This is a genomic window from Virgibacillus sp. LDC-1, assembly GCF_030137545.1.
Taxonomy (GTDB): Bacteria; Bacillota; Bacilli; order Bacillales; family Amphibacillaceae; genus LDC-1.
This window is the reverse complement of record NZ_JARUVL010000018.1, coordinates 1-54,237: the sequence shown is the minus strand read 5'-3', so window position 1 is coordinate 54,237 and position 54,237 is coordinate 1. Positions and strand designations below refer to the sequence as shown.

Sequence of the window (54,237 nt, the reverse complement as noted above, 5' to 3'; positions counted from 1 at the left end):
TTGGTAGAACTCTTATTTAGTTTTTAGGGTATAAATAAAAAACCCTTGCATTTTCTTTGGAAAATGCCTATAATATATCTTGTCTTTCCTTTAAAGACATTTGTCTGGTAGCGATAGCGAAGAGGCCACACCTGTTCCCATGCCGAACACAGCAGTTAAGCTCTTCAGCGCCGATGGTAGTTGGGGCATTGCCCCTGTGAGAGTAGGACGCCGCCAGGCGAAACATATTATTTTTAATATCGCGGGGTGGAGCAAGCCGCAAGCATCATCGAAAAACGACTATGTGCAGGCTTGTGAGGAGTGCAACGACGAACAGTAACTGTCAACAGTTGCATGACTACATTCAATTTATTCTTATTATCGCGGGGTGGAGCAGTCTGGTAGCTCGTCGGGCTCATAACCCGAAGGTCGCAGGTTCAAATCCTGCCCCCGCAACCAAATTGTTTATGCTTCATTAAAATAAATCACTTCCTGTTCGTTGAAAACAAGAAGTGCTGTAAAGTGCGAATTACTTTTTTGCTAGAAATATATTTTCTGTAAATGGTCCGGTAGTTCAGTTGGTTAGAATGCCTGCCTGTCACGCAGGAGGTCGCGGGTTCGAGTCCCGTCCGGACCGCCATTTATACTTTACATTTCCACTATACATATAACACATGATGCCATTTGGCATCATGTGTTTTTTCGTTACATGGATCTTTTTTAATAGATGCACAGTGTAAGTAAAGTAAAAGAGTTTATATGATAATTCTTAGAATGAATCTGATATACTGAAATTATATTTGCTTTATTGTTAAAGATGAGTAGGAGTGTTTAAAAATGGACGAGTTTTCCTTTATCCGCTCGATTACACCAAAAAGCTATAAACAAAATTCGGTGATTAAGGGTATTGGAGACGATGCAGCAGTGTTTCGACAGGCCGGAATGGATATCGTTACATCCGTAGATACCTTTGTGGATGGAGTTCATTTTTCAAAGCATACGATGAACGCTACACATATTGGATACCGAGCATTGGCTGCTAATTTAAGTGATTTAGCTGCAATGGGAGCAGTTCCTGCCTTTTATTTCGTCTCTGTCGTAATTCCGAAAACGTGGAGTAATGCTGATATTTCCGCTATTTTTGCTGGAATGAGAGAGCTTGCCACACACTATCAAATGGATTTAATGGGTGGAGATACGGTTTCTGGCAAGGAATTAACTTTGTCGATAACGGTAGTTGGTTTTGTTGAAAAGGACAAAGCGAGATATCGCAATGATGCTAAAACAGGAGATATTGTTTTTGTAACTGGGACTTTAGGTGACTCGCAAGCAGGTTTTCATATCATAGGGCATCCCCAAAAAAAATATAAAGATGCCAATTATTATATACAACGTCATCGGACTCCTTTTCCACAAGTTTCCCTTGCAAGGGAGTTGCGTGCTATAAAAAGAGTAGCTTTAAATGATATTAGTGATGGAATAGCTAGTGAGGCGAATGAAATTGCGGAAGCTTCCATGGTAGACATCCACTTGTTTGAATCCTCTATTCCTGTTTATCCGTCCTTCGATCAGTTTTCCAAGGACCAACAAAAAAAGTGGAAATATTATGGTGGAGAGGATTTTGAATTAGTTGGAGCGGTGGCACCATCGGATTGGAAAATCGTTGAAGAGGCTGCTAAAAAAACAAATACGCTGGTCACTAAAATAGGTTGCGTCTCAAGCGCGCATGAAACAGCAAATGTTTTTTTACATAGCAAAAACAATCAGATAAATCGTTTAAAAAAAGATGGGTATACTCATTTGAAGTAGGTGATAACATGAAAGAGATTGAAATCAATGTAGCAACTAGAGAGGAAACATTACAAATTGCTGAACGACTGGCCTTGTTGCTAAAACCTGGAGATGTACTTACATTGGAAGGGGACTTAGGAGCAGGTAAGACGACCTTTACAAAAGGGCTAGCAAACGGGCTGGGTGTCAAGCAAACGGTAAACAGTCCAACCTTCACGATTATAAAAGAATACGCTGGTGAGCTTCCTCTATACCATATGGATGTATATCGATTAGAGCATTCAGAGGAAGATATCGGCTTTGAAGAGTATTTTTACGGTGATGGGATAACGGTAGTAGAGTGGGCGCAATTTATTGAAGACTACCTACCTAAGGAAAGATTAAATATTACAATAGAACATGTGGATGAGCATCGTCGACGGATGATATTCCAACCACAAGGGCTTCATTTTGAGGTTATTGTAAATGAACTAATTGGATAAGATGTGAGGAGCTACAATCAATGTATATACTTGCAATAGATACATCGAACAATGCGTTAGGTGTAGCAATTTTAAAGGATGACCAATTAATTGGTCAAATCATCACAAATATGGCGAAAAATCATTCGGTGCGATTAATGCCTGCGGTTGATCAATTAATGAAAGAAGTGCAAATTACTCCAGAGCAATTAGAGAAGATTGTCGTTGCTCAAGGTCCTGGCTCTTATACTGGTGTTCGCATTGGATTAACGACTGCGAAAACGTTAGGGTGGGCATTGAACATCCCCGTAGTCGGCGTTTCCAGTCTGAATGCTTTAGCATTTCAAGGCAGGTTTTCACAGTCTGTTATTTCCCCTTTCTTTGATGCGCGCCGTGGGTTAGTTTATACAGGCTTATATGAGTGGCGTGCAGGAAAAATGCACACACTCTTGGATGACAGGAATATTTTACTAACAGATTGGCTAGAAAAATTAAAAGCTTTGCAGAAGTCGGTTTTATTTTTAAGTCCTGATATGGAGAAGCATCAGGAGGTTATTTTAGCGCAATTAGGAGACTTAGCGATTATTCCCGAAGAGCCTTTCCACCATACTAGTCCAGCTTATCTAGCTTATGCTGGTAAAGAGCTTTCAGGTGATACGGTGCATGCACTAAAGCCGAATTATTTACGTCTTGCAGAGGCAGAGGCAAATTGGCTTAAAGCGCAAGGAGAACATCGACAGGATGGCTGAGCTAACGATTCGAAAAATGGAAATAGCAGATATTGACCAGGTAGCAGTAGTAGAGGAAGCTTCGTTTACTAGTCCATGGCCACCAGAGATATTTTATCAAGAAATCGTAAAAAACGATCACGCGCATTATTTTGTGGCAATCATTGACGATGTAATTATTGGTTATGCTGGTTTATGGTCCGTATTTGAAGATGCACAAATAACGAATATCGCCATTTCACCAGCTTATCGTGGCAATAAGTATGGAGAGAAGTTATTTCAATTTACTGTTCAGCAAGCAATGCAGTTAGGAGCCACCAGGCTTTCTTTGGAAGTCCGGCTTTCGAATATTGTGGCACAACGTATGTATCAAAAATTTGGACTTGTACCAGGTGGCATACGTAAAAATTATTATTCCGATAATCAAGAGGATGCGGTAGTAATGTGGGTGAATTTATAATGAAAAAGGATACGTATATTTTAGGAATCGAAACGAGCTGTGATGAAACAGCAGTAGCAATCGTTAAAAATGGAAGCGAAATTATTACAAATGTGGTCGCTTCGCAAATTGAAAGTCATAAACGATTTGGTGGTGTTGTTCCAGAGATTGCTTCTCGTCACCATGTAGAACAAATTACGCTCGTTCTAGAAGAAGCGATAGAACAATCCAAGCTAAGCTGGGATGACATTGATGCCATTGCAGTAACAGAAGGGCCAGGGTTAGTTGGGGCATTGTTGATCGGTGTGAATGCTGCGAAAGCAATAGCATTTGCCAAACAAAAGCCTTTAATTGGTGTGCATCATATAGCAGGACATATTTATGCCAATCGTTTTGTTGCTGATTTTCAATTTCCATTGCTCGCATTAATCGTTTCAGGTGGCCATACCGAGCTTGTCGTTATGAAAGCGCATGGTCAGTATGAAGTGATCGGTGAAACACGTGATGATGCAGCTGGGGAAGCATATGATAAAGTAGCAAGAATGCTTGGCTTGCCATATCCCGGTGGTCCACAAATAGACCGCCTTGCTGCCCAAGGTGAAGCAACGATTGATTTCCCACGGGCCTGGTTAGAAGAGGGAAGCTTTGATTTTAGTTTTAGTGGCTTAAAGTCAGCAGTTATTAACTTTATTCACAATGCAAAGCAGCGTGATGAAGCATTAAAGAACGAAGATATTGCAGCAAGCTTTCAAGCAAGCGTTATTGATGTGCTGACAACAAAGACCTTTCAGGCAGCCAAAAAATATCAAGTGAACCAGGTTATCGTTGCTGGAGGTGTCGCTGCTAATAAAGGATTAAGAAATGCATTAGTTAACAGATTTTCAGAAACCGATATCCCATTAGTTATTCCACCATTACAGCTTTGTACAGATAATGCGGCAATGATTGCAGCTGCAGGAACGATTTCTTTTGAACAAGGAAAACGCGCAGGATTAGATTTAAATGCGAATCCGTCTTTACCATTAAGATAAACAGTTATCCACAACCGTGTGGGTAAATAAGGTAAAACGGGATAGAAATAGCATTGACTTTGTGGAGAGAATAGTGGATAAATCAATTATTTTCTGTGGATAATGTGTATAACTTTGTTAATATCTTGATGTAAAGCCTTTTTTCAGTGGATAGACCTGTGGATTATCTGAATAACTTATAATATTGATTAATAACGTAGAAGGGTGAGATTTCATTCCAAGGAGCCTTCTTTAAATAATTGATCAAAAAAATCCGAACGATGATTCCGCATGTAGCGATGAATCAGTTCGGATTTTTAATTAGTAAAAGAAAATTTTCCTATTTTACGCTTCTTGCAGTGCAGTCCATTCTTCCATTTGTTGTTCAATTTCCTGTTTCACACCATTTGCTTCCTTCGTCAGTTCTAATGCTTTTTCATGGTCCTGATAAACAGCAGGGTCAGCCATTTGCTCCTCTAAAAGAAGTAGCTTTTGTTCCAATTCCTCGATCGATTGTTCGAGCTTGGCAATTTGCCGCTCTATTTTCCTACGTTCACTTTGTAGCTTTTTTTCCTCTTGAAAGGTCCGCTTATTCGTATCTACTTCTGTTTCCTTTGTTTCCACATTTTCTAATTGTGCATACTCTAATTCTTCCTGCTTTTTTTCGATATAGTAATCATAGTTCCCTAAATAAAGGGTGACGCCATCCTTCTCCATTTCAACGATTTGATCAGCAATCGTATTAATAAAATAGCGGTCATGGGAAACAAATATAATTGTCCCCGGAAAGTCAATTAGCGCTGCCTCTAATACTTCCTTGCTATCTAAATCTAAATGGTTGGTCGGCTCATCTAAAATAAGTAGATTTGCTTTTTTCATACGCAGCTTTGCAAGTGCAAGTCTTGCCTTTTCTCCACCACTTAATGCATAAACAGGCTTTAATACATCATCTCCTGAAAACAAGAAATTGCCTAAAACGGTGCGAATATCCTTTTCATTAATTGTTGGATGCTCGTCCCAAAGCTCCTGTAAAACGGTTTTGTTGGAGTTGAGATTCGCTTGCTCCTGATCATAAAAGCCGATTTCCACATTTGTTCCAAGTTGAATCGTTCCTTGAATAGGCTTTAGCTTACCAAGTATGGTTTTTAGAAGCGTTGTTTTGCCAACACCATTCGGACCAACAATGGCTACTCGGTCACCACGTTGTAGCTGTAAGTCAACACCTTGAAAAAGAGGTGCGGCATCCTCTTCATATTGAAAAGCGAGTTGCTTTATTTGAACAACATCGTTTCCGCTTCGTTTGTTTACTTGAAAAGAGATGGAAGCAGAAGATTCATCTCCTAATGGTCGGTCCATTACGTCCATTTTCTCTAATTGCTTTCTTCTGCTTTGTGCACGTTTTGTAGTTGATGCACGAACGATATTGCGTTGGATAAAATCTTCCATCTTTTTAATTTCCGTTTGCTGCTTTTCAAATTCCTTTAGATCCTGTTCATAATCGAGTGCTTTTTGCTCTAAATATTTCGTGTAGCTCCCTTTATAACGCTTCATGCGATGGCGTGATATTTCATAAACGATAGACACAGTCTTATCTAAGAAATAGCGATCGTGAGAGACAATCACTACTGCGCCAGGATAAGCAGAGAGATAGCTTTCTAGCCAAGCTAATGTATCAATGTCTAAGTGGTTCGTTGGCTCGTCTAAAATAAGCAGCGCAGGCTTTAGTAACAGTAATTTACCTAAGGCTAATCTTGTTTTCTGACCGCCACTAAGCTCGCTAATTGGTGTTTCATAATCATAGTTTTGAAAATGAAGCCCTGTTAGAACGGCTTTGATGTCGGCTTCATAGCTATATCCACCGTTTTCTGAAAAGGCATGCTGTAACCGGTCATATTCCTGGAGAATTTTCTCGTACGCTTCAGGTGTGTGTGAAGAAGCGTCTGCCATCTTTTGTTCTAATAAGCGTAACTCCTTTTCTTGCGCGATTAACGATGCAAATACAGCCTGCATTTCATCCCAAATGGATTGATTGGACTCTAAACCAGTATGCTGGGACAAGTAACCAATGGTAAGCTCCTTCGGTTTAAACAATTCTCCTTCATCATAGGTTTCTTCACCAGCCATAATTTTGAGTAAGGTTGATTTCCCTGCACCATTTCGGCCGACAATGGCAATACGGTCCTGATCCTTTATTTCAAGCTTTATATTATGAATGATTTCTTCTGCGCCATAGGATTTACCAATCCCGTTTAATTGCATAATTATCATACGTCTCACCTCAATATTATCAGTGTATCGCATATTGAAACGGACAGGCAATACTATTGTGAAATAAATCACGACTTTTATAGGGTTTTCTGCTAGAATAGAGGCAGGATCATTCGATTACTGAAATAAATATAAATAATGAGATTATCGCTGCTTCCAAGGTGGAGAAAGTATATTGTTTTACTTATTTTTGTTATAATACGTGGGGATGAATTTGGAACGCTTTCTATCTCTTTTAGAGGAGTTGAGTATATGTCAGATTTCACCCATTTTAATGCCCAAGGTAGAGCACGGATGGTCGATATTAGTCATAAGCAGGAAACCGAGCGGGTTGCGCTGGCAAGAACTAGTGTCCACGTCTCAAGAGAAATATACGAGCGAATTACTGCGAAAACGGTTCAAAAAGGGGATGTTTTAGCTGTAGCGCAAGTTGCGGGCATTATGGCTGCAAAAAAAACATCGGACTGGATTCCGATGTGTCATCCATTACAATTAAAAGGGATTGACATTTCTTTTCAATGGAATACGTTAGACAACAACTACGAGCTCGTCATTGAAGCTTTTGTGAAAACAAAGGGCAGTACCGGCGTGGAAATGGAAGCATTAACGGCAGCTTCTGCCACTGCGCTTACAATATATGACATGTGTAAGGCGATCGATAAAGGAATGGTGATTGGAGAAACCTATCTAATGGAGAAAAAAGGTGGAAAATCCGGTGACTATAAGCGATCGGCCAAGGAGGAATAATTATGGATCAAAGTAAAATCCCACAAGCTACAGCGAAACGTTTACCATTATATTATCGATTTTTGAACAATTTACAGCATCAGGGGAAAACACGCGTATCCTCAAAAGAATTAAGTGAAGCGGTAAAAGTTGATTCAGCGACGATACGAAGGGACTTTTCTTACTTTGGTGCCTTAGGTAAAAAAGGCTATGGCTATAATGTAGAGTATTTGCTTGGATTTTTTCGTAAAACCTTGGATCAAGATGAACTTACCGAGGTTGCACTAATCGGGGTGGGTAATTTAGGAACCGCTTTCTTACATTATAATTTCCTGAAAAACAATAATACAAAAATTGTGATGGCCTTTGATGCGGATAATGAAAAAATTGGACAGGATATTGGCGGTGTTCCAATTTATCATATTGATGAAATGGAGCAGCGACTCACAGGAGTACGGGTTGCCATTTTAACGATTCCAGCTGCTGAGGCGGACGGCGTAACAGAGCGTTTAATAGCTTTGGGTATTAAAGGAATCTTGAACTTTACCCCTGCTCGAATTACAGTACCAGATAATATTCGGGTACATCATATTGATTTGGCAGTGGAATTACAAGCATTGGTTTATTTCTTAAAGCACTATCCTTTAAAGCTAGCAGACGAGAAGGAATAATAGAAGCATGTTGAGAAAAAAATTAGGATCTGAATCAACGCAGTTTGAAAATGGGTTCGCTTTCCTCGGGCGCGGCCTCAACTAACTCGGAAAAATAATACGCTTTTCCGAGTGGATTTTTCGACGTACAGGACGTACTAGCGCAGACGTTGCTACAGGACGTAGCGATTTTAGTCTGCGTTCCCCTGTTGCTGTTCCCGAAGGAGTCTCACCCATTTCAACAGCTAGCTAGATTCTTTAATCTAGTTTAAAGGGTTGCCGTATTACGCTCGGCTTAATTGGAAAAAATTAATTCGTTCTTTAATCGGTTTGCGATAATAGAAAAAGGAGTAGCGTGTCGCTACTCCTTTTTTTGATGCTTTAATTGGAAATGAAGTTTCAATAATCGGATTGCCATGCCTAAATCAAGTGTGGCAAAGATGGCAAATAGCATCGTTGTGAAGTTCCATATTGTTTCCTCAGCGCTTATTATAGCGACATAGATGAAAAAAATGGCCATTAATAAATAGATAATCGCAGATGTTTTCGGTGATATCCGCATGATTTTAGCCTCCAATAAAAATCATTTGTAGCTGATTTAATTGCTCCTGCATCTTTTCGATGTCCTCAGGTGTAAATGAATATTGAACTAACACGGTGATCGTGTTTAATGCCATATGGACGAAGATTGGAACAAGAATTCGTTTTGTTTTGACATATAGAAAAGCGAATACAAAGCCCATGGAAGCATAAATTAATAGATGCTCAGGCTCGCCATGGATAATCCCAAAAATAAACGCAGACATTAGCGCAGCAATGACAAAGTTCGTTCGCTTATAGATCGTACCAAAAATAATTTTTCGGAAAATAATCTCTTCTAAAATTGGTGCTATTATAGCTGGTACAATCATAAATATAGGAATGGCACGCGCAATGTCCATAATCATTTGTGTGTTTTCAGAGCCAGGATTTATCCCGAAAATTTGCATCTCGAGCATGGCGGCGATTCCTTGCGCAAAATATGCCATAAAGAGTCCTAAGACAGACCAAAGGATAAGGTTTCCAAGTGGAGCGCGGTCCCTTGTTTGTGTCATCCGCATATCTGGACGCATTAAGAACAAGACAATTACTAACGTAAGCACAAAGCTTCCGATTGTCCAATAGGTTAACAGAGTAGCAAGCTGTTCTTCTGTCAGAGCTGTTTGAATAAGATCTGGTTGAACAAGACCAACCAGGAACAAAATAATTGGTGCAGATAGTTGCATAAGAATGTAGGTGATAATAACCCACCAATATCGTTTCGTCAAAATAGAACGTCTCCTTTAAATGCATTTTAAGTATATCTATGTTATGACTGTATGGTTCATGTAAGTACATTACATAAATCGCAGCTGACATCAAAGCAGCAATGGGTAGCATGGTTGCAAACGATTTAGCAACGCATCAAATGTTACTCTTACGTATTTTAACATAATTTCGATCCCTGTTATAATAGGAAGACTGATTCGATTTATTAAAAAAAGCGAAAAATGTAATCGTCAACGCTTGCAATTTTTTTCGGAATTATTTATTATAATAATTGGTGTTAGCACTCTATGTAGGTGAGTGCTAATGAATAAAAAATAACTTAAAAAGAATTAAGGAGGTTGTCTACATGATTAAACCACTAGGAGATCGTGTTGTGATCGAACTCGTTGAGCAAGAAGAAAAAACAGCAAGCGGTATCGTATTGCCGGATTCTGCAAAAGAAAAACCACAAGAAGGTAAGGTTGTTGCAGTTGGTGCTGGACGCGTGTTGGAAAGTGGCGAAAAAGTAGCACTTGAAGTAAAAGAAGGAGATCATATTATTTTCTCCAAATTTGCTGGAACAGAAGTGAAATACCAAGGCAAAGAATACTTAATTCTGCGTGAAAATGACGTTTTAGCGATTGTTGGCTAATCCATTCAACATAAAAAATATTCGGTTTGATTTTAAGGAGGGCATTTTAACATGGCTAAAGAAATTAAATTTAGTGAAGACGCTCGTCGTGCAATGCTACGCGGGGTAGATAAATTGGCTGATGCAGTTAAAGTAACCTTGGGACCAAAAGGACGTAACGTTGTTCTTGATAAAAAATTCGGTTCCCCATTAATTACAAATGATGGTGTTACAATTGCAAAGGAAATTGAATTAGAAGATCGTTTTGAAAATATGGGTGCACAGCTTGTATCTGAGGTTGCATCAAAAACAAACGATGTTGCAGGTGACGGTACAACAACTGCAACAGTACTAGCACAGGCTTTGATTCAAGAAGGCTTGAAAAACGTGACATCTGGAGCAAATCCAGTTGGCATTCGTCGTGGAATTGAAAAAGCGGTAGAAACTGCTGTTAATGAATTAAAAGCAATTTCCAAGCCAATTGAAGGCAAAGATTCTATTGCACAAGTAGCTGCTATTTCTTCAGATGATAAAGAAGTAGGTAACCTCATTGCAGAAGCAATGGAACGTGTTGGTAATGATGGTGTTATTACAATTGAAGAATCAAAAGGCTTCTCTACAGAGCTAGAAGTTGTAGAAGGAATGCAATTCGATCGTGGATATGCTTCTCCATACATGGTTACAGATCAAGATAAGATGGAAGCAATTCTTGAAGATCCATACATTTTAATTACCGATAAGAAAATCAGCAACATTCAAGAAGTACTTCCAGTGCTTGAGCAAGTAGTTCAACAAGGTAAGCCATTACTTCTTATTGCAGAGGATGTAGAAGGGGAAGCACTAGCAACATTAGTTGTTAACAAGCTTCGCGGAACATTCAACGCTGTTGCAGTAAAGGCACCAGGATTTGGTGATCGTCGTAAAGCAATGCTAGAAGATATTGCTACATTAACTGGTGGCGAAGTAATTACAGAAGATCTTGGACTAGAGCTAAAGAGCGCTACAATTGAACAGCTTGGTCGCGCTTCAAAAGTTGTTGTTACAAAAGAGCACACTACAATTGTAGAAGGTGCTGGAAATCCAGAAGCAATTTCTTCCCGTGTTGCACAAATCCGTGCACAAGCAGAAGAAACAACTTCTGAATTCGATAAAGAAAAGCTTCAAGAGCGTCTAGCTAAGCTAGCTGGCGGTGTAGCAGTTATCAAGGTTGGAGCTGCAACAGAAACAGAATTAAAAGAACGTAAGCTACGCATCGAGGATGCATTAAACGCAACTCGTGCAGCTGTTGAGGAAGGTATTGTATCTGGTGGTGGTACTGCGCTTGTAAACGTATATAACAAAGTAGCAGACCTAGCACTAGAAGGAGACGAAGCAACTGGTGCAAGCATCGTTCTACGTGCACTTGAAGAGCCAGTTCGCCAAATCGCATACAATGCTGGTCTAGAAGGTTCTATCGTTGTTGATCGCTTGAAGCGTGAAAAAGTAGGTGTTGGTTTCAACGCAGCTACTGGTGAGTGGGTAAACATGATCGATACTGGAATCGTAGATCCAACAAAAGTTACACGTTCTGCACTACAAAACGCAGCATCTGTAGCGGCAATGTTCCTAACTACAGAAGCAGTTGTAGCTGACCTACCAGAAGAAAACGCTGGTGGCGCTGGCATGCCTGACATGGGTGGCATGGGTGGAATGGGCGGTATGATGTAATAATCCGTTCCAACCCTTGATATGAGTGGGTTTGTAAGTAAGATGAGAGTTAAATACTAACATTGAGGAATTTAAATGAGGCTTCTCATAAGTTCACTGAACTTTTGAGAGGCTTCTTTTTTTATTTCTTGCTTGGAAAAGTAACTAAGCTGTCAACATGTTTGAGGCAAGACCAATACTTCAAATTGATATGTAATTTTAGGTGCATTTCCGATGAAGAAATATCAACTGACTACTTTTTTCAGAATTTACAAGTAATAATGAATGTTTATGTTAAAATAAAGTAGAGTTTGTGAACAAATGTTCTTATAAAAGGGGAAGATTACTTGAACAAGAATAAACATGTTAAACGTTGTTGTTATACATTGTATTAAGACGATGAAATAAAGAAGGGGGATTTTATGGAGTTCAAAATAAATAATGACTATTTTAAAAAGGCTGTATTAGAGGTTCGCAATGCAGTGTCGTCCAAAACTACTATACCCATATTAACAGGAATGAAAATAGATGCAAAACCTGATAGTTTAACACTTACAGGAAGTAATTCAGATTTTGTTATAGAAAGAACAATTTCTATAGTAAATGATGGATTAAGTAGATTAGAGATTCTTGAAACAGGCAGTATAGTACTTTCTGCTAAGTATTTAAATGAGATAATTAAAAAATTACCAAATGATATTCATTTTAAAGTAGATGAAAACCAGTTAGCGACTATAAAATCTGAAGAAATTATTACCAAAATGAACGGCATTGATGTTACGGAATACCCATCTCTTCCGAATATCGATTTACATAATATAGTTACGATAAATAGTAATGATTTGATTGAAATTATAAAGCAAACTGTTTTTGCTGCTTCTAAGTATGAAACAAGCCCTGTACTTACTGGGGTAAGTTTTTCTTTCCAAAAAGAACTTCTTACTTGTATCGCAACAAACTCACATAGATTATCCTTAAAAAGACTTAAAATTAAATCAGATTTAATTGGATCCTTTATTGTTCCCAGTTCATCATTAAATGAACTGTTAAAGTTATTCGGTAGTTATACTACTGATATTGATATATTTGCCACAAAAACAAATATTGTTTTTAAGTCAGAAAACATATCTTTCTATTCAAGACTAATTGAGGGTAATTATCCTAGTATTTCAGGATTGTTTTCTCAACAACCAAGTACAATTGTTACACTAGATACAAAGCAATTGTTAGAAGGTATTGACAGAGCTAGTGTTTTTGCAAATGAATGGAGAAACAACAATATTAATTTTCAAATAGACGACAACTCCAAAATCATGATTTCCTCAATGTCATCAGAAATGGGAGAAATTAGAGAAAAACAATACATTAAAAATATATCGGGAGACGAAGAGTTAAGTGTAACTCTTGATGGAAATTTTATGATGGAAGCCTTAAAAATAATAAAGGAAAAAGAAGTGAATTTATGTTTTAATGGTTCAATTAGGCCAATTTTAATTGAACCAATCGGAAATGGCTCTCATTTACAACTCATTTCTCCTGTTAGGACTTATTAAATAAGTAAAATTATCTTTGGAATTTGATGATACGATTCATTTCTTTTAATTTTTATAAATATATTTTTTTGAAGCTTTCTAGAGATAAGAAATACAATTATTAAGAAAGCAAGGAAAAAATAAAGGAAATGATGCTTGCAATCGAGAAGAAGTACAGAGGAGTTATTCTAAGAAAGAAAAGAGGGAGATGTGTATATGAAAGAAGAGCAAAATCGTCTGCAATTACCTGATGTCGTCTCACGTGATGAATGGCTTGTGGCTCGCAAGGAACTGCTACTCAAAGAAAAGGAGTTTACTAAAGCACGAGATGCGCTGAATGCAGAGCGCCGTCGCCTTCCAATGGTAGAAGTCAATAAGGATTATGTCTTCGATGGTCCGCAGGGAAAAACGCGTTTGCTTGATCTATTTGAAGGGCGTCCGCAACTTATTGTGCATCACTTTATGTTTGATCCTGATTGGGAAGAAGGTTGTCCAGCCTGCTCACTTGCTGCGGATAACATCGGTCATCTTGCTCATTTTCATGCACGAAACACATCATTGGCTTTGATATCCCGTGCTCCACTGTCTAAACTCCAACGGTACAAGGAACGTATGGGTTGGAACATTCCTTGGTACTCCTCTTTTAATAGCGACTTTAATTATGACTTCCATGCTACACTAGATGAATCTGTTGTTCCCATTGAATACAACTACTTAACCAAGGAGGAACTTATTCAGAAAGGTGTACCCCTTGATTCCGTAAAGTCAATGGAAGTTCCGGGAGTGAGTACATTCCTTCGAGATGGTGAAAGCATTTATCACACGTATACAACATACGCCCGCGGAACTGACCTAATAATCGGCATGTTCAATTACCTTGATTTAACAGCACTTGGTAGGCAAGAGGATTGGGAACAACCACCTGGACGTAGTGATGGAAACGGCAAGACTTGGCTTCGTCGGCATGATGAATATGAACATTCTTTGGACTCAGATTCTTGTTGCCATCCAAAAAAGAACGATAATTAAGCATGAAGAAGTGAGCGCTTTTCTGGAATAGAAATGCGCTCTTTTTATATGTTCTGAACCTCATATTCTACTTTCAACCAGCATTCGTAATTGCTCTCTTTTTATCCAGAATCCAGGATTCACTTTATGACAAGATAAATCCCTTGAAATTAATATGTATGATAAAATGATGAGAATATAAAACAGTTTTCTTAAACGAATAAAATCAATGAGGGATGGAAGTACATGCTGCTAATTGTAGATAATTATGATTCATTTACTTTTAATATAGAACAATACTTTAAGAAGCTAGAGGTGGAGGTTGAAGTTTGGAAAAATGATCACATTTCTATTAGTGAAATAGAAGAGCGAAATCCAAGTCATATTGTTATTTCACCTGGACCACATGCGCCTAATGACGCTGGTATCAGCCTAGAAACGATTAATCATTTTAAAGGGAAAATCCCTATATTAGGCATATGTTTGGGACATCAAGCAATTGGTCAGTTTTTTGGTGCGGAAATTGTTAAAGCCAAGCAACCGAAACATGGTAGACAATCTATGATCTTTCATAATCAAAAAACTATTTTTTCTGGAATACCAGATCCGTTTTCGGTTACGAGATATCATTCATTAGTAATTGATCCGCGTTCAATTCCACCAGAGCTTGAGGTGACATCAACATCTGATGACGGGGAAATTATGGCGATAAGACATAAATCTTATCCGATTGAAGGTGTGCAGTTTCATCCAGAATCCATCTTGACTGAATACGGCGATAAAATTTTACAAAATTTCTTGGAACATTATTAATTTAGGAAGGAATAGACTTTATGATTATGGATGAACAAAATAATAGAATGATATTTGACTTTGCTGCAAAACAAAATAGAGAAAGGTTGTTATTTGAGAAACCGGAAAAAATCGTGGCTGCATATAAGCCTAGCGAAGTACTCAAAGCTATGCAGGAAATTGATACATATATTCATGCTGGCTGGTATGCTGCTGGATATATATCCTATGAAGCGGGTAAAGGATTAGATGATAGTTTGATAACAAAAGAAAATAATACAATGCCTTTCGTGTATTTTGGAATTTATAAGGAGCCCGTAAAAATCCCTTTCCAAAATAACCAGCTGCATGATGATACGGATATCAACTTAAACTGGGAAATGAACGAAAGTGAAAAAGATTACAAAAAGAAGGTTGATGCGATTAAAAAACATATATCTGATGGGGATACATATCAAGTGAATTACACGGTAAGATTATCAACGGATGACACTTTTGATGATGCTCGTTATTATGAACAATTACTGAAAGCACAGGATGCAAAATACAGTGCTTACTTAGACCTGGGACGTTTCCGAATCTTATCTGTTTCTCCAGAACTGTTCTTTGAAATTGATAACGGGAAAATCTCCACTAAACCAATGAAAGGAACGATAAAACGGGGGAGATGGTTTGAAGAGGATATTGCTAACCGGAATGTATTAGTTCATTCCGAAAAAGACAAGGCCGAGAACCTTATGATTGTTGATTTATTAAGAAACGATTTATCGAAGATTGCTAAAACAGGAACTGTTCAGGTTCCGAAACTATTTGAAGTAGAGCAATATCCAACCGTATATCAACTAACATCGACGGTTACTGCTGATCTAGTTGATAACATAAGCTTTACAGAAATTTTTCAAGCATTATTTCCATGTGGCTCGATAACGGGGGCACCTAAAGTAAGCACGATGGCAATAATTAATGAGCTAGAAGCAACACCTAGAGAGATTTATTGCGGTAGTATTGGTTACATTACTCCCAAAAAACAAGCTGTTTTTAATGTAGCAATTAGAACGCTTATGGTAGATACGCAAATTAATAAGGCATATTACGGCGTTGGAGGGGGCATCACTTGGGAATCAACTAGTGATGGTGAATATAAAGAAGCGATCGCTAAGTCTGCTGTATTATACGAAAAAATTCCTTCTTTTGAATTGATGGAAACAATTAGGTACGAGCATAACACGTTTTACTTAATTGAAAATCATCTTGAGCGAATCTACAAGTCTGCGCAATATTTTAATATTCCATTTCATGGTGAGGATATTAAAAAGAAGTTAACTGAACATGCTGAGACCCTTCCCAAAGATCAGATTACGAAGGTAAATCTCTTTGTAGATTTGCAAGGTAATTGTAGGATTAAATCAAGTCCGTTTGATGGCAACAACAGTCACCGAAAGGCAAGATTAGCGAGTAGCCCGATTTTGAAAGATAATAAATTTTTATACCACAAGACTACCAATCGTGCATTGTATGAAAAGCATAAAGAAGGAAGACAGGATGAAATACTTTTATGGAATGAAGAGAAGGAGCTAACAGAGTTTACGATAGGGAATTTAGTCGTTAAATGGGAACAGGAATATTGGACACCACCAATAGAATCTGGTCTGTTACCAGGCACATTAAGAGAGCATTTAATTCGTACGGGGAAGGTTAAGGAAAGAAAATTATTAAAAGAAAACATAAAAGACTTTGAAGAAATATGGTTAATCAATAGTTTAAGAGGCTGGGTAAAAATTAATCTTGTGTAAAGGTAGCGAATTATGCGAAAAAGTATGCTTGAAGTGGGAGCTTCTTTGTTTTACGATGCAATCAACCTTTCTTCTCCTTAAACATTTCTTTACTACTTTTCTTGCTAGAGCGCTTATTATGGTCATCGCGTAGCGGTTGCGCTGTTTATTAGAGCCATCCCATTAGTGTCTGAAGAAGATTACCAGCAATAACCATAGAAAGCAGAGAAAACAAATTTAAATATATAACGAGATGAAAACCAGTTGCTTACATTTGTAAACAACTGGTTTTTGGATCTTAATCGGATTTCAGTCTTGAAAATAGTTGTATATCAGCATATTTGCCATCGTTTTTTTCATATTGACGAAGCGTTCCTTCATAAGTGAAATGGAGTCTTTCCATTAATCGGATCGAATTTTTATTTTTTGCATCAATTTTAGCTTCTATCCGATTCAAGTTCATTTCCTGAAATGCGATATCTATTAATTTCGAGATAGCTTCCGTGGCATAGCCTTTACCCCATGATGCTTTGGCAAGCTCGTATCCGATCTCTGTTCTATCATGTTCCTTATCTAGAGAATTAAATCCACATGAACCAATAATTTTGTTCGTTGATAATTCAATAATTGAATAACGCACTGCTTCATTCTTTTCATATAACTGGTTCAGAAAATAAATCATATCGGCTGCTTGTTGTTCGTTAGTGAAGTTACTAATATTCATAAATCGGGTTACATCTGGATCTGACCATATTCGGAAAAGTTCTTCCGAATCTTTCGTAGTTATTTTTCTTACGTGTAATCTTTCAGTGAAAAATTGTGTAATCAATACTTATTCCTCCGTTTAATTAGAATATGAGTGATAAATATTGATATCTGCGCATAGTTCATTCCCTTCAGATTATCGATAGGTTTGATTATACAGATTTTTATTGAGGAAGTATATATACTTCCAGTTTTTATGTAATTAAAGGGTTTTTTAATACAAATAATGTAAGAATAAAATTTATTTTTAGATAAATTAGAAAAAACAATAGACTTCGGCAGAAATTATGCTATAATTATAAAAATTTAGTAATACTATAATTTATTTTATTTTGAATTTTTGCTCACATCAATACAGGTGGAATCAAATTTAATAAAATGTTATCTCTCAATAATGAGGAGGTTTTCTTATGAAAGAGGTTTACGAGAAAATTAAAAAAATACGTAAACAACTTGGTATGACACTCAAGGATTTAAGTGAAGCAACAGACTTATCAATTAGTTTTTTATCACAAGTAGAAAGAGGTACCTCGAATCTTGCTTTAAGCTCATTAAAAAAAATTGCAGATGCTTTTGAAATTAACATTTCAGAATTTTTTGATGATAGAAAGGGATATTCTTATGTAACAAGACATGATCAACAGCAGGTGTTTCAGGTGAATGGGCTAGATACTTTATATGCTAATCTTGGTGGGAATTTTGATAAAAGAGTCTTAGCACCTTATATTCTGATATTGGATCCGAATCAAAAGAAAAAAAACACTTTCAAATTTGCCGGTGAAGAATTTTATTACGTATTAAAGGGGGCTGCAAAATTTATCGTTGACGATAATGAGTATCATATTTTTGAAGGAGATTCCATTCATTTTCCTTCCCATTTAGAGCACTATGGAGAAAATTTATTAGATGAAGAAACGCATTTATTAGGAGTGATTACACCTGTTGTGTTCTGACTTCTCCTGCATGTAACTGACAGTAAGTCTTCTATTTGTCCTATGAGGCAGGAAAGTGGGGATGAAAGAAAACCCTCACTAATTGAAGCTTTACTTTAAAAAACTAGCTCTTTAAAGGAGGTGATTATATGAAGGAACTATTGCGAGTGGAAAATTTGAGTGTAGATTTCCAAAAAGAAAAGGGTTTTATTCGAGCGATTGATAACATTTCATTCGAAGTATACCCTGGTGAAACAGTTTGTATTGTGGGGGAATCTGGAAGTGGAAAAAGTGTAACAAGTCTTTCTATTATGCGTCTATTGGAATACGAAAATGGAAAGATCGCTAATGGAGAAATCCTGTTTAATGACCAAAATTTAGTTGAAATGTCACAGGAACAGATGAGGCAGGTACGAGGAAATGATATTTCAATTATCTTTCAGGAACCGATGACTGCATTAAATCCTGTATTTACGATTGGAAAACAATTAATTGAAAGTATTGTTAGTCATAAGCATGTTCCTAAAAAAGTAGCGTGGGAGCAAGCCTGTGAACTACTAGCACTAGTTGGTATAAATGATGTTAACGTTCGAATGAAACAGTATCCACATGAATTGTCTGGTGGAATGCGACAAAGAGTGATGATTGCGATAGCACTAGCCTGTAATCCAAAGTTATTAATAGCTGATGAACCAACGACTGCTTTAGATGTGACGATCGAATCGCAAATACTAACATTATTAAATGACTTAAAAAATAAGGTTCATATGTCTATTGTTCTAATTACCCATGATATGGGAGTAGCTGCAGAGGTGGCAGATCGCATTGTAGTCATGTATGCTGGAAAAATTGTAGAACAAGGAACGGTTTATCAAATCTTTGATGAACCCACACACCCATATACGAAAGGTCTATTGCAATCTATTCCAAATGAGTCTGGGCCCCGTGAAGAGCGATTATATTCCATTAAAGGAAATATTCCTAGCTTAAGTCAGCTTCCAGCAGGATGCCGCTTTCACCCACGTTGTGAGTATGCAACAGAACAATGCAAAAAAAGTGAGCCAGACTTAGTTGTAGGAAATAATCGAAAAGTTGCATGCTGGAATTTTGAACGAGTAATTAACGATAAGGTAGAGCAATGATTTTATTATATAGCACATGAATGAAGGGAGGTAAAATAAAATGGAAAATTTACCAATAAACCAAATGAATAATAGGGAGGTATTGTTAGAAGGAAGAAATGTGAAAAAATATTTTCCAATAAAAGAGGGGTTGCTATCTCGCAATCAAAAGTTTGTAAAAGCTGTAGATGATGTATCACTAAAAATATATAAAGGTGAGACATTTTCATTAGTTGGAGAATCTGGATCTGGTAAATCTACCTTAGGAAGAGTGCTGCTACGACTCTATGATTTAACGAGTGGTTCTATTTCATTTGATGGTGTGGATATAACTTCTATAAAACCAAAAAAAATGCGGAATATACGAAAAGAAATGCAAGTTATCTATCAAGATCCATTTAGTTCATTAAATCCACGAATGAAAATTAGTGACATTATCGGAGAGCCTTTGGAAATTAATAAAATAGCAGAAGGAGTAGAAAAGCATAATAGAATTGTAGAATTAATGGAGTTAGTTGGTCTAGACCCTACTAGAATGAATCATTATCCCCATGAATTTTCTGGTGGACAGCGACAGCGGATAGGAATTGCTAGAGCAATTGCTTTGAACCCTAAATTTATTTTAGCAGATGAAGCAGTCTCAGCATTGGATGTTTCCGTTCAAGCACAAGTGGTTAACCTGCTTAAGGATTTACAGCAGAAGCTTGGATTGACGTACTTATTTATTGCGCATGGTCTAAATATTGTTCGTCATATTTCTGATCGAGTAGGAGTGATGTATTTAGGTAATTTGGTTGAAGTAGGAGAAGTCGAGGAGTTGTATAAGCGGCCTGCACACCCTTATACATCTGCATTAATCTCAACTAATCCCACTCCTAATCCAAGGTCAACAAAAGAGAAAGTAATACTAAAAGGAGAAATTCCATCTCCTTCGAATCCACCAAGTGGATGCAGGTTTCATACTAGGTGTCCGTTTGCAACGGATCGCTGTAAAAATGAGACCCCAGAGCTTGTAGCTTTATCGAACAGTCGATCAGTAGCATGTCATTATCCACTCGTATGAAGCGCTTACTTTCTTCAATTATCATAACATAATATTTGTTGGGTACTCAATAAATACCATTAAAGGGAGTTTATAGATATGGTGAAAATAAATAAAGAAAATATAAAAAACTACAATGGGTATAAATCATTTCAGTATTTAGAGGAAAATAAAGATTTTAAACAATATAAATTAGCAAAAGAATTAAATCGTGTCGAACCATATGTTTATCCAATTAGTGATGCAGAGGAGGACGAAGTACAAAAGATTATAAACGATGAGTTAATCATCTCTTTACATGAACACACATTTGTAACACCTGAAAACCTAGATGAAATAATGGAGTTTAGAAGGCAAGGAAGAGATTGGACAGGCTATGAAGGTTTAAGTATGTCTGGATTAGATGTTGTATTTGAAAATTATATGGATGGTACAGCATTTATAACTTCGAGTGCAGGCTGGAAATGGACAGATGTTATCCATGACTTAGGTATTCGTTATAGTGATTTTGCGCATCAGGATATGGTAATACGTGCGGAAACAGTGGAAGATATCTATCGTGCAAAGAAGGAGAATAAAATTGCCTTTGTAACCTCTTTAGAATCTGCAACACAGATTGAAAATGAAATTGATCGTGTAGATGTATTATACGGTCTAGGTGTTCGAGTGATGGGAATTGCTTACTCAGAAGCAAATTCACTTGGATCGGGGTTAAAGGAAAAAAATGATGGTGGACTTACAACCTTTGGTCATCGTGTGGTAGAGCGCATGAATAAGCTAGGGATGACAATCGATGTTTCTCACTGTGGCGATCAAACAGCTAGAGATGTTATTGCTGCTAGCACGAAACCGATTTTTATGACCCACGTTGGTGCCAGAGCTTTATGGAACATTAACCGTTTAATGCCTGATGATGTATTAATAGCATGTGCTGAAAAAGGCGGTGTTATTGGTATAGAAGCTGCACCTCATACCACATTGACTGAAAAGCATCGTGAACATTCTATTGAATCAGTAATGGAACATTTCGAATATGTAGCGAATCTCGTTGGGATTGATCACGTTGCATTTGGACTAGATACATTGTTTGGTGATCATGTAGGTTTGCATCATGCCTTTGCTTCTGCTCTATCTATCGGATCGTCACATGCAGGGGTGGACTTTGATGAAGTAGAATATGTAAAGGGATTAGAAAATCCGGCTGAGGCATATTTAAATGTTGTACGTTGGTTGGTAAAGCACGGTTATAGTAGAGAAGCAATTCGAAAAGTAATGGGAGGCAATATTATGCGCGTATTGAAGGATACGTGGGTAAAATAATCTAAAATGATTGGAGATATAGTCATGAGAAAGTATATCTTAATTGCAATAGTATTCTTTCTGGCAATATTATCGGCATGTGCGAGTGGAAATCCAGATAAAAAAGGAACAGAAAATGCAGCGAATGGAGCGTCAAAAGGAGAGCCGAAGGATGGTGGGGAGGTTTTTATTCCAATTGTTGGAGACCCAATCTTTAATCCTTGGCACCCGAATGCCTATGCAGAATCAAATATTGTGAATCGAATTATTTTTCAAGGGCTGACAAAACCCGGGCTCGATAATTTACCATCCCCTAGTTTGGCAGAGGAATGGTCTACATCAGAGGATGGGCTGATATGGACATTTAAGTTGAAACAAGGGGTTAAATGGCATGATGGAGAGGAATTTACAGCAAAAGATGTTGCTTTTACTTTTAATGAACTAGTATTGGATGCTTCACTTGGATCGAATGGAGCCTCTAATTATAAAGCATTGGATAGTGTAGCAGTAGTTGATCCATACACAGTTGAATTCCGTTTGAATCGGCCATTTGCATCATTACCAGCTTACTTGGCGTTTAATTCGGAAATTTTACCAGCCCATAAGTTTGAAGACGTTGAAAATCCATGGGAGCTTACTTCGTTTAACAAAGAAGCACCAATAGGAACTGGACCATTTAAGTTTGAAAAAGCTATTTCAGGTCAGAGTGTAAAAGTTACTCGATTTGATGACTTTCATAATGGTAAAGCACATCTAGATGCAGTGACATTCAAAATATTACCAGATGTCAATACCCAAATTGCACAAGCACTCAGTAATGAGTTAGATATATTTGTGCTAGAAGATAAATCATCGCTAGAAAGAGTGAAAAGTGCCGAAAATATAAATCTTGTATCCTCAGATATTACGAGATATTTTTGGATCGCTCTCGATTTAGAAAATCCGAAGTTTCAAGATGTAAAGGTTAGACAGGCTATGTTACATGCTATTGATCGTCAAGCAATAATTGATTCTGTATTAGGTGGATATGGAAACATTGCAAATGCTGCAATTACACCTGATCAAGAGAAATTTTATAAGCAAGATGTCACATCGTATGCATATAATCCTGAAAAGGCAAAAGCATTACTTGAGGAAGCCGGATGGAAAGACTCAGACGGTGATGGCATTCTAGATAAAAATGGAGAAAAATTTTCCTTTACTTTTGATATTGCATTACAAGGCGATCTAGAATCTATCGCTGTATTAGTGCAACAGTATTTAAAGGAAGCCGGTTTTGATGTAAAGCTAAATACTCTAGAATGGAATGCGATGATTCAAAAGAATGTTATTGATCGTGACTTTGAGATGATCCTTAACTGGTGGTCTTACCCATCGGATCCAGACGTTCTAGCACAATATCATTCATCAAACGCACAATCAGGTAATAATATTCCAGGTTATAAGAGTGATACATTAGATGCTTTGCTCGAAAAAGGACAGGCAGTTAGTGACCCTGATGAAAGAGCAGTCGTATACAACGAGATACAAGAATATATGTCTGAAAATTTGCCTTACCTTTATTTATGGTACCCACAGGAATTAAGCATTCGAAATAAAAGATTACAAGATGTTCCCGATATTCATTTTGGTGGTTCGCTTCACTACATTAATGAGTGGTGGATACAAAACTAGAAAAATTCTGGAGGGATAAATCTTTACAGAAGGTATGTCCCTCCTTTCTTTTTAGTTGTTGTGAAAGGAGGAGCAATAATCCATGCTACAGTTTGCGATAAAAAGATTAGGACAAAGTATTGTATTAATATTGATTGTGACGATGATTACCTTTTTTCTCATGAATTTGGCACCTGGTGGTCCATCTTCCATGATGCGAATGGATGCAACTGAGGAAGAAAGGGCAGCAATTTCAGAGCAGCTAGGTCTCGATGATCCGATTCCAATCCGATATGGAAAGTGGCTCATAGACGCTATGCAAGGTGATCTAGGCCTTTCTTTATCAAGCGGACAAGAAGTGACAGATAGAATATTAGAAAGATTTCCTTTTACTTTGCAATTAACGATGTGGACGATTGTCTTGTCTATTATTTTTGGAGTTTTATTCGGAATCATTTCGGCAACAAACCGTAATACTTGGAAGGACCATACGATAAATTTTGGCAGTGTTATTGGATTGTCGGTTCCCTCTTTTTGGTTGGCGATCATGATGATTTTGTTGTTTTCTGTGCAATTAAAGTGGTTACCATCATCTGGAGTTGGTGAAGGAAGTCTGCTTGATCAATTTAAAGCATCAATTATGCCAGTAGTTATTTTATCAACAGCTACATTGCCAACAATCGTTCGCTTTACACGATCATCGATGTTAGAAGTGATTACTCAAAACTATATTCGGACATCTCGTGCAAAAGGAATTAAAGAACGAACGGTTATTTATTCTCATGCCTTAAGGAATGCACTTATTCCTGTGATATCAATTATTGGGGTTCTTATACCGAGGTTATTAAGTGGTGCGGTCATTGTTGAATCTGTTTTTGGCTGGCCTGGGATGGGACGACTTATTGTAGAGGCAGCACAATCCAGAGATTATAATTTGGTAATGGGAGTAACTGTGATAGTTACTGTGTTAGTTGTAGTCTGTAATTTTATTGTGGATATTATTTATTCAAAAGTAGACCCACGTGTTAAAAATATGGGTTAATTGGTTTAGGGGGTGTATACATGAGTGAGATGACAGAAATAAGAGACGTTAGGACCTCAACCGTAGGATTAAAAAGCTTTTTTCATCAGCTGTCAAAAAATTATGTTGCGTTCACAGCGTTTCTATTTCTCTTAATTATTCACCTTGCTGTTTTTCTTGGACCACTTGTATGGACAGTTAATCCAGAGGCGGTGGATCCTATTAATGCATTAGCTGGCTGGTCATTAGAACATCCTCTTGGTACGGATAATTTAGGTAGGGACGTTTTAAGTAGAATGCTATATGGCGGACAAATTACACTTCTAGTAGGTTTTGGTTCTATGTTATTTACCGTTTTAATAGGTGGTTTAATTGGAGCGGTTGCTGGATACTTTGGAGGTTGGATTGATACGATACTTATGCGTTTTACAGAGGCTATGATGTCGATACCTAACTTTTTCCTTGCATTGGTAGCATTAACTGTACTTGGAAAAAGCCCGTTTATGATTATTATGGTTATTGCTTTTACCTCTTGGATGGAGATTGCAAGAGTAGTGTATGGAGAAACGTTAAAATGGAAGGAAAGTGAATTTGTTGAGGCTTCAAATGTGATGGGATCTAGTCCTATCCGCACTTTAATGAAGCACGTCATCCCACAGGTAATTCCTTCTATTATTGTTGCGAGTACGCTTGGAATTGCATGGGCAATTTTAACGGAAAGTGCAATTAGCTATTTAGGTTTAGGGATACAACCACCAACTGCTACCTGGGGGAATATGCTTCAGAATGCCCAGCAGTATATTTGGACTGCCCCTGTGTTAGGTGTTCTTCCTGGTGTAGCAATTACGTTGGTAGTTTTAGCGTATAACTTTTTTGGAGACGGATTAAGAGATTTACTTGATCCTAAAAATTCTCGAAAATAATTGGAGTGGAACGATGTTTATAGAAATTAATGGATGCAAACTTTATTATGAAGTACATGGACAATCTGATGAAAAGGATACTATTTTTTTTATTCATGGTGGTCCTGGACTAGGTGATTGTCGCGGGGATGTAACTACTTTTAAGCATTTGGAGTCAATGTATCAGCTTGTGTTTTTAGATATGCGTGGATCAGGTAGGTCAGCAGATGTACCACCATATACGCATGAGCAATGGGTAAAGGATATAGATGGTTTGCGGGATAGACTTAGTATCGACTCCATCATCTTACATGGCAGCTCCTATGGTGGATTTATTGTTCAGGAATATGTTTTAAAATACCCTGAGCGCACAAAGGCGATCATATTAAATGTAACGGCACCGGATAATCAGCATCATTTTGAAGCAATCGATAATGCGTTGAAAAGTGAGAAATCAACTATATGTAAAGAAGATCTAAAACGTTTATTTGCAGGTAAAGTTCAATCAAATCATGATTTTAGAACATTGTATGGAGCTATATTACCTTTGTATACAATGAAAAACGATATTGAAGCCCAGCAAGAAAAATTGAATCAAATTTACTTTCATTATCAAACACATAACGATGCTTTTCATAAAAATCTAGAAACATTTGATTTAAAGGATAAATTAAATGAAATTAGAGTCCCAACACTTGTTGTAGCTGGGAAAAAGGATTGGATAGTACCATCTAAGTATGCGAGGAGTATCGCAAATCTAATCCATCACTCAACTTATGTGGAGTTTGAAAACTATGGACATTCCTTAGTAAGAGAGGTTCCAGATGTGTACAGTGATTTACTGCAAAAGTTTTTGATGGGGAACCTTACTGGAAATCTAGTAGTTGATATTAACTAGCCCGTGAAAATCAATCAAAGGAGATAATTTAAAATGTATGTGAAGTTAAACGGCTGTAAAATATATTATGAAATTCATGGAAATAAAGAAGGAGAAACGATTTTCTTTATTCATGGTGGTCCAGGCATGAGTGATTGTCGGGGAGATGTTCATGCATTTCAAAAATTAGGGGATATCTATCAGCTCGTATTTCTAGATAATCGTGGCTCTGGTCGTTCGGAAACAGTGCCCCCATATACACATGAACAATGGGTTGATGATATTGATGCTTTAAGAAGTCATTTAGGAGTCGAAAAAATTCATATTCTTGGAGGAAGTTATGGCGGATACTTAACATTGGAATATGTGTTGCGATATCCCTCAAAGGTTAAATCGGTAATTTTAAGAGATACTGCAGCAAGCAGTAAATATAATTATATTTCCGAGGAAAAAGCCTTAAAAAGTAATTTGCCAGGAATAAATAAGGAAATGCTTGATCGTCTATTTAATGGACAGGTTCGCTCGAATGAAGAATTTAAAGAGATGATAAAGGCTATATTGCCTTTATATACAGTTGAATTTGATGAGAAAGCTGCTGAAGAAAAATTAAATAACATCTTCTTTAGATATGAAACACATAATTATGCGTTTCGGGTAAACAAACAGCATTATGATATCACGGATCGATTAAAAGAAATTGAGGCGCCTGTTTTAATAACGGTAGGGATTCATGATTGGGTAACACCTGTTGAATGCTCTGATGAATTGGCAGCAGGTATAAAGAACAACACTTATATAAAATTTGAAAATAGTGGACATTCTCCGCACGTGGAGGAGAATGACAAATATTTAAAGCTTGTAAGAAAATTTCTTAATGAAAATGGAGCTTTATCACATATCAAATAAGATGGACAACATGTAAAGTAGTGCAGCTTATCTTATAAGCTGCACTTTTTTCTGTGTAAATTTATGATAAAAAGAAATTTTGGTAGAAATATTCAGGCTCCTAATTTTGTTAAACTTTGATTAGGCTCGATTACTTAAAGAAGCTTTGAATGAGAAGCGAAAAATAATCAAGAATTAGATGAAATGATCAAGAAAGCGCCGAAAACGATCAAGAACCCGCTCGAAACGATCGAGAAAGCGCCTAAAACGATCAAGAAGTCGCCAAAATCGAGCGAGAACACCCCGAAATCGAGCGAGAATACCCCCGCAAACGATCAAGAATGCGCTCAACATTTATCTACCATCTTTGGTAGAATGAAAATCAACAGTTAAATAGGGGGGGAGAGCGGATTGGAGCAATCGGTATTAATTCAAAGTGCGGAGAAGTATGGGATTCCTCTTTACGCTCCAACTTTGGTAGGTGGATTTAATAATAACGTCTATGAATGTACCTTTAGGGAAAAACCAAAGCCAATCATCTTGAAATTTTACGAAGCTACGTCATTTCAGACAGAAGCATTAAAAGCTGAGGTGGAGTGGGTGAATTATTTGCATCGCGTCCATCTTGATATAGCCACTCCAATTGCTTCAAAAAAGGGAAACCTTATCGAAAAAATTAAATCAACCGAGGGAAAAAGGTATGTTGTTGTTGCCTATGAAAAAGTAAATGGAGTTCAGATTGATTGTCAAAATCCTGGGATATGGAACGAAAACCTTTTCGAACAATGGGGACAAGCGATGGGGAAGATGCATGAAGCAGCTAAAAATGTTCCCTTATCAACATTCCATGCCGAGATTCCCCATTGGTATGAGGAAAGATTGCTTTTACAAACCCCTGAAAATATTGATAAATCCATCCTGCTTCAATGGAAGTAAGTCAAGGTTGAAATGGCAAGCTTTAAAGCTAGTCAAAAAAACTACGGTATTATTCACCACGATTTGCATCATGAAAATTTTTTGAGGAAGCAAAGCGGTATTGCTTTGTTTGATTTTGGCGATATTGTTCAGCATTGGTTTATTTATGATATTGCTATTTCTTTCTATCATGCCCTGCAAACTGTACCATCCCAAAACGAACGACAACGAGATACTTTTTCCCAAGGGTTTCTTATCCACTTTCTACAAGGCTATAAAAAAGAAACAAGCATCGATGAAAGGGAAGTGCTGAGGCTCCCGTTTTTCTTAAAGTATCGTCGAATATACTCCTACATTTACCTAATGACACACCTCACAATAGAACACAAAAAGAAAGAAAGGATTTCCAATGCATTATTTCAAATGGAGAAAGCGATTGGCGAAGAACTCTCGTGTACGCCTTTAACAGGAGCGGATATATTAGCCTGCCTGCAAGGTGAAAATGAAAAGTGACTTATGCTTTTATCGTAATAATCCCTGTTGCTAGAAGCACAGCCATGACGGCACCGAGAAGAAAAATAGACCCTATTGCGAGCCATTCTTTCTTTGTTACTGCTTGCTTTTGGTCCTTTTTTGTTTTGTAAAATACGAGCATGCCGATGCCATAAAGAAGACAGGATGCTGCGATGGATACAATGCCGACAGAAATAAAGCAGTAGACTGTATAAAGAATAGCAAGAACGGTAGCAAGGAGATGCTTTCCTCCTAATGAATCGGCTTTGACGACCTTAAATGCAAACATGGAAGAAAGAAAATAAGGAATCAATATACACGTTGTTGCTAATAAGAGGACGAAATTATACATGCTTTGTAGACCTTCCGAAAGAAGCACGAAAAAGAAGACCTGTGTTATTCCATTCGTAATGAGTAGTGCAGCGATTGGGACATCTTGTTTGCTTGTTTTTGTGAATATGTGTGGTAGCAATCCTTCTTTCGCAGCGATGTATGCTAATTGAACGGAAAGCATCATCCAGCTAATCAAGGCTCCGAGAAGGGAGATGAGAATGCCGATTTTTACAATGGCTGATCCGAAAGTGCCGATAGCTGTAGCCGCAAGCACGTCGGCCAGTGGTGTTTCTGCAGCTGCTAGTGATTTTGCTGGGATTACTCCCATCGAAATAACCGATATACCGACATAAACAGCAAGTGTGACGAAGATGGCAATAATCGTTGCTTTTCCAACAATGTTTTGGGATTTCGCTTTTTCTGCTAATACAGTAGAGGCTTCTACCCCGATAAAGCACCATAAAATAACTCCCATTGCCCCATTTATTTGCGTGAGGAAGCTAGTGGAAGCGGTCGGCTGTGTTGAGCTAGCTAACACAGTAGTCCAATTTGCGACATTGAAAGTTTCAGGATGCCACACAAACGCGCCAATGACCATCACGAGTACTAATGGGATAAGCTTGGCAATGGTGACGATTATATTAATGAATCCAACATTTTTTGCGCCTTTTGTTTGCAGCCATACGATGAACCAAAGGATTACCGATGCGAGCATAAAGAGGAGGATAGGTTGCAGACGATAGCTGGCTGGTAAGAGACTGTTTAATGTCTTCATCATTAAGGTAAAGAAAGCAACATTACCAAGCAGTCCGCTAACCCAGTAACCAAAAGCGGCTAAAAAACCGATAAAATCTCCAAAGCCAGACTTTGCGTAGGAAGCGATGCCACCGGTTAGCTTTGGACGCTGATGTGTGAGCAGCTGAAAGATAAATGCCAATGAAACGACGCCAATACCACCAATACCCCAAGCAATGACAATTACTTGTGGATTGGCTTTTAAGATGAGATCAGTTGGGCTGTTAAAAACGCCTGCACCAATCATAGATCCGATTCCTAATGCAACGAGTGCAACAAGTCCTAATTTCTTATTCGTAGATGCAGATGGTTTCATTATTATCACCGTTTAGAAGAATGCGAACAACTCTGAGTAATGCATTTAGTAATATGCACGTAAGATGTGTTTGCAATACAAAGGACTAAGTTTTATGGTTGAGCTTGTGGAGCTCTGCCCATGGTAATACTTGAGCTTCTATGGAGAATAATTTAATTTTGCGCGGGACATTAGACCTGTTATAGGTGATAAGTAATACTGAAAAATAGCTAGACTACTCATAAAGTTGTTATAATAAACTTAGTAGAAGTATTTTTATAATCTATTTCCAGATCAATAAAAGGGGGCGATCTTCATGCGTGCGATTTTGATCGATGATGAGCAGCTTGCCTTAGACTATCTAGAACATCAACTTCATGAATTAGGCAATGTAAGGGTAATCGGGAAATACATAAATCCAATCGTAGGGAAAGAAGCAATTATTAGTCAAGATGTTGATGTTGCTTTTTTAGACATTAATTTACCAGAGATAAATGGGTTAGAGCTGGCAGAACAATTATTAGAAAAAAAACCAGAACTTATCGTTGTTTTTGTTACAGCTTATGACCAATATGCGGTCGATGCGTTTGAATTAAATGCACTCGACTATATTGTTAAGCCGCTCACAAAGGAACGCGTCAGGAAAACATTATTACGTGTTGCCAATCACTTACAAGTGCAAAAGGACTCGCCACAACCTAAAGAAGAAAAGAGCGTTCGTATTTATGTTTGTAACCAGCTTACTATTGAAAAAGATGAAGGGCAGGTTGCCTTCTCTTGGCGGACAAAAAAAGCAAATGAATTATTTTTATTTTTACTTCATCACCGTGGACAGCTTATTAGTAAAGGAGCATTAGTGGAGCTTCTGTGGCCAGAGCTCGAAGCGGATAAAGCATATTCACAGTTATATACAACGATTTACCATGTTCGTAAAGAATTAAAGAAATATAAAGGACATATTCAAGTTACCAATATGTCTGAAGGGTATAGATTAAAACTGATGAATGTTCAAATTGATATAGATGAATGGGAAAAGGGTCTTCAAACTGCACCACCCCTTCAAGCAGAATCTATTCAAGTGTATTTAGATGTAATGAAAAACTATACAGGTCCTTATCTACAGGCTTACGATTATTTATGGTTAGAAAATGAGCGGTATCGGTTTGAGCGATTATGGATTGAGACGTGCTTTAAGATCGCAGCGTATTATCATAAAAATAAGAGCTGGGCTGCTGCTATTTTATGGTATAAAAAGGTTTGCACGGCATATCCGGAAACAGAAGATGCGCATTTTTCCTTAATGAAGATTTACGCAACAATTAACGATCATATCCATGTACGGCAGCAATATGAAAAGCTAAAGCAATTTTTAGATGAAGAATTTGGTGTTTTACCGAATGAAAAGATAAACGTGTGGTATGAAAGTTGGGAGAAAAACCACCATGCATTGCTATAAATAAGGCGTAACATAGCATGTTAAACGATTGAAAAGGCTGAAACAAAACAATAGGTTTTGTTTCAGCCCTTCGTTATTATTTTTTTGGAATATACAATATAACGGTAGTTCCTTCATCCAGTTTGCTTTGAATTTCTAATCCTTTACCAAACAACTGTTTTAACCTTCTGTTTGTATTTGCTAAACCTACACCTTTTACATTGTGGAGATTCCCATAAAGAATATGGTTTATTTTCTCTTTACTCATCCCTACCCCATTATCAATAACATGTATTTGGTAGAAGCTATTTTCTTCAAAAATTTTAATCCAAATGGTTCCTCCATCCATACGTTGTAACACACCATGACGTACGGCATTTTCTACGACGGGTTGAAGTGATAAAGGAGGTATTTGAACGTCAATGTTCTCTGGTACTACCCATTTAACCTCTAATCTCTCTCCAAATCTTTCCTTTTCAATAAATAAGTAGGATTTGATTAAGTCAAGCTCATTTCCAAGTGGAATAAGGGATTTTCTATTTTGAACATCAAAGCTTCTTCGTAAATAATTTCCAAACTCATGTAACAGCTCTACCATACGAGTTGTATTCATTTCTCCCAATGATGCAATAGTATTGAGCGTATTATATAAAAAGTGTGGCTGGATTTGAGCTTGTAGCCAAGCGGCTTCTGTTCGAAGCTGTTCGTTAATAGCTTGTTTTAAGTTAGTTAATGCCCGTACACGTGGCTTCAATTGGAATGTATTCATCGTTTTGGCGATATAATCATTTGCACCAGCGACAAATCCTGAATAGATATCCTCAAATTGATTGCGTGCGGTTAAAATCAGTATTGGTAATTCCGATAACGAATATTGCTTGCGGATATGCTCTGTTAATTCATAGCCAGACATTTGTGGCATCATGACATCGGTAATAACGAGATCCCATGTATTCATTTCAAGCAGTTCCAGTGCTTGTTTGCCACTCATTGCAGTGATGACTTCATATTCGCTAACAAGGATGTTTTTTATAATTCGTAAATTAACCGGATCATCATCAACTACTAGAATTCTAGGCGCATCCTCTTTTCGAAGGTTTTCCGCTTCTTCCACTGTTGACCGAGAGTTTGCTTGAATCGGTGCAGCTTCATAGGTAGAAGCGACTTCTTCCGCTATATGCTCTTCCTTCTGTTTAGCATCAGCAGCAATCGGAAGCGTGAAATAAAATGTCGACCCTTCACCAAGGATTGACTCCACATAAATTGTTCCTCCGTGTAATTCTATTAACTGCTTACATATTGTAAGCCCTAATCCAATTCCGCCACCAACCGATGTTAGACTGCTGTCTGCTTGAACATAAGGCTGAAATACTTGCTGCTGAAGCTCCTGATTCATTCCAATTCCGGTATCGGCAATAAATATGGTAGCTATCCCATTTTCATGCGTCGCACCAATTGTAATGGAGCCCTTCTCTGTATATTTTACTGCGTTATGAATTAAGTTAAATAAGATTTGAATCAATCGATTCTTATCTGCATTTACATAAGGAAAATGATTTGGAATCTCGAGTGAAATATCAATATCCTTCTGCTCTGTTGTAAAATAAATCATGTCAAGCACACCAGCGGCAACCGGTTCTACATCAATATTTTTTCGGTTAAGTTGTATCGATTGGTCTTGAAGTCTTGTTATGTCCAAGAGATCGTTCAAGGTAAATGACATTCGTTGTCCGATTTTTATAAGCAGCTGTAAATTTTCTCGATTAAGCTCAGAAAGTGATTCTGTTTTATCATCAAGTACTGTTTGAGCGATGTTAATGACGCCATGAAGCGGATTTCGAAGCTCATGGGACGTATTCGCTAAAAACTCATCCTTCTTTTTATCGGCTATTTGTAGTTGGGTGCTTTGTTTCTCCGTTAATTGAACGATTCGTATATGACGTTTAAATAATAGAAAAGCAATCACAACAACAGAAAATATAAATTCAAATGGATAGTAAGGGATATCAACTATCCCCATTTTGATTGCTGTTCCCCATAAAATATTTGATGTATAGCTCGTTAAGAAAAGCAGGATGTACAACGAGTCAGGATGTCCATCCTTTACAACCTTTATAGTATTCGTAAATAAGTAAAATAGTGAAAGTGTATAGTAGATGAATACGCCACTTCCGAGATATTCGATTTGTTCAATTGGAAGCAAAATTTCCCCAATTGTTATTATAGAATAAACAAAGATCAATCCTTTAAATAAACGTGTACGTTTTAGGTCAAATAAATGCCTTGTAAAAATAATCATCGATAGTAAAGTGCTATTAAAGATGAATAGAAGTATTTTGTTAGAAACCCCGATGGGAAATGGCAACTGTACTACAATGTCATCATCAATTAATATACCAATAGACGATAAAAGGAGCATAGCACCGTAAAAAACAACTTCCCTTTGATACCTACCTTTTCCTAAAAAAAATAATATAAATGCGTACATGCTGTGTAATAAATAAATAATGCTTACGATGAGTTGCATTGTTCTCGAGGAGCTAGCCTCTTTACTAATCGCAGTCTCTCTTCCGAATTTTACTGATTTCGTAATCCCTCCGCCAAAGATAGGGTCTTCAAAATTGGACACATGCACCATAACGATTGCTTCGTTTTCATGGGTATGAAAATTTTGCGAAAAGGGACCACGCTTTGTAACATCAAGATCTTTTGATTTGGAAGGACGATTAAATGCTTTGATACGTTCTCCATTTACATACACTTCTGCTGCGGTGGAAACATGCTTAAACCGAATTCCATATAAGTGATCTTTATCCTCTGGAAGCAAAATTTTTAAGTAATAAGTGCCAAATCCATAGGATGCATTCTCATCTTGTTTTTTAAAAGCGGTCGTCCAGTCTCCAGGAACAGCCGTTAATTTTCTATTAGTATGATGAGGAGACACTGTGGGATCTAAAAACTCATTTGGATAAAAAAACCACTCGCCATCAAGTGTAATCGTCATTTTATCATCAAATTTCCAATTGCTTAGATCAATCACACCATTTGCTGCTTGCGGTTGGTCTAAGGGCTTATGATAGATAATCCAGCCTAAGCGAAAATTAGCTAAGACGATTAACGTTAAACTAATAATGATAAAAATCTTTCTATTTGTCATCGCCCCAGATTGCCCTCCTGCAAGTTAACTCACCATATTTTCTACCGGCTACTTTATTAGATTTATTATGCCCGAAGTTCTTTCAGTAAACAAGCTTCAGAATTTATCCTATACGTTAATGACAGTGATTCCCCCACTTATAGCCTATTAGGAGCCGACAAAGAGAGGAAGTAGAGGATGAAGGAACCCCCCACTAATTGAAGTTTCCTTCTTATTAAGTGTAACTAATCTCCATAAACACCTAGATGCTTTGTATAAAATTGTAGAGAAATTGTAGAGTTGAGTTTGATAACCTTAAAAAGTATGTCAAAGTCTATTTTAAGACGGAAAGCATAGTAAATGAAAACGATGAAAGGATGTCGAAGATGAAAAGGAGATTATATGTTTTTTTAGCCCTGTTACTCCTTTTTCAAACAATTTCTAGCAGTCTAGCAATCCCTATCCAAGCGAATGCTTTAAACAAAGAAGCAAACATTGTGAAAAATGTAGAGATTTTGGATGAGCAATCAGATGCTAATGTTGAGCAAGAGGTCAAAACAACTACTATTCGTTTAGACTGGTCTATTGCCGACATAAACGTTGAAAAAGGAATGACTTATACAGTTAGCCTTCCAGAAGAAATACGAATTGAACAACAACAAGAAGGCGAATTAGTGTATGAGGAAGTGAACATTGGAAATTACACAGTGACGAAGGATAACAAAGTTACTATTTCCTTCAATGAAAGTGTGGAACAAGCAGCAAATGCAACTGGGACAATTGTTATCGAAGCACAAAAACAATTCAAACAAAATGAAGAAAAACCAGAGCAATCACAGGAAGTAGCCACCAAGAATGAAGCAGCAAAGACAGATCAAACTAATCCTTCTGAACATGAGATCTCTCAACCAAAAGAAAACAATGCTGTAGTAACTGCGGAAGCTTCTTCCCCTACCAATAAAACTTTCGATGCAACGCAACCCTTAGCAGATGTAAGGCAGATCATTACAGAAAACATATTAACAAGTGCATCGTTATCCTATGAAGATATAGATGGAAATCCAGTAGATAAACCAGGTATTGATTCACTCATTTCAATTGACTATACATGGACATTAGAAAATGGCCATTCCTATAAAGGTGGAGACGAATTCCGGTTTCAAGTACCAAATGAGCTGGAAATCTATACGGAGATTGATCAGCAAGAGATGATGTTTAACGGTGAAGTAATTGGTTATTTTTCTGTTAACAAAACTGGTGAAGCAATCATTTCATTTACCCCATTTATTGAGGAGTATTCCAATATTCATGGCAATCTTCAAATATGGACCGAATTAAGTGAAGAAATTATTATAACCGAAGATAAAGAAATTATCGTTACGCCAATTGATGGCGAACAATCAACGACGATTCCAATTGATTTTCAACCAACAGGTCCTTCAGTAGATAAAAAAGGATTGCCAGATAGAGCATACAATGCAACCCAGATTGAATGGACTATTGATTTTAATAAAAGCTTAGAAACCTTGCAAAATGCGCGCCTAGAGGATCCGATATTAGCTGGTCAAAGCTTAAAGCAAGATTCGGTAAAGCTTTACTATTTAAATACGAAGCTTAATGGAGAGACTTCTCTTGGTAGTGAAGTAAATCCTGCAGAGTATTCCATCGGAAAAACAAGTACTGGCGACGACTTTACGATTGATTTTCATCAAGAGATCAAATCTGCTTATCGCGTCGTTTACGAAACAATGATTACTGATGAGGATCAAGCAACGTTTCAGAATAATGCAAAGCTGCTCGCTGATACAACTGAAGTAGAAAATGCTTCAGCAGTTGTTACAGTTGGACGTGGTACGCCATTAGATAAAAAATCAGCTAAATATGATAAAGAAAATCAAACGATTACTTGGGAAATTAAGTACAACTACAATGAGAAAGCCATTTTAAAAAATGATGCGTTATTAAAGGACTTTTTTAATGACAGTCAAGAACTGCTTGCCGATTCTTTTATCGTCAAGAAAATAACGCTCGATGAGCATGGTAAAGAAGTAGGTGAAGGGGAAGTTGTTCATAACTATACGGTAGCTCCGCAAACAGCAACTAATAAAAATGGCTTTCACCTTCAGTTTAGCGAGAATATCGATACTGCCTATAAGATTATTTATCAGACAAAGGCCATTGATCGGGTATATGAATCAGAAACAATCACGAACCGTGTAGAAAGTGGAAGTAACGGAAAAGATGCAACCCAAAAGATTGGACAGCAAATTTTATTTAAAAACCACGGCGAGCCGAACTACAAGGATAAAACAATCGAGTGGACGATTACATTTAATAAAGATAAACATAAGATGGACCAAGTTGTGTTAACCGATAATTTTACGAATGAGGGGTTAACACTATTGCCAGAAACAATCCGCATATTAAATGGCAATGTAGAGCTTGAGAAGGATATTGATTATGTTTTATCTAAAAATGAACAAAATCAATTTGAGATCACGTTCAACAGTATGATTGAGACACCGCATACCATTATCTATACAACAGCATTTGATTTTGAAAAAAGACAGGATCAAACCAAAAACCACTTGGAAAATCAGGCCATTCTTACATGGAATGATGAAGCGGGAAATCCCCAATCCAAGGAAGCAATAACACCGTTTGAGCCAGATGACTTTACTAAAGCAAATGGATTTAAGGCGGGATCTTATAATGCAATTGATAAAGAAATTACATGGAGTGTTGGAATTAACTACAATTTAAAATCGATTCAAACTCCTATTGTAGAAGATTATATTATTGGAAACCAGCAGCTGTTAAAGGATTCCATTCTTGTTTACGAAATGGACTTAACAGGTGGAGTAAACGGAGCAGAACCTAAAGAACTCGTGCCAAGTGATAAATATACAGTCACGTGGATAAATGATGCAACTGGAAATCCCGGCTTCCAGCTCGCGTTCCATGATGGAATCAGCGCTGCATACAACATTGTTTATAAAACAAGCTTAAATAATTTGGACCTTGTTGAAGAGCGCTATGAAAACACGGCAACACTTTATAATGGTGCTGTAAAAGAAACGGATTTAAATGCTCTTGTGTCGATCCCACATGGAGGAAAATACACAGCAAAGTCTGGTGTTCAGAATGGGAAAATCATTGACTGGCAGGTAGATATCAACTTTGGTCAATCACAAATAGTGAATGCCACAGTAATCGATGAGCCTAGCATAAATCAAGCTTTGTTAGAAGGTTCATTCCAATTATTTAAAACAACCGTCGATGCTGCTGGCAATGTAACGAAGTCAACCGCTTTAGAAAAAGGAAAGGATTATACGTTACAAGTAAATAAAAATCCAGATTCGTTTACATTGACGTTTGTGAATGAAATCAATGAACCATATATTTTAGAATACCAATCTTTGATTTTAGAAAAACCAGGACAGCAGGTTAGCAATAACATATCCTTTAATGGTGAAAAAATTGACCTTGTAGAAAATGAATCTAGTCATACGATCACGGTAAAACGAACAGCAGGTATGGGAGATGGAACAGGGGAAATAGGAAACCTAACGGTAACGAAAACAGATCAATTCTCTGGTGAAGTGCTGCAAGGTGCAACGTTTATCTTACAGGATAAAGATAGCGGAGCAGTTATTGGAACACAAACAACGGGTGAAGATGGGCGTGTTGTTTTTAATCGGTTGCTTTATGGAGAATATGTATTGATTGAGGAAGAAGCACCTGAAGGATATTTAATCAATCAAGCAAGCCAGACGGTTACGATTGATCAACCGTATGTGGCAGGAAGTGAAACAGAAGTTGGAAATGAGCTTACGGTTTTAAACCAAAAAATAATCCGTGCAGTAGCTTTGACAAAAATAGACAAAGAGACAGGTGAATTATTAGCTGGAGCGGAATTCGCTTTACAAAAGAAAAATGGTGCTACCTATGAAACGATTCAATACGCTGTGACAGATAAGCAAGGACTACTTTCTTTAAAAGACTTAGCTCCTGGTGATTATCAATTTGTAGAGCATAAAGCGCCAATCGGCTATCAGCTAGATGCGACGCCAATTACTTTTACGATTAAAGCAGATCAAACGGAAATCATTTTGTTAACAGCAGAAAATATCGAGCTTGGCTCTGTCGAGTTAACTAAATTTGCTGCTGATGATGAGAATAATGTACTTGAAGGTGCGCAGTTTAGACTTGAAAAGGAAGATGGAACGGTTGTTCACACAAGCTTACAAACGAATGCAGCAGGTAAAATTACTGTTCCGCACCTTGAACCAGGAAACTATCAATTCGTGGAAATAAAAGCACCAACCTATTATCAGCTAAACCCAGAACCAATTCCTTTCACGATTCAACCAAATGATAGCTCAACCATTTTACTTAAAGCACCAAATCATTTGATTAGAGGAGCAGTGGAATTAATCAAGGTAGATGGGTTTGATAATGAAATTGGATTAAAAGGAGCCACCTTTACCTTATTAGATCATGAAGGAAATCTACTGAAAGAGGATCTTGTTACAGGAGAAGGCGGAAAGCTAATAATTGAAAATCTAGCTCCAGGCAAGTATCAATTGATGGAAACAAAAGCTCCTTTGCATTATCAAAGGGATGGAACACCAATTGATTTTACGATTAATAAAAGTGAAACAGAAGAAAAGCTTGCCATAACGAAATTACAGGCAGAAAATGATTTAATTCCTGGTTCTGTTGAATTAACAAAGGTATCAGAAGAAAATATGGTTTTGGCAAATGCGGTATTTGACCTGCAAGATAGCGCTGGAAATACGATTCTTCCAAACCTAACAACGGATGCTAATGGAAAAATTATTGTTCATGATTTACGGCCAGGATTGTATCAGTTTGTGGAAACGAAAGCACCAACCAATTACGCATTAGATCAAACACCAATTCAATTTGAGATTGTAAAAAGCCAACAAGAAATGGTAGCAATCACTACTACGAATGAGTTAATCAAAGGTATCGTAGAAGTGACAAAGGTTGATGCAGAAGATCGTACGAAAACATTAGCAGGTGCAGAATTTAGTCTGCTAGATGCTGAAGGAAATAAACTACAAGAAGGTCTGACAACAGATTCGCAAGGCATGCTTCGCATAGAGAATTTAATGCCGGGCAACTATGAACTCGTTGAAACGAAAGCACCTTTTGGCTATTTACTTGATGAAACGATCATACCTATTGAAATAAAGTTTGGGCAGGAAGAACCGATACAGCTCGTCGTTGAAAATGAAGTAATACGAGGAGATGTAAAGATTAGAAAAGTGGACGCCGATACAAATGAACCATTAGCTGGAGCAGAATTTGAGTTAAGAGATGCGAATGGTAGCATTGTTTCAACGAACTTAGTTACAAATAGTGCTGGTGAAATTGACGTTCACGACTTACGACCAGGGGAGTATCGTTTAATTGAAACAAAAGCTCCTGCGGGCTATGAGATATTAACAGAACCAATTCTATTTACCATTGAATTAGGTCAGCAAGAAGTAAAGGAAGTTGTGGTAAAAAACGTTGCTATTCCACAACCTGTACTACCGGATCAACCAAATGATTCGAACAATAATATAGATACATTACCGCAAACAGGCGAAACGTTCTTTCGCTATCTGATGATTTTCGGAGGTTTCTTTATCATTGCTGGTCTGGTTTTGATTTTCGGTAGAAGAAAACAAATCGATTATTAGGAGAAAGGATGGGTTTGATGCTAAAAAAGAGAAAATGGATTGGTTTTTTTCTTATCGCTTTCGGACTCATCCTCATCTCGATTCCGCTTTATTATGAGTGGGAGCAGGAGAAAAAGCTAGCAGCACTTGAAGAAGCACTATCCTTTGTTTCTGAAGCGGATGAAACAGCAACAGGGATTCAACCGATTGAAGAACTTCCTTTTTCCGAAGAAGAATTGAAAAGTGTGGTAGAGTTAGAGATTCCATCGATTCAATTAAAACAAAAGGTACTACCAGAAACAACGCAGGATAATTTGAGTATTGCGCTTACACAAATTAAGCCATACCAAACACCTGGGGAAGGGAACTTTACGATTGCAGGTCATCGGGGGTATCGAGGTGATCGGTATTTTCGGCAATTACCGAATGTTGTTGTAGGAGACAAAGCATTGCTGCATGCAGCGAATCAGACATTCATCTATGAAATTACATCATCAGAAGTAATTGATCCAACTGCAGTAGAAATTTTGCAAGATGAAGAAGACATTAGTGAAATAACATTGATAACCTGTACTGTAGACGGAAAAGATCGAATTGCATTAAAGGGTAAATTAATCAATGGAACAAATTAATGGATACATCCTGTAGATAAATCCCTTCTTCTACAGGATGTATTTTTTAGAAAGATGGAGATCACGTTATGATAAAAGTCGTAATAATAGATGAAGAAAAATTATTTAGTAATGGATTAAGAATTATTCTAGAAGCCGAAAAAGATATGCGTGTATTAGAGCTAGAGAAAAATGCCGAGATAAAATGGCAGGAGGTAGTTGCTTTTTCCCCGAATGTGATGCTTTTACATGTGAATAAGCGTGATTATACCTTACTTAATATAACAAGAGAGCTGCAAACTAGATTTGTAGACATGAAGGTGGTCGTAATATTAGCGGAAATGGATATGAATCGACTGCGAAATGCAATGCTTCTAGGAGCACAAGGATATTTATTATGGGATATTAATGCTCACTCGCTTATTGAAGCGATTCGAAATGTTTATCATGGGCAATTTGTTTTTTCAGAAGAGATCGGAAGAAGGATAATTAGTTCCACCATCGATGAAAAAGAAAAGATGAAAGGAAAGCTTTTGGAAAAAGGAATCGACGTAAATTGGCGGGATATTGATATTCTCTATTTACTTTATTACCATTACAAAAATAATGAAATTGCCAATGAGCTTCAGCTGTCCGAAAAAACAGTTAGAGATTATGTTAGTAAGGTGTATAAAAAACTAGGTGTTGGGAAGCGACAAGAGGTTGCTCACTATTTAAAGAAAGTAATGTCTGAAGATTTTTTTGCGATGAAATGAATTCATGCTTATGATTGTTTGTTTACAAGTGAACAATATTGATTGACAGATTGAAATTATCATGCTATTTTAAAGATAGATACAGGAGTGTCACTGACTCGATCAGGCACCACCAATTCAAATGTAACATGAAGGATCGCTTCATTTTTGTTATGTTTTGAAGTTGGTGTTTTTTTATGGCTTTTTAGGGGTGAAATACGATGCTTACCGTAATCAAATCACTAAACAATAATATTATTTTGGCCAAATCAGAAAAAAATGAAGAATTAATTGTATTCGGTACCGGTATAGGATTTAAAAAGAAAAAAGGCGATGTAGTAGATGAAAGTCAAGCAACAAAAGTATTTCAATCCGAAAAAAACATTCAGACCAGTCAGTTTCTAGAGCATATTTCGCCTGAAATGTTAGCTGTAACCGAAAAAATTGTTCGGTTGGGTGAGGAAAACCTGCAAAAAAAACTGAATCAGTCTATTTTATTTTCATTGGCAGATCATTTACAATTTGCGAAGGAAAGACCAAATGATGTGAATCAGGATAACCCTTTACAATGGGAGATTCCGTATTTATATCATGATGAATATGAGGTTGGTAAGCTCGCTTTACAATTGATAGAAAAAGAAATAGGGCTAACACTTCCTGAAATGGAAGCAGCTTTTATCGCGCTTCACTTTGTAAACGCTCAAATCGATACGAATTCCATGGAAGATACCATTCAAATTACAAAGCTAATTAAAAATGCGGTTAAAATTATTCAACAATTGTTTGATGTGCATCTAGATAAAACGACGATTAGCTATTCAAGATTTATTACCCATTTGCGCTATTTTTTAGCACGACATAAATCGAAAAGCACAGTCGATGTGAATATGGATGAAACATTGAAGGAAATAATTCAAGAACGCTATATGAAAAGCTATGCATGTGGTTTAATTATCAAAGAAATGGTAGAAAAAGAATTTCAATGGCAAGTAAGTAATGATGAAATATCCTACCTTGTTATTCATATTGAAAGACTTTTACAAGAAAATAAAGCGTAGTATTTTAGGTGTGTTACTTTTTAAGGCATTAACCTAAGCAGCTGGTTGTCACAAGTTATATTGTGCAACAGTGTGCTTAGGTTTTTTTAATGAAAAAAACGGAAGAAGGGATCGAATATGGACAACAATAAATTAGCAGCAGCAATTATAAATGAAATTGGGGGAAGCGCGAATATCGAACAAAGCTGGCATTGTATTACACGTCTGCGCTTTAACATTGTTCATAAAGAAAAAGTAAATCTAGAAAAGATCCAATCCTTGGATGGCGTATTAGGTGCCCAATTTAAAAGCGGTCAATTCCAAGTAATTATCGGCAATAGAGTGAATGAAGTTTATGCCGAAATTAGTCGTATCTTAGATAAAGCACCTGCTAATCAAACGAAGGCAAAACAAAAAGGAAACGTGATTGAGCGTGTTTTTGATGTGATTTCTGGAATCTTCACCCCGATATTACCTGCGATTGTAGGAGCAGGACTTCTCAAAGGTTTGCTAGCATTATTTGTTGTACTAAATTTGCTCTCGGAAACAAGCTCTAATTATCAAGTACTACATTTTATTTCAGATGCACCATTTCATTTCTTGCCATTTTTAATTGCTTTTTCTGCTGCTAAAAAGTTTCGAGCAGATGCTTCTTTATCTATTGCTTTAGCAGCGATCATGATGTATCCAAAAATAATGGAATATGCGGCTAGCGGAGAAGTTAGCAGTTTGAATTTTTTAGGGTTATCCATCCCGATGAACAGCTATGCTTCTTCTGTTATTCCAATCATATTAGGGGTTTGGCTGTTAAGTTATGTATCGAAAGTTGCAGAAAAAATAATTCCAAGATCTTTACGAATCATTTTTGTGCCATTGATTAGCTTACTTGTTACAGCACCACTAGTACTCACCTTTATTGCTCCACTTGGAAGCTACATTGGTGTATATTTGGATATGTTTTTCTCAGGCTTATTCTCTGTTGCTGGTCCAATTGCAGGACTTCTAATGGGTGGCTTGATGCCATTAATTGTGATTACAGGAATGCATTATGCCTTCTTTCCTGGAACCTTCGCAAGCTTTGATAAATACGGATACGATATTATGCTATTGCCGATGAACTTAGTTGCTAACTTAGCTCAGGCTGGTGCAACACTTGGCGTATTTCTCAAAACAAAGGACAAAAAGATGAAGCAGTTGTCTTTTTCAACGTTTATTCCAGCAATGTTTGGTATCACGGAACCTACCATTTACGGGGTAACAATGAAATTGAAAAAACCATTTTATGCGAGTTTAATAGGTGGGGCTGTGGGTGGAGCAATATTTGGTACCTTAGCAGTTAGAACAACTGCTTTTACAGTGCCAGGTATTATGTCTATACCTACTTATATTGTAAAAGATACGAACAATTTCATTTATGCCTTAATCGGTATTGCTGCTAGTTTTTTGGTTGCACTTGTTATTACACTAATGATGAACATTAACAAGGAAAATGAAGATAATCAGGCTATATCTGATAATCGAACAGAAAATGCAAGCCAGCCGATTAATATAGTTTCCCCATTGACAGGTAACATCGTTCCGTTAGAGCAAATTCCAGATTCAACATTTTCGGAAGGACTAGTAGGCAAGGGTGTTGCGATTTTACCAGAAGGAGATGTGGTATATGCTCCTTTTTCTGGAACGGTAACAATGGTTACACCAACGAATCATGCAATCGGTATTACCTCCGATACGGGAGTGGAGCTACTCATTCATATTGGATTAGAAACCGTTTCGTTGAATGGAGAGGGATTTCATTTACATGTAGAAGAAGGAACTAAAATTCAGCCTGGAGACAAGCTGTTAACATTTGATATGGAACAACTGAAGCAAAAAGAAGTTTCGTTAATTTCACCAATTATAGTGTTAAATTCTCCAGATTTTTTGGATGTTATTTATACCGCTGAACAAAAAGTTTTTGCGAGTGAAGATAAATTATTGATGTTAATTAAGTAATTTACAAAGATTTAAGTAATGAATACGATGGAGGAGGAAAAGAATATGTCAACATTTCAAAAAGGATTTCCAGCTAATTTTTTATGGGGTGGAGCTACTGCAGCGAATCAAATTGAAGGAGCTTTTGATAAAGATGGTAAGGGCCTATCTACATCCGATATGGCAGCTTTTAAGGATCCATATGCAGGAGGAAGCGTCAACAATTTTACGTTTGATGTCAATTCAGAGGAGCTAGAGGAGTATTTGCAGCATCCTGAAAAGTATTTATTTCCAAAGCGTTGGGGAATCGACTTTTATCATCGTTATAAGGAAGATCTTGCGCTATTCGCTGAAATGGGATTTAAAACATTTCGGATATCGATATCATGGGCTCGTATTTTTCCAACAGGATTAGAAGCCGAACCAAATGAAAAAGGGCTGCAGTTTTATGATAATGTATTTGACGAATGTGCTAAATACGGCATCGAGCCTCTAGTAACGATGTCTCATTACGAGATGCCAATTACTTTAACCCAAAAATACAATGGATGGATGAGTAGAGAGCTTATTGCGCTTTTTGAAAAATATGCGCGCGCGATCTTTCAACGATATAAGAATAAAGTAAACTATTGGATTACATTTAATGAAATGAATATGAACTTAAATAGCTTATATACAGGTGCTGGCGTACTCGCAGACAAGGTTGAAAATAAACTGGAAGCGGCATATCAAGCATCACATCACCAATTTTTAGCGAGTGCAGCTGCAGTAAAGGCTGCTCGTGAAATAATGCCAAATGCAAAAATGGGTTGTATGATAAACCAAATTGAGTCTTATGCAAAAACAACCAAGCCTGAGGATCAATTGCAAGCATTAAAATCGAATCAATTAAACATGTTTTATCCAGATGTCAAGGTGCGGGGAGCTTACCCAGCTTATATGGAACGCTACTTTGCTGAAAATGATATTCACGTTCATATGGAAGAAGGAGACAGTGAGCTATTAAAAGAAGGAACGGTTGATTTCGTGGCATTCAGCTACTATATGTCCCATGTGACAGAGGCACGTCCAGATGCATCAAAGCTTGCCGGAACCTTTGATAGTCCGATTAAAAATGAGTATTTAGAGCTATCAGAATGGGATTGGCCAATTGATCCAATTGGCTTAAGAATATCATTGAATAAACTTTATGATCGATACGAAGTGCCACTATTTTTAGTAGAAAATGGATTAGGTGCAAAAGATGTTCTTACGGCCGATGGAAAAATCCATGATGATTATCGGATTGATTACATTAAAAAACATATCATCGAAATGAAGGAAGCAATAAGAGATGGCGTTGAATTAATGGGCTACACTACATGGGGCTGTATTGATTTAATAAGCTGTGGTACGTCACAGATGAGTAAGCGCTATGGCTTCATTTATGTGGATCAAGATGATGAAGGAAAAGGCTCATTAAAGCGAATTCCAAAGGATTCTTTTTATTGGTATAAAAAAGTAATCGCTTCAAATGGTGAGGAATTAGAATAAAAAATTTTTGGAGAGGCAGTTGCCTCTCCTTTTTAGTGTTCCAAGCAATTTAGGACACAAACGCTAGCGAGAACTCGCCAAACTCGGGCGAGAACAGCACAAACTTGAGCGAGAAAGTGCCCTAAACGATCAAGAAACCCCCAAAACGATCACGAAGCTCCCCAACTCGATCGAGAATAGCCCAAAAAAGATTAGCTCTCCATCAAAGTTGTTCAAGAACCTCTCAGCGCAGTGTCTACAAATACAAAAACAGTCCTACGAATGTAGGACTGTTTCCCATACGAACAAGTGCTTTTTTATGACAATCTTCTTACCACAAGGATTACACAGTGTTATTAATACGTTCCCTTAATACTCTTTTCCTGATACATACTTTGATAATATCCTTCTCGAGAAGCTTCCAATACACGCTTACACTTGGTCCGTCAGTAATTGGACCTGGTCGGATCCCTCTATTTTGTAGCTTAGCTGGTCCTTCACATAAAACATCGTAGCCGACAATGTCGAATATGTCTCCTTCATTTGCGTCATCCCGATCAATGATGCATTGGAATGGGCGATCATCGAGTCGAATCGTGTTGCTGGATTGTGTGCCGTCTGCTGCAACAGCGGTGTACGTTATTTCTTTAGAAAGTTTTCCACAAATGACTACTTTTTCAGGACACACCATTTCGACTACAGGTGCTTGTGTAAAGAATACCCTTGTTTCGATAGGAGCTGAAGCTAATGCAGGTGGAACGAGCTGTGTCTTGAATTCTACTGGAACCTGACAGCATGTTTGCGGATTTGGTATTGGACAAACTGTTGTCGTAAATGAAGTCGAGGTCGAAGTAGAAGTACTAGTAGAAGTAGAGGTACTAGTCGAAGTAGAAGTACTAGTAGAAGTACTAGTAGAAGTAGAGGTACTAGTAGAGGTCGAAGTACTTGTCGTTGTAGTAGTTGTACCACCGACGAAGTTTGCCGCTAAACAAATACTACTAATGATTGGAATGTCTTGGAAATGAAGACCGACCCGCACAAAGTCTGTTTCATCTAATGGATCAGTTACTGGATCTCCTGTACAGATGACGAAGTTTGCTGTTTCACCTGGTTCGATTCGATCGGGAGGACTTGTAAACATTTGTACAATATCTGCATCTGGTAAACATCCACCAGGGCAATTGCCTCCACTTAATTCTCCTTCATCTCCAGGTCCAGAAATTTGATAAAATGGTCCAGTTCGATTCAAGTTGAGGCAAAGAGATCCGATAAATGCAGTTGGCGGAGTGAATGAAGAATTATTTTCAACTGTAACTTCTACACATCCAGCGTTCGGTCCGGTAGTAATATTGGAAACTGTCACTGTTGCATGTAAATTAAATAAATTAATGTTAGCAACTACTGGCATGAAGCGTACACTTCCTTTCTTTTTTTGGAAAAACCATTTTTATTGGTGCTTTCCAATTACCAATAGCTTATGTCGTCGGACCGTATGCGGTATGGTTGAATAAACTAGACCAATACTATTTTCGCTATTGCCTAACCACTATCCATTAAAAACGAGCTTAAAGCCTGTAATTAAAATGATACTTAAGATAATGATGCGAACGATTGGAGCAGGCATGATAGAAGAGAGCTTGCTCCCAACGATGACCCCAGGAATAGAGCCACATAATAAATTTCCTGCTAGAAAATAATCTACATGTCCATATCCCGCCATTAGTAACCCTGACAAAGCTGCTAAAATAAATGCATGGGTAATATCAGTTCCTACGACAGAAGCTGGCTTCATTTGAAAAAAATAAAGGAGAAAGAGTCCAAAAAGACTTCCCGCCCCAATGGAAGTGATGCCGACAACAACCCCAATGACAAATCCACTAGCAATCGTTATATATTTCTTTTCTTCTATCGTTTTACACTGCCAAATATTTGGTGACGTTCTTCCATAAATCAACTGTATAATCGGGATAATGGAAACAATGATTAAAAGGAAGCCGAGTAATTGTAAGATGAATGCTTCATTATAATAAGGAGCTAAACATACATAAAAAAGAAAATTCGCCATCATCGCTCCTGGAATGCTTCCAAGCGCTAAATATCCAACAAGCCGGAAGTTCACGGTTTTTAGACGGATATGATGGATTGTGCCTACTAATTTGGTTAAGGCATTATAGATAAAGTCTGTTCCAATTGCAGTTGTTGGTGGAACTCCAATAAATAGAAGTGTTGGTGTTAATAAGGATGCCCCACCTACCCCAGTCATACCAACGAGTCCGCCCACAAAAAAACCGATGAATATAATTTCGCTATTCAATTCGTTTCACCTCAAATGTCTAGTCAATTTATCAAACGGTCTCATACGCTATAAAGGAAATTATTAATAGCTTAGAGGTGAAGAATACTATGCGCGTACTTCCACATGGTGGGCAATTAATCGATCGCTATCATCCTTCTTATTCCATTGAATCACTGACAGAAGAGATAGAAGTGGATGCATTTACACTTGCAGATATGGAGTGTATTTCCAATGGAGCCTTTAGTCCGCTTGAAGGGTTTATGAACCAGCAAGATTATGAAAATGTACTGCATCATATGCGGTTACAAGATGGAAGGGTTTGGCCAATGCCTATCACACTTTCTATTTCGAAGGAGCAAGCCGAAGTGATAGACAAAGCAGCAGCTATCAAACTCAAACATGCTGGCAAGGTTTATGGTGTATTAGAAATAGAAGATATGTATGAACGGCAAATAGAAAAAGAAGCAAGGCTTGTGTACGGAACCTTGGGCGCTAATCACCCAGGCGTTGCAAGAATCTATCAGCAGCCTTGTATGAATGTAGGCGGAAAAATTCACATGCTATCTCGACCAGCAAGAACGATTTCTGCTGCCTATTATTTAGATCCAAAGGATACGAGAGCGTTCTTTGAAGAAAAGGGGTGGAACACAATCGTAGGCTTTCAAACGAGAAATCCGATTCATCGTGCCCATGAATATATTCAAAAAACAGCATTAGAGGTTGTCGATGGCCTTTTCATTCATCCATTAGTAGGCGAAACAAAAAAGGATGATATTCCAGAAACGATTCGAATGAAAAGCTATGAAGTATTACTAGATAACTATTTTCCTGACGCAAATACGTTGCTTGGCGCTTATCCCGCGGCAATGCGATATGCAGGTCCGCGAGAAGCGGTACTTCATGCGATTGCCCGAAAAAATTATGGCTGTACGCATTTTATTGTTGGGCGTGATCATGCAGGAGTGGGAAAATATTATGGGACGTATGATGCACAACGGATTTTTAAGCAATTTGATAAAAAAGAGCTGGATATCGAGCTATTGTTTTTTGAGCATAGCTTTTACTGTAAGGAATGTCACGGAATGGCTTCACATAAAACGTGCCCACATGATGATTCCAGTCGTTTTACTTTATCTGGCACAAAGGTAAGGGAAATGCTAGGCAAGGAGCAACGACCACCAAAGGAATTTAGTCGTCCAGAAGTCGTAGATGTGCTCATAAACGGATTAAGTACGAAGCCAAACAAGCAAGAAAATTATTCACATACAGTATGGCACGATGCAACAGTAAATAAGGAAAGTCGTCGGAAGCTATTAAAGCAAAAAAGCTTTGTTCTTTGGTTTACGGGATTGTCTGGCTCAGGAAAGTCCACTATTGCTAATCGATTGGAGGAGCTGCTGCATGAAAAAGGGATAGCGACATATTTACTTGATGGGGACAATGTACGTCAAGGGTTATGTAGTGATTTAGTATTCCATGAACAAGATCGGCAAGAAAACATCCGCAGAATTGGTGAAGTTACAAAGCTTTTTATTGATAGTGGTTTAGTCGTTTTAACAGCTTTTATATCTCCTTTTGCAACGGATCGTCAAACCGTAAAGGCGCTTTTGCGGGAAGAAGAATTTATCGAGGTATATGTGGAATGTTCGTTAGCGAAATGTGAGGAACGTGATCCAAAGGGGTTATATAAGAAAGCACGAAAAGGCGAAATCAGTCATTTTACTGGCATCTCATCACCATACGAAGCTCCAACCGCGCCTCACATTCATGTGAACACAGAAAGGATGACAATAGATGCTTGTGTCCAAGAGATATGGACGTATTTAAGAGAAAATCAATATGTGAAAGTGGAATAATGGAAGGAGGGGAAAAAATGGATTTACTCATATCAGCAGCAACACATCGTTCAGGCTCCACGCTTGTTCAGCGAATTTTTAATCGGCGTAAGGAAACCTTGATATGGGGCGAGCAATATGGTATTTTAACGCAATTTCAACGCATGCATCAGCTTCTCAAGGAGTATTCGACGAATCATCGCCAACAGCGAGAAAACTACTTTAGAGATGGAGAAAATCCGAATCATTGGATTGCATGCATGGTTCCAGAGTTGGATTATGTGGATCACGCTGTGGAAGAATCGGTTAAAACATTGTTTGCTACGCTATATGCCCAGCATAAAGAGGGGCACGACATCATCGGCTTTAAAGAGGTGCGCTATGGAAAAGAGGAGCTGACATTATTCCGAATATGCTATCCAGAAACACCGATTCTGCTCCTTGTTCGCAATCCGCTTGATGTGTGGAAAAGCATGCTTGGAGCAGGGCTTGGCAATAATGTCGTACCATTTGCAAAAAAGTGGCAAACCAATGCGAGCTATTATTTAGACCTTGCCAAGCAGGACCCCGCAGTATACCTCGTACGTTATGAAGATATTGTTCTAAAACAGCCCGATGCGACCTTGACTATTGCAAAGCTTGGAAAGTTATCAGAGGAAGAGATTGATTCGGTGATTGCTAAAAAAATATGGAGTACACCAAGAACACCTACGACTGCAGATGAGCATGCAATTATCCAAACGTGTGGTTCTACAATGAAAGCATATGGATACATGTAAGGGAGTTGAAACGTAAACTGGCATGGACTTTTTATTCATGCCAGTTTTTTTATACGCACAAGCATTGGAATTGTCCATACGAATGATTGAGAATTTCATAGAATAATTGTATTAACAGTTGGAAGGTGAGTAAGATTGGATAACGTGTCAATTATTATCCCGATAAGTCTGAATGATACGCCAAGAAACCAGGCGTTTCATTGGGTGAAAAAATATTATCAGACCATGTTTCCTGAAGCAGAGCTTTGTATTGGAATATCAAATGAAAAGCCATTTTCAAAGGCGAAAGTGATTAACCAAGCGGTGGGGCAATCAAAAGGTGAAATTCTTGTTTTGGCAGATGCGGACATATTTTTTGATCCAAATGTTTTGCACCAGGCTATTGCACTGTTAGAAGACCATGCATGGGTGATTCCTTTTCAGCACGTGTATAACCTATCAAAAGAAAGCACGCTGAAGCTATACGATATCGAGCCGCAATGGCCCATTCCGATTGAGTTGGAGACAAGAGCACGCCCTAATGCGGCAAGAGGAGGAATTAATGTGGTACCACGTGCGCATTTTAATCGTGTCTGTGGCTTTGATGAACGCTTTGTTGGCTGGGGAGGAGAGGATGATGCTTTTGCAGCTTCCTTAAACCAGTTATGCGGAAAGGCAAAACGGTTAAATGCTTATGTCTACCACCTATGGCATAAACGCAACAATGCGGGGAATTACAAGGAAAATCGAGAACTGTTAAAAGCTTATTCTGCCGGAAAAGAATCGGTTAGAAGAGAAGTAGAGAAACGCCGTGCAGAAGGCTTCACACTGGAGAAGGAAAATGAGTAATCGCAAAATGAAAAAGTTTCTCGTACTCGGTCACCCAAGAAGTGGAACAGGCTATATGGCTACCTTGTTTCAGAGGTTTGGCTATGATGTTAGTCATGAAAAAATGGGGAAGGATGGGATAAGCAGCTGGATGTTTGCAGTTGAGGAAAATCAAGTGTTTATGGACAGATCACTGAATCGCAAGAATTACCAATTTGAACATACCTTAATGACGATGCGGCATCCGAACGACATTGTCAGTAGTATTTATTATACCGGCGATATGAAAGGGCGTAGTCTTCATTACCGGCAAGCGTATCTTCCGTTAGAAAATTATCAGGGCATCGAAAAAGCGGTTCAAAGTGTAGTAGGGTGGTATGCACTAATCGAACAGCAGGACCCAGCGCTAATCATGTATGTAGATCGTCAGCCTGCACAGCAGCTTGCCCACTTTTTACAGATGAAAGAAGCAAAGGACTATCCTTTGATACCTGCTTTAAATCGGAAAGTAAATGCACGCAAGCACGCGGATTTATCTTGGGAAGATATAAAGCATGCCTGTCATGAACAAACATGGGAAGCGTATCGTCGTTTTTGTAATCGTCAAGGCTATCGTGCAGAAGAGGATGCACGTTGAACAGGAGAAGAAAAGATGAATACACTGATAGAACGAAATGGAAGGGACAGCAGGAGTGGCACGAATCTCGAGTGAGGACACGCAAGCGGCGTCCCCTGTTGTAAAAGACAAGAAATGAAAACAGTCTGTATAGACTGAAATAAATGCCTAATTATACGTTAAGGGGAGGAAGGTAAGATTGAAGGTCGCATTGTTAACGATGTTTAATGGATTAGATAGCACGTATTCCATCGTCAATGTCGTGGCAGAGCAGCTGCGAATGATGCTTGATGATGGTGTAAAACCAGTAATGCTCGTGAGTGAAAGCTGTCCACTTGATTCACGGTACGGGATATTTTTAGATGAGCGGATTGAGTGGAGAAAGGTCGCTAATTTTGTCGATGGTAAACAAATTCATTGGCGTGATTATACGCAAGCAAAAGGAGAAGTACATGATACATTTTTTGAAGAGGCAGATGTAGTTGCCAATGATTTAGTGGAAAAGCTAGCCGACGTAGATGCTTGTATCATGCATGATATCCATTATCAAGGCTGGCATTTACTACACAATGTTGCAGTTCGTAAGGCACAGGAGCGTCTTCCTAGCTTGAAATTTATCGCATTTACACATTCTGCCCCTGTTCAACGACCGTTGGAAATGGAATGGCCATTTTCAGCGCGATTTACACCAATGCCAAACACAACGTATGTATATCCGACTGCTTCTGGTATGGCAGCCCTTGCAAAGCAATATCATGTATCAGAAGGCGCATGTGCAGTGGTGAATAATAGCTTGGATTTACAAAGCTTTTTGAGTGAACCGACTGTAGAGCTTGTCAATGCTGTTGATTTATTTTCACCAGACATTGTTATCGTTTATCCAGGTCGGCTTACACCAGGGAAAAAATTTGAGAAGGTTGCCGCTCTAGGCGGGGCAATAAAACAGGGGACGGAAAAGACAGTGCAAATCATCTTTTGTGATTTTCCTAGCGCTGATATTAAGTCTGATGCATATAAGTCAATTGTTCGCCAAGCAGGAGTTTCCTTTGGATTAGTGGAAGAAGATATGTTTTTCACATCCGATATGCCGCGCTTTAAAAATGGATTTCCGAGGCAGGCAGTTATGGAGTTGTTTTCATTGTCAAATCTTTTTATTTGTCCTTCCTTTTCAGAGTCCTTTGGCTTAACCGTTTTAGAAGCGGCGAGTAAGGGGAACTTTCTCGTTTTAAATGAGCGTGTTCCTGCATTAGAGGAAATGGGGAAAAACTTACATGCTTATTTTATGCGGTGGGATGCGCGCAATTTTGGATTTGAATCCTTTGAGGAATATCATCCTTCTGAGCGAGCCTATTTGATTGAACATGGAAATATCATTCTAAATAAGATGCGAGAAAATCCTGTTATCCACGCGAAAAATTTAGCTCGCCAACGATACCATCCCAAATGGGTTTGGCAGCACCAGTTAAAGCCGTTGCTTACGCAGCCTTCAAAGTAACTGCAAAAATAAAACACCTCCGAACAATGTGAGGTGTTTTTCTGATTACTGGTTTTAAAACCACAGGCTCTGCCTGTGTGAGAATTCAACTTGTAGAGTTGTAACAGACAAATCTCCTTTCGGTATAATAGAGCTGGCCGTCAAACCGACTCTATATACGAAAGGAGAA

General features: G+C 37.8%; 44 protein-coding genes, 2 tRNA genes and 1 rRNA gene. 39 read left to right on the top strand and 8 right to left on the bottom strand.

The window, feature by feature from the left end; all coding sequences use genetic code 11:
* Nucleotides 1–103 precede the first annotated feature (103 nt).
* From rrf to tsaD, 8 genes are all read left to right on the top strand, one after another.
* A 5S ribosomal RNA gene (gene rrf, locus QBK89_RS13235) occupies nucleotides 104–219 on the top strand.
* Nucleotides 220–361: 142 nt separating this feature from the next.
* Nucleotides 362–438, top strand: a tRNA-Met gene (locus QBK89_RS13230).
* 104 nt (nucleotides 439–542) lie between these two features.
* Nucleotides 543–619 (top strand) — tRNA-Asp (locus QBK89_RS13225).
* Nucleotides 620–816: 197 nt separating this feature from the next.
* On the top strand, nucleotides 817–1,788 hold the full coding sequence (gene thiL / locus QBK89_RS13220; RefSeq protein WP_284141535.1) for a thiamine-phosphate kinase: 972 nt from the start codon (nucleotides 817–819) through the stop codon (nucleotides 1,786–1,788).
* Between the two features lie 8 nt (nucleotides 1,789–1,796).
* The gene (gene tsaE, locus QBK89_RS13215) at nucleotides 1,797–2,252 is read left to right on the top strand and encodes a tRNA (adenosine(37)-N6)-threonylcarbamoyltransferase complex ATPase subunit type 1 TsaE (protein ID WP_284141534.1); all 456 of its coding nucleotides are present in this window, start codon (nucleotides 1,797–1,799) and stop codon (nucleotides 2,250–2,252) included.
* 20 nt (nucleotides 2,253–2,272) lie between these two features.
* Nucleotides 2,273–2,980: a tRNA (adenosine(37)-N6)-threonylcarbamoyltransferase complex dimerization subunit type 1 TsaB gene (tsaB, locus tag QBK89_RS13210; RefSeq protein WP_284141533.1), complete on the top strand. Its 708-nt coding sequence runs from the start codon at nucleotides 2,273–2,275 to the stop codon at nucleotides 2,978–2,980.
* Entirely contained in the window at nucleotides 2,973–3,419 is a 447-nt protein-coding gene (rimI, locus tag QBK89_RS13205; protein ID WP_284141532.1) for a ribosomal protein S18-alanine N-acetyltransferase, read from the top strand. The genes tsaB and rimI overlap by 8 nt, the downstream gene beginning before the upstream one ends.
* Complete coding sequence (gene tsaD / locus QBK89_RS13200; RefSeq protein ID WP_284141531.1) at nucleotides 3,419–4,429, top strand: tRNA (adenosine(37)-N6)-threonylcarbamoyltransferase complex transferase subunit TsaD; 1,011 nt, start codon at nucleotides 3,419–3,421, stop codon at nucleotides 4,427–4,429. The genes rimI and tsaD overlap by 1 nt, the downstream gene beginning before the upstream one ends.
* Before the next feature lie 324 nt (nucleotides 4,430–4,753).
* Here the strand turns inward: tsaD and QBK89_RS13195 are convergent, their stop codons facing one another.
* Nucleotides 4,754–6,676: an ABC-F family ATP-binding cassette domain-containing protein gene (locus QBK89_RS13195; RefSeq protein ID WP_284141530.1), complete on the bottom strand. Its 1,923-nt coding sequence runs from the start codon at nucleotides 6,674–6,676 to the stop codon at nucleotides 4,754–4,756.
* 252 nt (nucleotides 6,677–6,928) lie between these two features.
* On the opposite strand from QBK89_RS13195, the gene moaC reads away from it, so the two are divergent.
* Nucleotides 6,929–7,423, top strand: coding sequence for a cyclic pyranopterin monophosphate synthase MoaC (gene moaC / locus QBK89_RS13190; protein WP_284141529.1), 495 nt, complete (start codon nucleotides 6,929–6,931; stop codon nucleotides 7,421–7,423).
* Nucleotides 7,424–7,425: 2 nt separating this feature from the next.
* Nucleotides 7,426–8,073 carry a redox-sensing transcriptional repressor Rex gene (locus QBK89_RS13185; RefSeq protein WP_284141528.1) on the top strand — a complete coding sequence of 216 codons (648 nt, stop codon included), beginning with the start codon at nucleotides 7,426–7,428 and terminating at the stop codon, nucleotides 8,071–8,073.
* 340 nt (nucleotides 8,074–8,413) lie between these two features.
* Here the strand turns inward: QBK89_RS13185 and QBK89_RS13180 are convergent, their stop codons facing one another.
* Entirely contained in the window at nucleotides 8,414–8,614 is a 201-nt protein-coding gene (locus tag QBK89_RS13180) for a YdiK family protein (RefSeq protein WP_284141527.1), read from the bottom strand.
* 4 nt (nucleotides 8,615–8,618) lie between these two features.
* The gene (locus QBK89_RS13175) at nucleotides 8,619–9,359 is read right to left on the bottom strand and encodes a CPBP family intramembrane glutamic endopeptidase (RefSeq protein ID WP_284141526.1); all 741 of its coding nucleotides are present in this window, start codon (nucleotides 9,357–9,359) and stop codon (nucleotides 8,619–8,621) included.
* 329 nt (nucleotides 9,360–9,688) lie between these two features.
* On the opposite strand from QBK89_RS13175, the gene groES reads away from it, so the two are divergent.
* The 6 genes from groES (at nucleotide 9,689) to pabB (ending at nucleotide 16,781) form a co-directional block, all read left to right on the top strand.
* A complete protein-coding gene (groES, locus tag QBK89_RS13170) occupies nucleotides 9,689–9,991 on the top strand; it encodes a co-chaperone GroES (RefSeq protein WP_284141538.1) in 303 nt (100 codons plus the stop codon).
* A gap of 51 nt (nucleotides 9,992–10,042) precedes the next feature.
* Nucleotides 10,043–11,677, top strand: coding sequence for a chaperonin GroEL (gene groL / locus QBK89_RS13165; protein ID WP_284141525.1), 1,635 nt, complete (start codon nucleotides 10,043–10,045; stop codon nucleotides 11,675–11,677).
* A 401-nt stretch (nucleotides 11,678–12,078) separates the two neighbouring features.
* Complete coding sequence (gene dnaN, locus QBK89_RS13160) at nucleotides 12,079–13,209, top strand: DNA polymerase III subunit beta (protein WP_284141524.1); 1,131 nt, start codon at nucleotides 12,079–12,081, stop codon at nucleotides 13,207–13,209.
* 195 nt (nucleotides 13,210–13,404) lie between these two features.
* Nucleotides 13,405–14,217 (top strand): DUF899 domain-containing protein, encoded by an 813-nt coding sequence (locus QBK89_RS13155; protein ID WP_284141523.1) that lies wholly within the window; start codon nucleotides 13,405–13,407, stop codon nucleotides 14,215–14,217.
* A gap of 225 nt (nucleotides 14,218–14,442) precedes the next feature.
* Nucleotides 14,443–15,009 (top strand): anthranilate synthase component II, encoded by a 567-nt coding sequence (locus tag QBK89_RS13150; protein ID WP_284141522.1) that lies wholly within the window; start codon nucleotides 14,443–14,445, stop codon nucleotides 15,007–15,009.
* A gap of 20 nt (nucleotides 15,010–15,029) precedes the next feature.
* The gene (gene pabB, locus QBK89_RS13145) at nucleotides 15,030–16,781 is read left to right on the top strand and encodes an aminodeoxychorismate synthase component I (protein WP_284141521.1); all 1,752 of its coding nucleotides are present in this window, start codon (nucleotides 15,030–15,032) and stop codon (nucleotides 16,779–16,781) included.
* Between the two features lie 277 nt (nucleotides 16,782–17,058).
* On the opposite strand, the gene QBK89_RS13140 is transcribed toward pabB, so the two are convergent.
* Nucleotides 17,059–17,589 carry a GNAT family N-acetyltransferase gene (locus tag QBK89_RS13140; RefSeq protein ID WP_284141520.1) on the bottom strand — a complete coding sequence of 177 codons (531 nt, stop codon included), beginning with the start codon at nucleotides 17,587–17,589 and terminating at the stop codon, nucleotides 17,059–17,061.
* A gap of 346 nt (nucleotides 17,590–17,935) precedes the next feature.
* Between QBK89_RS13140 and QBK89_RS13135 the strand changes: the two genes are divergently transcribed.
* The 11 genes from QBK89_RS13135 (at nucleotide 17,936) to QBK89_RS13085 (ending at nucleotide 28,685) form a co-directional block, all read left to right on the top strand.
* A complete protein-coding gene (locus tag QBK89_RS13135) occupies nucleotides 17,936–18,478 on the top strand; it encodes a helix-turn-helix domain-containing protein (protein ID WP_284141519.1) in 543 nt (180 codons plus the stop codon).
* 128 nt (nucleotides 18,479–18,606) lie between these two features.
* A complete protein-coding gene (locus QBK89_RS13130) occupies nucleotides 18,607–19,599 on the top strand; it encodes an ABC transporter ATP-binding protein (RefSeq protein WP_284141518.1) in 993 nt (330 codons plus the stop codon).
* A 40-nt stretch (nucleotides 19,600–19,639) separates the two neighbouring features.
* Nucleotides 19,640–20,641: an ABC transporter ATP-binding protein gene (locus QBK89_RS13125; RefSeq protein WP_284141517.1), complete on the top strand. Its 1,002-nt coding sequence runs from the start codon at nucleotides 19,640–19,642 to the stop codon at nucleotides 20,639–20,641.
* 78 nt (nucleotides 20,642–20,719) lie between these two features.
* Nucleotides 20,720–21,940: a dipeptidase gene (locus QBK89_RS13120; protein ID WP_284141516.1), complete on the top strand. Its 1,221-nt coding sequence runs from the start codon at nucleotides 20,720–20,722 to the stop codon at nucleotides 21,938–21,940.
* 24 nt (nucleotides 21,941–21,964) lie between these two features.
* Entirely contained in the window at nucleotides 21,965–23,593 is a 1,629-nt protein-coding gene (locus tag QBK89_RS13115; protein ID WP_284141515.1) for an ABC transporter substrate-binding protein, read from the top strand.
* Nucleotides 23,594–23,675: 82 nt separating this feature from the next.
* Nucleotides 23,676–24,614 (top strand): ABC transporter permease, encoded by a 939-nt coding sequence (locus QBK89_RS13110; RefSeq protein WP_284141514.1) that lies wholly within the window; start codon nucleotides 23,676–23,678, stop codon nucleotides 24,612–24,614.
* A 20-nt stretch (nucleotides 24,615–24,634) separates the two neighbouring features.
* Nucleotides 24,635–25,516 carry an ABC transporter permease gene (locus QBK89_RS13105; protein WP_284141513.1) on the top strand — a complete coding sequence of 294 codons (882 nt, stop codon included), beginning with the start codon at nucleotides 24,635–24,637 and terminating at the stop codon, nucleotides 25,514–25,516.
* A 13-nt stretch (nucleotides 25,517–25,529) separates the two neighbouring features.
* Nucleotides 25,530–26,393 carry an alpha/beta fold hydrolase gene (locus QBK89_RS13100; protein WP_284141512.1) on the top strand — a complete coding sequence of 288 codons (864 nt, stop codon included), beginning with the start codon at nucleotides 25,530–25,532 and terminating at the stop codon, nucleotides 26,391–26,393.
* A 33-nt stretch (nucleotides 26,394–26,426) separates the two neighbouring features.
* Nucleotides 26,427–27,278, top strand: a complete 852-nt coding sequence (locus QBK89_RS13095) for an alpha/beta fold hydrolase (protein ID WP_284141511.1) — start codon at nucleotides 26,427–26,429, stop codon at nucleotides 27,276–27,278.
* Between the two features lie 390 nt (nucleotides 27,279–27,668).
* A complete protein-coding gene (locus QBK89_RS13090; RefSeq protein ID WP_284141510.1) occupies nucleotides 27,669–28,193 on the top strand; it encodes a phosphotransferase enzyme family protein in 525 nt (174 codons plus the stop codon).
* Between the two features lie 12 nt (nucleotides 28,194–28,205).
* The gene (locus QBK89_RS13085) at nucleotides 28,206–28,685 is read left to right on the top strand and encodes a phosphotransferase enzyme family protein (protein WP_284141509.1); all 480 of its coding nucleotides are present in this window, start codon (nucleotides 28,206–28,208) and stop codon (nucleotides 28,683–28,685) included.
* A gap of 1 nt (nucleotide 28,686) precedes the next feature.
* Here QBK89_RS13085 and QBK89_RS13080 read toward each other — a convergent pair whose 3' ends face one another.
* Complete coding sequence (locus QBK89_RS13080; protein WP_284141508.1) at nucleotides 28,687–30,129, bottom strand: amino acid permease; 1,443 nt, start codon at nucleotides 30,127–30,129, stop codon at nucleotides 28,687–28,689.
* A 295-nt stretch (nucleotides 30,130–30,424) separates the two neighbouring features.
* Between QBK89_RS13080 and QBK89_RS13075 the strand changes: the two genes are divergently transcribed.
* Nucleotides 30,425–31,564: a response regulator gene (locus tag QBK89_RS13075; RefSeq protein ID WP_284141507.1), complete on the top strand. Its 1,140-nt coding sequence runs from the start codon at nucleotides 30,425–30,427 to the stop codon at nucleotides 31,562–31,564.
* Nucleotides 31,565–31,640: 76 nt separating this feature from the next.
* Here the strand turns inward: QBK89_RS13075 and QBK89_RS13070 are convergent, their stop codons facing one another.
* Nucleotides 31,641–34,700 (bottom strand): hybrid sensor histidine kinase/response regulator, encoded by a 3,060-nt coding sequence (locus tag QBK89_RS13070; protein ID WP_284141506.1) that lies wholly within the window; start codon nucleotides 34,698–34,700, stop codon nucleotides 31,641–31,643.
* Between the two features lie 365 nt (nucleotides 34,701–35,065).
* Between QBK89_RS13070 and QBK89_RS13065 the strand changes: the two genes are divergently transcribed.
* The 6 genes from QBK89_RS13065 to QBK89_RS13040 all read left to right on the top strand — a co-directional run bounded on the left by QBK89_RS13065 (nucleotide 35,066) and on the right by QBK89_RS13040 (nucleotide 46,261).
* The gene (locus QBK89_RS13065; protein ID WP_284141505.1) at nucleotides 35,066–40,393 is read left to right on the top strand and encodes a SpaA isopeptide-forming pilin-related protein; all 5,328 of its coding nucleotides are present in this window, start codon (nucleotides 35,066–35,068) and stop codon (nucleotides 40,391–40,393) included.
* Between the two features lie 17 nt (nucleotides 40,394–40,410).
* The gene (locus tag QBK89_RS13060) at nucleotides 40,411–41,004 is read left to right on the top strand and encodes a class D sortase (protein ID WP_284141504.1); all 594 of its coding nucleotides are present in this window, start codon (nucleotides 40,411–40,413) and stop codon (nucleotides 41,002–41,004) included.
* A 68-nt stretch (nucleotides 41,005–41,072) separates the two neighbouring features.
* Complete coding sequence (locus QBK89_RS13055; RefSeq protein ID WP_284141503.1) at nucleotides 41,073–41,738, top strand: LuxR C-terminal-related transcriptional regulator; 666 nt, start codon at nucleotides 41,073–41,075, stop codon at nucleotides 41,736–41,738.
* A gap of 200 nt (nucleotides 41,739–41,938) precedes the next feature.
* Complete coding sequence (locus QBK89_RS13050) at nucleotides 41,939–42,775, top strand: PRD domain-containing protein (protein ID WP_284141502.1); 837 nt, start codon at nucleotides 41,939–41,941, stop codon at nucleotides 42,773–42,775.
* Between the two features lie 117 nt (nucleotides 42,776–42,892).
* Entirely contained in the window at nucleotides 42,893–44,749 is a 1,857-nt protein-coding gene (locus tag QBK89_RS13045) for a beta-glucoside-specific PTS transporter subunit IIABC (RefSeq protein ID WP_284141501.1), read from the top strand.
* A 45-nt stretch (nucleotides 44,750–44,794) separates the two neighbouring features.
* Nucleotides 44,795–46,261, top strand: coding sequence for a glycoside hydrolase family 1 protein (locus QBK89_RS13040; protein ID WP_284141500.1), 1,467 nt, complete (start codon nucleotides 44,795–44,797; stop codon nucleotides 46,259–46,261).
* A 322-nt stretch (nucleotides 46,262–46,583) separates the two neighbouring features.
* On the opposite strand, the gene QBK89_RS13035 is transcribed toward QBK89_RS13040, so the two are convergent.
* Together QBK89_RS13035 and QBK89_RS13030 are read right to left on the bottom strand one after the other, a co-directional pair.
* Nucleotides 46,584–47,648 (bottom strand): hypothetical protein, encoded by a 1,065-nt coding sequence (locus QBK89_RS13035; protein WP_284141499.1) that lies wholly within the window; start codon nucleotides 47,646–47,648, stop codon nucleotides 46,584–46,586.
* 138 nt (nucleotides 47,649–47,786) lie between these two features.
* On the bottom strand, nucleotides 47,787–48,554 hold the full coding sequence (locus QBK89_RS13030; RefSeq protein WP_284141498.1) for a sulfite exporter TauE/SafE family protein: 768 nt from the start codon (nucleotides 48,552–48,554) through the stop codon (nucleotides 47,787–47,789).
* Between the two features lie 89 nt (nucleotides 48,555–48,643).
* On the opposite strand from QBK89_RS13030, the gene sat reads away from it, so the two are divergent.
* From sat to QBK89_RS13000, 5 genes are all read left to right on the top strand, one after another.
* A complete protein-coding gene (gene sat, locus QBK89_RS15100; protein ID WP_349774633.1) occupies nucleotides 48,644–50,392 on the top strand; it encodes a sulfate adenylyltransferase in 1,749 nt (582 codons plus the stop codon).
* Nucleotides 50,393–50,409: 17 nt separating this feature from the next.
* Entirely contained in the window at nucleotides 50,410–51,150 is a 741-nt protein-coding gene (locus QBK89_RS13015) for a sulfotransferase (RefSeq protein WP_284141497.1), read from the top strand.
* 144 nt (nucleotides 51,151–51,294) lie between these two features.
* Nucleotides 51,295–51,978 (top strand): galactosyltransferase-related protein, encoded by a 684-nt coding sequence (locus tag QBK89_RS13010; RefSeq protein WP_284141536.1) that lies wholly within the window; start codon nucleotides 51,295–51,297, stop codon nucleotides 51,976–51,978.
* The gene (locus QBK89_RS13005) at nucleotides 51,971–52,594 is read left to right on the top strand and encodes a hypothetical protein (protein WP_284141496.1); all 624 of its coding nucleotides are present in this window, start codon (nucleotides 51,971–51,973) and stop codon (nucleotides 52,592–52,594) included. Before QBK89_RS13010 ends, QBK89_RS13005 begins: the two co-directional genes overlap by 8 nt.
* 178 nt (nucleotides 52,595–52,772) lie before the next feature.
* On the top strand, nucleotides 52,773–54,068 hold the full coding sequence (locus tag QBK89_RS13000) for a glycosyltransferase (protein ID WP_284141495.1): 1,296 nt from the start codon (nucleotides 52,773–52,775) through the stop codon (nucleotides 54,066–54,068).
* Nucleotides 54,069–54,237 lie beyond the last annotated feature (169 nt).

Excerpts from the sequence above, each read along its gene's own strand:
- QBK89_RS13110 (WP_284141514.1), top strand. The coding sequence starts at position 23,676 with ATGCTACAGTTTGCGATAAAAAGATTAGGACAAAGTATTGTATTAATA.
- groL (WP_284141525.1), top strand. The coding sequence starts at position 10,043 with ATGGCTAAAGAAATTAAATTTAGTGAAGACGCTCGTCGTGCAATGCTA.
- QBK89_RS13180 (WP_284141527.1), bottom strand. The coding sequence starts at position 8,614 with ATGCGGATATCACCGAAAACATCTGCGATTATCTATTTATTAATGGCC.
- QBK89_RS13100 (WP_284141512.1), top strand. The coding sequence starts at position 25,530 with ATGTTTATAGAAATTAATGGATGCAAACTTTATTATGAAGTACATGGA.
- QBK89_RS13005 (WP_284141496.1), top strand. The coding sequence starts at position 51,971 with ATGAGTAATCGCAAAATGAAAAAGTTTCTCGTACTCGGTCACCCAAGA.
- QBK89_RS13185 (WP_284141528.1), top strand. The coding sequence starts at position 7,426 with ATGGATCAAAGTAAAATCCCACAAGCTACAGCGAAACGTTTACCATTA.
- rimI (WP_284141532.1), top strand. The coding sequence starts at position 2,973 with ATGGCTGAGCTAACGATTCGAAAAATGGAAATAGCAGATATTGACCAG.
- QBK89_RS13135 (WP_284141519.1), top strand. The coding sequence starts at position 17,936 with ATGAAAGAGGTTTACGAGAAAATTAAAAAAATACGTAAACAACTTGGT.
- QBK89_RS13060 (WP_284141504.1), top strand. The coding sequence starts at position 40,411 with ATGCTAAAAAAGAGAAAATGGATTGGTTTTTTTCTTATCGCTTTCGGA.
- QBK89_RS13125 (WP_284141517.1), top strand. The coding sequence starts at position 19,640 with ATGGAAAATTTACCAATAAACCAAATGAATAATAGGGAGGTATTGTTA.
- tsaE (WP_284141534.1), top strand. The coding sequence starts at position 1,797 with ATGAAAGAGATTGAAATCAATGTAGCAACTAGAGAGGAAACATTACAA.
- QBK89_RS13075 (WP_284141507.1), top strand. The coding sequence starts at position 30,425 with ATGCGTGCGATTTTGATCGATGATGAGCAGCTTGCCTTAGACTATCTA.
- QBK89_RS13095 (WP_284141511.1), top strand. The coding sequence starts at position 26,427 with ATGTATGTGAAGTTAAACGGCTGTAAAATATATTATGAAATTCATGGA.
- tsaD (WP_284141531.1), top strand. The coding sequence starts at position 3,419 with ATGAAAAAGGATACGTATATTTTAGGAATCGAAACGAGCTGTGATGAA.
- QBK89_RS13120 (WP_284141516.1), top strand. The coding sequence starts at position 20,720 with ATGGTGAAAATAAATAAAGAAAATATAAAAAACTACAATGGGTATAAA.
- tsaB (WP_284141533.1), top strand. The coding sequence starts at position 2,273 with ATGTATATACTTGCAATAGATACATCGAACAATGCGTTAGGTGTAGCA.
- QBK89_RS13055 (WP_284141503.1), top strand. The coding sequence starts at position 41,073 with ATGATAAAAGTCGTAATAATAGATGAAGAAAAATTATTTAGTAATGGA.
- QBK89_RS13050 (WP_284141502.1), top strand. The coding sequence starts at position 41,939 with ATGCTTACCGTAATCAAATCACTAAACAATAATATTATTTTGGCCAAA.
- thiL (WP_284141535.1), top strand. The coding sequence starts at position 817 with ATGGACGAGTTTTCCTTTATCCGCTCGATTACACCAAAAAGCTATAAA.
- QBK89_RS13065 (WP_284141505.1), top strand. The coding sequence starts at position 35,066 with ATGAAAAGGAGATTATATGTTTTTTTAGCCCTGTTACTCCTTTTTCAA.
- QBK89_RS13080 (WP_284141508.1), bottom strand. The coding sequence starts at position 30,129 with ATGAAACCATCTGCATCTACGAATAAGAAATTAGGACTTGTTGCACTC.
- QBK89_RS13195 (WP_284141530.1), bottom strand. The coding sequence starts at position 6,676 with ATGATAATTATGCAATTAAACGGGATTGGTAAATCCTATGGCGCAGAA.
- QBK89_RS13045 (WP_284141501.1), top strand. The coding sequence starts at position 42,893 with ATGGACAACAATAAATTAGCAGCAGCAATTATAAATGAAATTGGGGGA.
- QBK89_RS13130 (WP_284141518.1), top strand. The coding sequence starts at position 18,607 with ATGAAGGAACTATTGCGAGTGGAAAATTTGAGTGTAGATTTCCAAAAA.
- QBK89_RS13070 (WP_284141506.1), bottom strand. The coding sequence starts at position 34,700 with ATGACAAATAGAAAGATTTTTATCATTATTAGTTTAACGTTAATCGTC.
- QBK89_RS13040 (WP_284141500.1), top strand. The coding sequence starts at position 44,795 with ATGTCAACATTTCAAAAAGGATTTCCAGCTAATTTTTTATGGGGTGGA.
- QBK89_RS13115 (WP_284141515.1), top strand. The coding sequence starts at position 21,965 with ATGAGAAAGTATATCTTAATTGCAATAGTATTCTTTCTGGCAATATTA.
- QBK89_RS13015 (WP_284141497.1), top strand. The coding sequence starts at position 50,410 with ATGGATTTACTCATATCAGCAGCAACACATCGTTCAGGCTCCACGCTT.
- pabB (WP_284141521.1), top strand. The coding sequence starts at position 15,030 with ATGATTATGGATGAACAAAATAATAGAATGATATTTGACTTTGCTGCA.
- QBK89_RS13150 (WP_284141522.1), top strand. The coding sequence starts at position 14,443 with ATGCTGCTAATTGTAGATAATTATGATTCATTTACTTTTAATATAGAA.
- QBK89_RS13105 (WP_284141513.1), top strand. The coding sequence starts at position 24,635 with ATGAGTGAGATGACAGAAATAAGAGACGTTAGGACCTCAACCGTAGGA.
- moaC (WP_284141529.1), top strand. The coding sequence starts at position 6,929 with ATGTCAGATTTCACCCATTTTAATGCCCAAGGTAGAGCACGGATGGTC.
- QBK89_RS13155 (WP_284141523.1), top strand. The coding sequence starts at position 13,405 with ATGAAAGAAGAGCAAAATCGTCTGCAATTACCTGATGTCGTCTCACGT.
- dnaN (WP_284141524.1), top strand. The coding sequence starts at position 12,079 with ATGGAGTTCAAAATAAATAATGACTATTTTAAAAAGGCTGTATTAGAG.
- QBK89_RS13085 (WP_284141509.1), top strand. The coding sequence starts at position 28,206 with ATGGCAAGCTTTAAAGCTAGTCAAAAAAACTACGGTATTATTCACCAC.
- sat (WP_349774633.1), top strand. The coding sequence starts at position 48,644 with ATGCGCGTACTTCCACATGGTGGGCAATTAATCGATCGCTATCATCCT.
- QBK89_RS13035 (WP_284141499.1), bottom strand. The coding sequence starts at position 47,648 with ATGCCAGTAGTTGCTAACATTAATTTATTTAATTTACATGCAACAGTG.